The following is a 57,014-nucleotide window of genomic DNA, read 5'->3' as shown; positions in this document are numbered from 1 at the left end:
GCTCACACAGCTCCTCGACATGCTCCATCCGATGGCTGGAAAATAAAATCGAGACACCGCTGTTTTTCAAAGAGATAACAGCCTCCTTCAACAGCTCGACATTGACAGGGTCCAGCCCGCTGAATGGTTCATCGAGAATCAGCAGCTCAGGCTTATGCAAAACCGACGAAATAAACTGGATTTTCTGCTGGTTTCCTTTTGAAAGCTCTTCTACTTTTTTATTCTCGTATTCTGTTATATTGAACCGTTCAAGCCATGTTCCGAGCTCTTTTACGGCTTCGCGTTTCTCCATGCCTTTTAATCTTGCCAGATAGACAAGCTGGTCCTTTACCTTCATTTTCGGATATAGTCCGCGCTCTTCCGGCAAATATCCGATTTTGTTGCTCATACTGTAGTTGACGGGACGGCCTTTCCAGCTGATCGTACCCTCCGTAATGCTTAATAAGCCGAGAATCATGCGAAAGGTCGTCGTTTTTCCCGCTCCGTTTGCGCCTAAGAGGCCAAACATTTGCTGTTCCGGAATTTCCAAATTCAAACCGTCAACCGCTTTATAATCTCCAAATGTCTTCGTTACGTGATCAATCGTCAGCACCGAATCTCCTCCTTCCCTGACCCATTATATACTATATTTGGTTAAAACATAATAAAGGATTTTGGTTTGCTATTTAGAATATAAATGAAGAAAGAACGATAAATGATGAAGTTGGAGGCGAAATATGATGGCGGAGTATTTTCTTACGGCTTTTGATCCTTCGGGAGAAACACTGATAAACGAGCGATTTGAGGCGGAAAACGAAGATGCGGCAAGACAGCAGGGTGAAGCCCTGTTAAAGGAAAAAGAGCTTCATAATCATACCCATCGTTTAGTGAATGCAGCCGGAAAGCTGATTTTGTTTCAGAGATGATCAGCTTCCCGGCTGATCTGTTATGCTTGAAACTTCGGCTCCCGTTTCTCTAAAAATGCACGGATTCCTTCCTGGTGATCTTTGGTCCTCCTCATTCTCTCCTGGGCTCTTCGTTCAAGAGCCAGCACCTTCTTCAATTCATCAATATGGAGGCTTTGAAAAATGGCTTTCGTCTCAATCATTGCCAATAGGGGCGAGGCTAAAAGCGTTTCAACATAAGGTCTTGCACCTTCCATAGGATCTCCGTTAAATGTTCCATCCAAGAGACCCATACCAGCCGCTTCTTCAGCGGATAGCTTTTTCCCGCTCCAAATCAGCTTTTTCGCTTTCGCTTCCCCAATCCTTTTTTTCAGCAAATAATGTCCCCCGCCATCAGGAACAAGGCCGATGCCGATAAAGTTCATTGCAAGAACGGCATTTTTCTCCGCAAGCACAATGTCAGCACATAGTGCTAAACTCAAGCCCAGCCCCGCGGCAGCACCATGGACAGCGGCAATTGTCACTTTTTTCATTTCGTATAACGTTAAAGTAATGGCTTCGATCGTATCCATCAGCTGCCTAAATTGATCAGGGTCATGCTCAGAGGTCATCATCCGTATATCGCCGCCTGCCGAAAAACCTTTTCCGGTACCTCTCAGGAGGACGATGAGCGCCTCGCTTTCAGAAACCTTTTCACACGCCTCCTTCAGCTCGAAAAGCATTTGCTCATTCAAGGCGTGATGAGCATCAGGGCGATTCAGCACAATTTCTGCCACAGGCCCCTTCAGTTCATATTGAATATAATCCATATGAAACACCTCCATGTATACGCTTTCTTTTTTTCTTTCTCATATACATTCCCCGCCGTCCTTAAAGAAACCTTTTTTATTTTTCAAGGTCAATAGATACTGAAAAATGCATATCATTTGAATGGGAACATAAAGTTTTATATAGTGAAATGGAAGGGATATAGAATGAGAAAGGGGGAAGGTAACTTGGATAAATTAATAATCAGCTTTCTATTAAGCTTATTTATGGTGTGCTTTCCCCCTTCTGACGTGGTCCTGCCCTCCCAGTTTGATGCAAGCACTGACAGCTATGTGCCAATGGCCTCATATCCGAAAGAATCACAATCAGCCAAAACGCCTTCACCGGGCAGTCTGCATCTGGCGGAGTTTATGAAAGAGTACAATCCATTGGCGCAGTCGATCAGAACGTTATCTGTCAAGCCGCTTGATGATCCTCACATCAACAGGCTGGAAAGGGTTTGTGCCGTCCCTGTCAAATACCAGTCTAATTACCTCCGAATATGAATGTATACCGTTTTGTTTGTACCCTATCTTTTATGCCAACACTACATTCGGAGGGATTTTCATTGAATATAAAAGAAAACGATTTGCCGGGAATCGGCAAAAAATTTGAAATTGAAACAAGAAACCGCGAAAAAATGACGATTATCATTCATGATGACGGAAGAAGGGAAATCTATCGGTTTGATGACCGGGATCCCGATGAGCTTCTTTCCAATATTTCATTGGATGATTCTGAAGCAAGGCAAATTGCCGCCATTTTGGGCGGCATGGTCTATAAGCCGCAGGCACTGGAATCCATCGAGATGGCGTTTAGCGACCTCATTATTGAATGGTTTAAGGTGGAAAAAGGTGCGAAGTCAATCGGGCGCACCCTCGGCGAACTTGATGTCCGTCAAAACTATGATGTCACTGTCATCGCCATCATTAAACATAACCAGCAAAAGTTTTTAAATCCGGGTGCGGACTCGGTGATTGAAGAAGATGATACCCTTGTCCTCTCAGGTGAAAGAAAGCATCTGAAGAAACTGACTCATGATTTTCTTTCTAGAGAGGGCGTGTGATCAGCGGATGGATCATCTTGTGTTTGAAGTCGGAACTGCGCTTGTGCTTGTGGCAATTGCCAGTGTCATCGCAAATAAAATTAAGTTTTCAATTATCCCGTTTCTCATTATTTTAGGGATGCTGCTTGGCCCTCATGCCCCTAAAGTCGGGATCATTGACCTCACGTTTATAGAAAGCAGTGAAATCATTGAGTTTTTCGGGCGGATGGGCGTGCTTTTCCTCCTTTTCTATCTCGGACTTGAATTCTCTGTCGGAAAGCTGATCAAATCTGGAAAATCCATCGCAATTGGCGGATCAATTTATATTTTGATTAACTTCACCCTCGGCCTGCTTTATGGCTTTATCACCGGGTTTTCTTTTCTGGAAGTCCTCGTGCTGGCAGGCGTCATCACCATTTCTTCAAGCGCGATCGTCGCAAAAGTGCTGGTCGATTTAAAAAGAACGGCCAACCCGGAAACCGAGCTGATTCTCGGCATTATTATGTTTGAGGATATTTTCCTTGCCGTGTATCTGTCTGTTGTTTCCGGCCTTGTGCTTGGAGACGCGACATCAGTCGGGAGTGCGCTTTTGTCCATTCTGATCGCATTTGGCTATATGCTGCTGTTTTTTATCGCGGCCAGAAAGCTCCCGCCGCTTTTGAATAAGCTGTTGGACATACGCTCAAACGAAGTGTTTATTATCGTCATTTTTGCAGCGCTCTTTTTCATCGCCGGATTTTCAGAGACAATTCATGTGGCAGAAGCCATCGGCGCGCTGCTGCTCGGTTTGGTCTTTTCAGAAACAGAGCATTCCGATCGGATTGAGCACCTTGTCGTTCCGTTTCGCGACTTTTTCGGCGCGATGTTCTTTTTCAGCTTCGGCCTCAGCATAGACCCTTTTTCACTTGGTGAAGCGGTTTGGCTGGCATTGGGAGCTGTGATCCTGACCATATTCGGAAACTTTATCGCCGGAATGGTGGCTGGGCGCCGCGCAGGGCTTTCTCATAAAGCCTCATCCAATATCGGTCTTACGATCGTATCACGGGGAGAGTTTTCGATTATCGTTGCCAACCTCGGCATAGCCGGCGGCCTGTCAGTTACATTAAAGCCGTTCGCCGCATTATATGTCCTCATTCTTGCGATTTTGGGGCCGTTATTAACAAAAGAATCAAAATGGATTTACCGCCAGCTGAACAAGGTGTTTAAATGGAAGCCGGACGTTCAGCCTGTGAAAAAACAGCGGGGATAAAAAAAGCAGCACTGTGATCAGTGCTGCTTTGTCGTTCTCTCAAAAATCCGCTCTAAATATTTGATCTTTTCGTCCGTGTAGTGCTCAAATCGGTCATTGTATGATTTCGGGTCTTTCGGATTGGCAAAGTGTGTAATTTTCCCTGTATCCGGATCAATAAATTTACTTGCCGCACCGCAGCCGATGCCGATAATCGTCTGCACCTCTTCCATAATCATAATGTTGTAGATGCTTTCCTGGCCCGGAATCGAGTACCCGACGTTTTCCAGATTTCCAAGAATATTTTTCTGGCGGTATAAATAATAAGGCACGTATCCATGCTCTTTCGTCCAAGCTACCGCATCATCCATCATTTGAGAAACTTCTTCTCTCCCGGCAACTTTGTATTTATGTTTGTTTCTTGTCATTTCTGACGCCCGCTTAAAGGAAAGGGTGTGAACAGTCAGCGATTCCGGCATCAATTTCTCGGTTTCTGAAAGGCTGTGTCTGAACTCCTTCACGCTTTCGCCAGGCAAACCGATAATTAAATCCATATTGATATTATTCATGCCGTGCTGGCGTGACAGATGATATTTTTCAATGGTCTCTTCCACCGTATGATGACGGCCGATTGCCTTGAGCGTTTCGTTTTCATAGGATTGCGGGTTAATGCTGATCCGGTCAATATCATATTTGTTCAACACGGCAAGTTTTTCTTCAGTAATCGTGTCGGGGCGGCCGGCTTCCACAGTAATTTCCCGAATGTTTTTCACATCCGGGAAGGAGCGGACCATTTCTTCATACAGAAGATCCATCTCTTCCGCTGTAATGCTTGTAGGCGTCCCGCCGCCAAAATATATGGTTGTGACCTTGACGTCATGCTCCTTCAGCCATTCGCCGATTTTCTGCATTTCGTAATGCAGCCCCCATAAAAATGAGCCGACTCTGCCTGCTTGTCCTTGGATGGCGTATGCAGGGAATGTGCAATACGCACATTTGGTCGGGCAGAAAGGAATGCCGATATAAATACTGACTTCGTCCTTTACTTGATACAAATCAGGAACTGCCGCCAGCTGTCTGTCGACAATTTGCTGCATCAATTCGATTTTCTCATCATGAATTAAATAGTCTTTTTTCAATTCTGCATGCGCCTGTTCCTTCGGCATCCCGCTTTGCAGCTTTTTATGAAGCAGCTTCGTCGGGCGGATTCCCGTAAGGATTCCCCACTTTTGCGTCATGCCCGTATGCGCTTGAAGAAGATTTAAGTAAACATAAGAAATTGTGTTTTTTACTTGTTTGAAAGCTTCTTTTTCATTCATATCAGGAGAAAAAGATTTAGTATGGTGTTCCTTAATTCCGGTTCCTTTCACTTCTCCTGAAACCGTCACATGCTCATCCGTTTGCGTGCACGCTAAAGAGATGACAAAATCCGCCGGCTCCTCTCCGCCGTAGACAAGATCGCATTCCTCATAAAACAAATTTGCGATATTTTGCAGTGGCCGATGAAGGCGGTCATCGTGTATGCCTTCTATTTTCATTTGCAACTTCATCACCTAATTTATCAGATTCAAAACTTTCTTTAGTGTACAGAAATAAACAGCTAAAATCAATCCGGCAAAAAAGCCGCCGCACCTGTTTGGGCGCGAGCGGCTTTTTTTATACGCGTTTCATGTGGAACTTATCGAGGAACCCTTTTCGCTGCTGCATACGGAAATATTCCTTCATCATATATGCGACGCCTTGCTCGTCATTTGACCTTGTGACCCAATCGGCTTTTCTCTTAATTTCCGGTGCAGCGTTCCCCATTGCAACCCCAAGGCCGGAAAGCTCAATCATCGGAAGATCGTCTTGCTGATGGCCGATAGCGACTACATCCTCCATCCCCAGCCCCAGTTCCGAAGCAACAAGTGCAAGGCCCGCTTCCTTCGAAACTCCCTTTGGAACAATGTTCATCTTCTCATCGTTGACGCGAATCACGTCAACCGCCGGGAAGGCTTTTGTAATCGTTTCTGTAATGTCTTGCTGAATATCGTGTTCTGTATATACTTCGATGACGGGCGCACTCACCGGTTCATCCATCAGAAGATCGCTTAACGATTCAACAAACTGAACCGGGTAAAAGATGGGATCTGACGGGTGGATCAGCGCTTTCCCAAGCAAATTTGAATTGACCTTTTTCTTGTTTCCAATTGAATATTTCTCGTGAAGAAGCCTGATGTTGCATTGATAGCTCTCAAGCACTTGAACGATATTAAAAGTATGATCGTCAGAAATTCTTTTTTCAAAAAAGGGCGCGTCTATTTTCTCAGCGATATAGGCGCCGCTGTGGGTGATCAGCTTTGCATCAAGCTTCAGCGATTTTGCTATTTTCTGAGCTGAGCGAAAATGACGGTTGGTGACAAGTGTGACGTAAATCCCTTTTTTCTTAACATATTCAATCGCGTCTTTCGTTGCCTGATGAATTTTCCCGTTCGACCGAAGCAGCGCTCCATCTATGTTTAAGGCAAGCAATTGTTTAGACACAGAGATGTCCCCCTCCTTGATGACTGTACTTGTGTATAGGATATGACCCTGTCTCTGTGTTTAGAACAACCTTTTCTGTACAGCAAAAAAAGCCTGACTCAGCAGACTTTATATATGCAATCATAATAGGATACGATCGAAGCAGCCATTCTCCCTAATATCGTTATTTCGATTTACGAAAAATCATGTATCAGGAACCCCTTATTTGACCAATGATGCGCTCCGAACACTTACTCTCTGTTGCTTATCCCCTCTTATAACGGCATGATATGCGACCGTATCCATTTGAAATAGGTAAGTGTAGGCGCTTTCAATGTTATTATCCCAGTTTTCTCTGCAGATGACAAGGGTTTTTTTAACTAAAAAAAGCAATCAATATCTGTGTAACTAAGGTAGCGTGTAATGTTAATTATTGGATTTCACCACTTGAATAGGAACGTACATTCGTATACAATATAAACATTAAATGAAAAAAGCGGTGGTCCAATGACTGTATTAAAAGAAATTTATAATCAAGAACTGATCTCTCGATTGACAGATACTGTAAAAGAAACCTATCCAGCATTCAACAAAGACAAATTCGAGGAACTCTTAATGACGGGAGAATGGCCTGGGCTCGCATTAAAAGAACGCATGCGCCGCATTACCGTTGCTTTATACGAAACACTGCCGAAACATTATGGCGAAGCGCTTGCAGTATTATGGGATGCAGCTCCTCATTTTAAGGGACTCAGCGGAATCATATTTCCTGATTATGTGGAGCAGTATGGGTTAGAGCATTGGGATGATTCAATAAAGGCATTAGAATACTTTACGGCATATTCCACTTCAGAATTTGCTGTGAGACCTTTTTTGCTTTTAAATCAGGAAAAAATGATTGCACAATTCCTGATATGGTCTAAGCATGAAAATGAGCACGTAAGAAGACTTGCGAGTGAAGGAAGCAGGCCCCGCCTCCCATGGGGAAAATCGATACCCGCTTTGAAATCGGACCCCTCCCCCCTGCTGCCGATCCTTGAGCAGCTGATGCAGGACGAGTCTTTGTATGTGAGAAAAAGTGTGGCCAACAACCTTAATGATATATCAAAAACGCATCCTCACTTGCTGAGAGAAGTCGCTGAACAATGGTATGGAACACATCTTCATACAGACTGGATCATCAAACACGCTTACCGGACCTTGCTAAAAAAAGGCGATAAACAGGCTTTATCGCTTTTTGGCTATCACGATGCTGATTCGATTCAACTGCAAGATTTAACGTGCGAGTCCAGCCGTATTTCTATTGGCGAAACCCTCAAGTTTACTTTTCACATTCATTCAGACAGGGATCAGAAAGTAAGAATTGAGTACGCCATTGATTACGTAAAAGCCAGAGGCCAGCATCATCGAAAGGTATTTAAAATAACAGAAACGAATATACGAAAAAACGAAACAAAATCATATACCAAAACACAAACCTTTAAGGATTTATCTACAAGAAAACATTACAACGGAATTCATACATTATCAGTGATCATCAATGGAGAGGTAAAGAAATCGTTGGATTTTCTAGTTTGCTGAACGAATAAAAAAATCCCTTCTTATCCAGAAGGGATTTTGAATGATTAGCCTTCGACACTGCCGTAAAGCTCTTCTAAAGGCTTCATGATGATTTTGTTTAATTCGCCGATCAGCATACTCATACGCTGCTCCGCTTCCATCAGCTGAGAGATTTTTTCGTGCTGCTGCACAAGCGCAACGGTTTTTTGAGCCTGCTGCACTTCGTCTTCTGTAATTTCTTCTCCAGCCATTTGTTTTTGCTGAAGTCTCAGCTGCACATCACGGAAGTTTTCGAACATCCGTTTCGCAGACTCGTCTGCGTTTACTTCATCGTACAGGTTTTTTAAACGGGTAAACTCTTCGCTCCCGCGCAATGCATTTTCCAGATCATACGCTACATCATAAAAATTAACAGCCATTGTAAATAGCTCCTTTCATTATTGCCGATTGACATACCACTCCACTATAACAGACTATGGAGCTCCTTTCATTAATCGAAACCCGTTTCTTCTTAAAAAAGGATGACAAACAACGCTTGAATTGCACCTATGATTCCGCCGAGAAGGCCGCCCAAATAGGTTATCATTTTAAATTCTTTTTTCGAAATCGACAGCACCATTTCTTCAAGACGCTGTACCGGGAACTGATCCACCTGCTCCTTTACAATTTCCTCAAGGCGCATTCGTTTTAATACACTTTCAAGATTGGTTGAAATCCCCTCAAGCAATTTGTCTAAAAACGCCGGCAGGATACGATGGTTCAGATCATTTTCATAGCGGGCTGTAAGCGAGCCAATCGTATTTTCAAAAAACGGAGCAGTTGAAAATGCTTGCAGCACTCTTTGTTTCAGGCTAAAGATTAATACTTTTGCGTTCCATTTTTCGTCCGCTTCATTAAATGTATACTCCTTCAGCTTGCCCCATTCGTTTTTCAGAAGATCAGAAAGCAGCTTATTCGTTTCCTCATTCCGCAAAAACTTCAGAAGCTCCGGCAGCACGCGATCAGCAAGGCTTGAATTGCCGAGAAACATTTGCACCATGCTTCCAAGCATACCGCGTTCTTTTAAGAAATCATCAATCATATTGCCGAGACGGATTTTCCCTTCTTCACTTTCAAAATAATGAATGCTTCGCGACAAAATATAGCCTGAAATCATCGGTATCTTCTCTTCAAGCTTTTCCTGCACTTCCAATGGCAGTGCTTCTTTTAACGTTTGATGCTCATATCGGCGGAAAAGTTCATTCAATTTATCATCCGTCCAGCGGCTGATCCAGGCGTCTGCCGCTTCACCCGGATGCTTTACTCCGGCTTTTTCAAGCGCTTCTTTTACTGTCATTTCAGATAGCGACAGGTTTTGAATCAGCTGTTCTCCGACTTGAAGCGCCTGCTTTTTGGCTGAATCTGAAACAAGCCGCTTTTTAATACCCTCAGGCGTTAATAAATGGTTTACCACCATCAGCCCCATTTGTTTCGCAAGCTCATCACGTCTTCTTGGAATCAATCCCGGAGTAAAAGGGACTCGTTTTCCAAACAAATAATATGCCTTATACGGCCTAAATAGCATTTGAATTGCTAAATGATTGGTCACCGCGCCGATCACTGCGCCGATCACGATCATAAATATAAAGGTTCCTGCAATACCCATTCCTGCTCATCTGCCTCCATCTGTGCTTTTACTTTTTCATAAATAGAATGACCTATTTGTATTATAGAGGTTGGCGTGATCACTTAGCAAACAAGGAGACAAAACATATGGCCATAAAATCAGCTTGTTTAACAGGAATAGGGCAAGATGCTGAATCGTAATCTGTAAAGTAGACTACCGACAGCTGTGTTCCTGATGTTTTTTGAAGCGTAAAGCTGCTGACACCCGCCGGCAGCTTTTTAATAAAAGGGGGAGTCTCACCATGATAACACTCGGCTTTATGTCCTTAACCCGCCAGCACGAGCAGGATTATTCCGCAGAATTGGCCACAAGAGCACCCGAATTCGGCATACGTTTGATCCGCTTTACACCGTTTGACATTTTGCCCGACACCCTGCGTGTCAAAGCGCTGGTATATCATCCAGCGAGCAGCAATTGGAACGAAACAGAACTTGCGATTCCCGATTATATTTATGACCGCTGTTTTTATGGGAAGGATTCACAATCACAAAAAGCAAAGCCGATCGTTGAATGGCTCAAAAAATATCCGAAAACCGAATTTATCGGGCGGGGTCTTCCTGATAAATGGACTGTGTTTCAAGATTTGCAGGAGCATTCTGTGATCAATCCTTACATTCCGGAAACCATGAAAGTGAGCCGATTTGAACAAATCCATTCGTATTTATCGAAAGAAAAAGCCTGTATTTTAAAGCCAGCGTTCGGTGCTGGCGGCAGAGGTGTGATACTTCTGGAGCTTGGCAAGAAAAACATAACCGCCACCTACCATATCGGAAAGGATAAACAGACAAAATCCTTTTCAAACCAAGCTTCATTTAAAACTTGGTGCAAAAAAGTGCTTCAGCACCAATATTTGATGCAGCCTTATTTAAATATCCAAGATAAGGAGCAATACCCTTGTGATATCCGGCTGTTTATGCAAAAAAATGAGGACGGTGAATGGCATACCGTCGGAAAGGCAGTAAGACGCGGATACAAAAACGGGCTGCTGGCCAATTTATCAGGCGGATCGGATACGCTTACATTTGATACATGGTTTGAAAATATCCCGAAAAAACAGCAGGTAGTCTTACTGGATGACGTATTCTCGATTACCCAATCGGTTCCGTATTATCTTGATGAGCGATACGGTCCATTATTTGAACTCGGTCTGGATATATGCCTTGCGAAGGACGGGAGGATCTGGATCCTGGATATCAATTCTAAACCAGGCAGAAAATCAATACTTCATGTTTCTCCTGAGAAAAAAGAACATCTATATACTTGTCCTCTTAAGCGGTGCAAATATCTATTTTCGCTGCAAAATCAGAAAGGAGTTCTTCCGCGTGAATCGTAAACGGTTTTTAATCGGCATAGACAAAAACAGTGAAAACACTCTGTTTCTGCCCTCCGCAATGAAGCAAGACGGCCTTTTGTCTGCCTCATTCGGAACGAAGGTTGTCAGATGCCATGTTACTTTCAGACGAAATCTCGAACAGACAGTGCTCCTCTCTGAAAATCTGTTTCACGAACTGCTGATACCGCATCGCAGCCGGGCTGATATTCTCATTCATGATCATTCGGTGCACATTGGTCCGTTAATCGGCATCTTCACCGCGGGGTTTACCGCATCACTTGAGCGCCCTTTTAAGGATCGTTCTCTCTTTTTTTCTAAACTGCTCACTTTGCATGAACAAACAGGAAGCTATTGCTTCGTGTTCGGCGCGCACCAAATCAATTGGCAGGAAGGGACGATTGAAGCGCTTCTATACAGGGAAAATGGCTGGGAGAAACACATTGTCCCGCTGCCGAACGTCGTGTATGACCGTTTGCCGAACAGAAAAATCGAGAACTCAATTGTCTTGCAGAATACAAAAAACCGGCTGATCAATGAATATCAAATCCCATGGTTCAATAAAACATTTTTCAACAAATGGGATGTTCATCAATTGCTGGAAAAAGACCCGAGAACGGCTCCTTACTTACCGAAATCAATCCTTCATCCTACTGTTGAGCGGATTGAAGAGCTGAGTGATTCATTTGGCAAGGTTTATATAAAACCGGCGGACGGAGCACTCGGCACCGGGATTTATCAGCTCGCCAAAACGGAATCCGGTTTGACTGTGAAACATACAAATGATGCCAAATCTTTTTCTTCAATCGACTATCCCGATGCTTCCGCATTTCTGGATGAATTTCAAAAACAGCATGATCCCGCTGTCTTTCTCGTTCAGCAAGGGGTAAATTTGATTGAATTTCAGGGAAAACCAGCTGATTTCCGCGTTCATACGAATAAAAACAGTAAAGGCAAATGGACTGTGACCGCCATCGCAGTTAAAATCTCAGGAGAAAACAGCATTACAACACACCTATCAAATGGCGGAAAAGTGAAAACGCTGGCCGAAGTATACGATGATCCGGCGGAACGAATACATGTCATTAAAAAGCTTTCTGCGGCGGCATTGACCGCCAGCCAAGTGCTCCATGACCATATCGAAGGGTTCATCGGCGAGATTGGTTTTGATTTTGGCATTGACCAGAACGGTAAGGTATGGATGTTTGAAGCGAATTCACGCCCGGGCCGCAGTATTTTTTCTCATCCGAGTCTGCAATCTGTCGATTCTTTGACAAAACGAAGAAGCTTTGAATATGCTTCATATCTTTCGAAGATGGCCATTACCTCCCATGAATCGCTGTGGCCATCCTAATTTGCCCGCTTTATGTAAAAGCGGGCTTGAAGTTTATTCAACGCAAGGACAAGTTCATCATAAAGCCCCTTCAATGATGTTTTGCAACAATGATACAATGAATGTAATTCGTCCGTATCCATGTCAATTGATATTAATTTCAAGGAGCGTGGCACCTGATGATTTCTCATTTCAGCTGGAAACCTTTGTTTCAAAAACAAAAACTGCCCGGATGGACAATTTCGTTTTACTATAAAGGCATGCATTACGAGGGCATCTATCATAAAAGCGGCGAGATTGAATGGGGAGATTTGTTTCCCGCCCGTGCTGATGAGCCGGCACTCAAAAACGAGATACATGAATTGATGCTTTTTCATATTTACGATTAGCTTAGCCTGAGCGGCTAAGCTTTTTTATGCCTTCTCAAGATTTACCACTAAAATCCCCGCATGAGTTTCAGTCAAATCTAACATAATACGTAGTAACAAGCCGGCAAAGCATTGGGTTACGCCGAGACGGCAGTGACACCCGAGGCGGGTCCACAGACTGGTGCAACTCCAGTTAACCCAACCATATCAAATAAAAAAGGAGATTTTACACATGGCAAACCAAAACTCTTCAAATCAATTACTAGTACCTGGCGCAGCTCAGGCTATCGACCAAATGAAACTTGAAATCGCTTCTGAATTCGGCGTTAACCTTGGAGCGGATACGACTTCCCGCGCTAACGGTTCTGTCGGAGGAGAAATCACAAAACGTTTAGTATCTTTCGCTCAGCAGAACATGGGCGGCCGCGTACAATAACAATTCAATAAATGGCTGACAGAAGGCGCGGTTTCCGCGCCTTCTTTATATTTGTCACCCTTTTTTCCTACACCACATACCCTAGGAGAAAAGGGAGGGAATCAAGGTGCCATTCATCGCTATTGTGAATTGGGAGCTGGTGCAGTTCGTAAGTATATCCATGATTAATGAATATGTTTCCCATCGTTCTGTCTTTTTGTACAGGTATTCTTTCCCGCGCTGTTCAAACTGAGTACCTCCTTTTATAATGAGGGGCGAGGAGGTTTTTTCATGAAAATTGCCTTATTTGGCGCAACCGGCCGTGTCGGACAAGCCTTTTTAAGATTGGCAGGCACCAATGAACAACTTGATATTTACGCTCTGATCAGGTCATCGAATGATAAACTTGGCCTGCCGAAAGAACGAATCGTTATCGGGAATGCCCGCTGCCGGGAAGATGTGAAAGAAGTCATGAAGGATGCTGAGATCGTCATCAGCTGTCTCGGTACAGATGGCGACGATACGTTGTCAGCTGCCATGACACATATTCTTGCCATTATGCAGGAACAGCATATCAAACGGCTCATCACGATCGGCACCGCGGGCATTCTTAATTCACGATGTGAACCAGGAAAATACCGATTTGAAACAAATGAATCAAAACGAAAGCTGACCCGCGCTGCCAAGGAGCATGCAAAGGTATATGACATGCTTAGAGATTCGTCCTTAGACTGGACCATGATCTGCCCCACATATCTCCCCGACGGAGAAGCAGCAGGTGAATACCGTGCAGAGCGCAACGTCTTGCCGGCGGAAGGCAAAAAGATCACTGTCGGCGACACTGCGGCTTTTCTGTATCACGAGCTTCTTACAGGAGACTATATCGGCTGCCGGGTAGGACTGGCTTATTAATGCGTACAAAAACCCAAAACATTGAATGTCTTGGGTTTTTGAAAGCTATGCAATAGAGTGCTTCTGTCCTTTTTGCAGCTCATACATTTGATAATATTGCCCTTTTAACGCCATTAGTTCCTCATGATTCCCTTTCTCAACAATTTCTCCTTTTTCAAGCACTAAAATTTGATCCGCGTTTCTGATGGTTGAAAGCCGATGGGCAATGACAAATGTCGTGCGCCCTTGTTTCACTACATCCAGTGCCTTCTGGATCAAAGCCTCTGTCTCCGTATCAATATGCGCCGTTGCTTCATCCAAAATCAAAATGGCGGGATCGTACGCCAGAGCTCTCGCAAAGGAAATGAGCTGCCGCTCTCCTGATGATAGTGTGCTGCCTTTTTCTATGACAGGTTCGCTGATGCCTTTCGGAAGCTTTTCAAGAAGCGACTCAGCCCCGACTTGCCGCAGTGCTTCTATGATGTCTTCTTCTGAAATTCTTTCATCCTCCAGACTGACATTAGAACCGATTGTTCCTGAAAATAAGTACGGGTCCTGCAGCACAATCCCCATATGAGATCTAAGTTCCTGCCTTGACATGCTGTAAATGCTTCTCCCATCGATGAGCACATCCCCTTTTTGCGCATCATAAAAGCGGAAGAGGATATTCAAAATCGAGCTCTTGCCTGATCCGGTATGGCCGACAAGCGCTACAGTTTCGCCTTTTTGTGCTGTAAAGGAAATGTGTTTCAAAACATTTTCTCCTTCTTGATAAGCAAATGATACGTCTCTAAATTCAACCCGCCCCAGCGCGCGCTCCTTCGCCGGTTCACCCGTTTCTTCCGTTTCCTTTTCTTCAAGCAGTTCAAAAACACGCCCGGCGGACACCCGCGCCAGTTCCAGTTTAGAAAACTGATTGACGATACCTGTAATTGGCTGGAATAAGCGGTTTAAGTAATCCACAAACGCGTACAGCACACCGATGGAAACAATTCCTGCCGCGTTTAGGCTTGCGCCGCCAAAATGCCAGATCAGACAGACAAACGCAAGGTTGCGGATCACATTCACAAGGTTGTGTGACATTAAGGAGTTTAATTTCAGCATCCTGTTCTGATAGTAATAATGAGATTCATTTAATTCCTCAAACTCTCTCATTGTTTCTTTTTGATGGCGAAAAGCTTGGATGATCGGCATGCCTTGAATGGACTCATTCATTTTTGCATTAATGTCACTATTGATCGAACGGATTTGATGATTGTAATAGGAAGCGTATTTCCGGTAGATAATCGACCACAGCCAGATGATCGGCACAATCGCCAAGCATAAAAACGCGAGCTTTACATCCAGCAGGAACAACGCCGTAAATATCCCGATCATATATATGCCGCTTGTCACAAACGTCGACAGCACTGTCACATATAAATCTCTGATTGCCTCGGTATCATTTGTAATTCTTGCGACTACTTTGCCCGCGGGAAGATTATCAAAATAGCGGATCGGCAGTCTCTGAATGCGTGAAAACACATCCTGTCTCATCTTTTGAATAATGCGGTTGGCACTCATCTGCAATAAATAATGCTGCCCATATTGGAAAAATACCGAGAAGACAAGCAAACCGGCATACAGAAAAATAAGAAACGTCATCCCCTTCATTTCCGGCTTATAGAACTGAAAAATCTCCTGCTTTGTCAGCTTTTCGGCAGGATACGTCCGGCTTTCGTTCCCATTAGTGATCGTCAGCTTTCCGTCAGAAACCGTTCTGTTCCCGTCAAAGCTGACAGCCTGATCAATGAAATAAAACGCCATTCCCACTTGATAAATATGCGCTTCTTTCTCTTTAGCAGCCGCTCCCTGCATCCGGTCCTCCCTGACATAGGAGGTGCCGTCAAATTCAACTGCATTTTTATCTTTTTTCGAGACCTCATACCATGTTTTTTCAATGCCGAGGATGTGGTCGTCAATCATTTTTTTGCCGATAAACGGTCCGGTCAGCTCTGCCCCGACTGCAATCGCAAGCAACAGGACGGCAGTGATCAGCAATTTTTTATATAGGAGTGCGTATCTCCATAATGTTTTTCCCGTGTTCATGCCCCTGCTCCCCCTTCTTCTGCAGTGAACAGCTGCTGCCTTTCGTATTGTTCCCGATACCATCCGTTATTGGCCATCAGCTCTTGATGTGTGCCTCTCTCAGAAATCACGCCGCCGTCCATCACAAGGATGAGATCGGCATGCTCCACAGCTGATAAACGATGCGTCAGAATAAATGTCGTTTTCTCTTGGCGGTTTTTCCTGATATTGCTGATAATGGCCGCCTCCGTTTTCGCATCTACAGCGGAAAGAGAATCATCCAGGATTAAAATCTCCGGATTCGCCATCAGTGCCCTCGCGATTGAAATTCTTTGTTTTTGCCCTCCAGAGAGTGCGACGCCTTTTTCACCCACCATTGTCTCCAGACCGGCCGGAAGCATTTGCAAGTCTTTATCAAAATGAGCTTCTGAAACAGCCTTCTTTACCTCAGCATCACTTGCGTCAAGCTTTCCGTACAAGATGTTTTCTTTTACAGACCGCGAAAACAGCAAATGATCCTGCGGCACATATCCAATCCATCCGCGGAGCCGGTCAAGAGGAATCTGCTCAATCGGCACACCTGAACATGTGATGCTCCCTTCACCGGCTGGATACTGGCGCAAAAGCTGCTTAATGATCGTCGTTTTACCGCTCCCTGTTTTACCGGCAATCCCGACAGTCTGCCCTTTTCGCACGGCAAAAGAAATATCTTGAATATTCACATTTGTTGAGCTTGGATATGTAAAGCTGACATGGCTGAAAACGATATCTCCAGGCTCTTTTAAATCAGACGGCCGCTTTGGATCTCTCACGTCCGGTTCATAAGAAAGGGTTTCATTTACCCGATCTAAGGACGCATTGCCGCGCTGCATCACATTAATTAATTCACCGATCGCAAACATCGGCCAAATCATCATGCCCAAATAGACATTAAAGGAAACAAGCTCGCCAAGCGTCAGCTCATTACGGAAAACAAGAAACGCTCCATACCCCAGCCCAATCAGATAGCTGGCGCCGACAAGCAGCTTAACAGTCGGCTCAAACAGAGAATCGATAAAGGCTACCTTCATATTCTTCCGGTACACATCAGCCGTCATTTCATTAAAACGGCGTTCATCATTCGTTTCCTGCACATAAGCGCGAATCACTCTCACACCCGAGACCGATTCGAGCACCCTGTCATTCAGCGCTCCGAAAGAATTTTGTGCCTCTGTAAACCTTTCATGAATTTTACTTCCGTATATGCTGATCGCAACAGCCATAATGGGAAGCGGTACTATGGCTGCAAGTGTCAGCTTCCAGCTGATCAAAAACCCCATCGTCAAAAAGATCGTCATCATAAACATTGTGGAATCGATTAATGTCAAAATGCCAAAACCTGTCGTTAAACTGACAGCCTGGAGATCATTTGTCCCCCGCGCCATTAAATCTCCTGTTCTGTATTTTTCATAAAACGGCGGCGCCATTTTCAGCAAATGTCCCATCAGCTTTGAGCGGAGAATTTTTTCCATCACATTCGCCCCGCCGAACAGCTGGTGCATCCAAAAATAAGACATGATATACACCACCGCCGTCAAACCTAAAAATACGCTGACATAAAACAGCAGCCCGCCTGAGGTAAACTCCCCCGATTTCATATCATCAATGGCGTTCCCCAACAGTTTAGGCGGAAACATCTCAAGTACATTTACACATAATAAAAGCACAATCGCAATGGTATAGCGCAGCCAGTAGGCTTTAAAAAACCAGCCCAGCTTTTTCAATACTGAAAACATCCATCCCCATCTCCTTTATCTCGTCAGCCGCCTTCTATTTTTTCCTTGCAGCTCTTTTCGTTCAGGTTGTCATAACCAATCCTTGCCTCTGTATTTGTCTTCACATCCGATACACCTGTCTTTCTTAAGATTTTGTATATAAAAAAGGCACGAAGCGTCAGCTCCATGCCTTTTGTTATCGATTATGATGTACAGAGCGCTTTTCGGCGCGCGGATTAACCCAAATCAAAAAAACAGAATAAGGGTTTGCCGCGCCAATATGAAACTGTTCTGTAAGACATATCATTCCTTGGCATAGCAAACCCTCCATTCATTCTGATTTTTCACTCTTTTTTCATAATATAAACAAAACCTTTTTTTGTCAATCATTACTTGAACAGAGAAAAGATTAAATAGATATGATGTCGGGTATTGTATTGTACGACGTTTTTTGAAAGGGTGAGAATGATGTTTCATGCTGACCGTATTATTGTTGCGTTTGACGGAAGTGAAAACAGTAAGAAAGCGCTTCAGACTGCCATTGATCTTGCGAAAACGGTAAATGCAGCCATTACAGTCGCCCATTCACATGATATGAAAGACAACCAGACCATCATCGACCCGCCGAGGCCCGCAGCAGGGGCAAGCTATATTGGCGGAGGCATGACAAGTGTTCCTGACCCGCTGATATCAGATGTTGCACCACCGGAGCCAATGATTTATGAAGACCGTACGGAAGAAGTCATCGCCGAAGCCAGAATGATGCTGAATGATCAGCAGACAGAGGGAGATATCGATATATTGGAAGGTGATCCGGCTGAATCAATTATCGAGCATGCCAACCGGGTTTCAGCCGATCTGATTGTAACCGGAAGCAGAGACCAAAACAGACTGAAGAAACTTTTGTTTGGAAGTGTAAGTGAAAAGCTTTCGGCGAAATCAGATATACCGGTTCTGATCGTAAAGTGAGCACGCCACGTGCTCGCTTTTTTATATTCATAATTGTGAAAAAACACGGATTTTCGTTTTTTTCTGATATAATGCTTTCGTGCCCAAAAGCACAAAAGCATTAAAGAAAATGATGGGGTGTTGTTTTGGATTCTCAAAAGAAGCTGACGTTTCCGTTAGCCGTCGGTTTATTTATATTCATGTTAGGAGTCATTATCTCCTGCTTATTTTTTCTTCATACAGAACCGCATATCCCGCTGTTCCTATGTGTTGTCCTGCTTTCAGCAGCCGGTTTATGGTACGGTTTTTCCTGGAACAGCCTTGAAAAAGGAATTGTAAACGGGATTAAAAACGGTGTGCAGCCGATCATTGTTCTGGCACTGATCGGTATCTTAATCGGCGCTTGGATGTACAGCGGCGCCATACCGTCCGTGACAGTTTATGCTTTGTCCTTTATTGAACCGAGCCATCTTCTGTTGACTGCTTTGTTTTCCTGCATGATCATCAGCACGCTAGTCGGCTCAAGCCTGACAACTGTAAGCACAATTGGCGTGGCACTGATCGGCGTGGCGAGCGCGGCGGGCGTTCCGCTCGAATGGACGGCGGGGGCAGTCATTTGCGGAGCCTGCTTTGGTGATAAAATGTCACCGATGTCGGATACAACAAATTTCGCTGCGGGTATAGGCGAAATATCTATCTTTGAACACATTCGCCACATGATGGGCACAACTATTCCCGCCTTGCTGATCACCGTTGTCCTTTTTTACTTTCTTGGTTTATCAGTCTCAGCAGACGCTGCTTCAACAGATGATATTGCACATGTTATTGCCGGAATAAAAGATGCAGCAAACGTCACACCGTGGGCGCTTCTTTCTCCGCTCTTAGTTGTTTTGCTGGCGATTAAGCGCGTTTCCGTTATTCCCGTTCTGACTGCCGGTATTATTTCCTCGGGAATTTTGACTGCCATTTTCGTTCCCGACAGCAGCATTCAGGCTTTTATGTCAGCCCTGCAAAATGGCACCATGTTCGAAACTGACAATGAGGCAGCCGCTAAAATCATCAACAGAGGCGGGCTGCAATCCATGATGGGCTCAGTTTCTCTTATTATGATCGCTTTTGCACTCGGCGGTTTAATGGAGAAAATCGGCCTGATCTCCGCACTATTGGAGGGTGTGATGAAAGGAATCCGTTCAAAAGGCAGTCTCATTGCAGCAACTGTCTGCTCCAGTATCGGTGTCAATCTTGCAACAGGCGAACAGTATTTATCTATATTAATACCGGGACAGTCATATAAATCCTTATATGACAAACAAAACATTCAGCGGAAGTTTTTATCAAGATCATTAGAGGACGGCGGAACATTGATTAATCCATTGATCCCTTGGGGAGTCAGCGGGGCTTTTATGGCAACCGCGCTTGGTGTTCCCGTCATTGACTATATCCCATTTACGTTCTTCCTCTATATATCGCCGATCATCTCGATTTTAGTTGGATTTGTAAAAAAATAAAAAGAGCGCCGCTTGCAAAGCGGGCTCTTTTTTAACATTAAAATGATACGCGGGCTGCCTGCTGAATGCTTTCTTGAAAAGCCGCCTGCAGCTGTTTTGTCACCGGTCCGGGCACTCCGCTTCCGACTGATTTTCCATCAAGCGTCACAACCGGAACAATCTCTGCCGTCGTTGAAGAAATAAAGATTTCCTCCGCCTGTCTCAGCTCTTCTTCAGTAACGGGCTTTTCATCAAGCTCTATGCCGTTCTTTACGATGAGATCCAAAATCTTCATTCGTGTAATCCCATTGAGAATCATTCGGTTAGCCGGATGCGTCCGCACCGTACCGTTTAAAACAGCATAAACATTAGAAGATGTACCTTCTGTAACAATTCCGTCTCTTATTAAAATGCCTTCAAATGCTCCCGCTTCATAGGCTTTCTGCTTTGCCATCACATTATACAGTAAATTCAGACTTTTAATATCGCATCTCAGCCAGCGAAGATCCTCATCCGTGATGGCTGAAACGCCGTATGTCTGCTCCTGTTCCGGCTTTTTAACAGAAAATGTATAGGCCGTCGTCTGCGGCTCAAGGCCCGCTTCATATTGGTGTTTTCGCGGAGCAACCCCTCTTGTGGTTTGAATGTAAACCGCTCCGTCGCTGACCGCATTTTCCTGCACAAGCTTTTGCAGGTCCCACTCTAAATCTTCTAAACTGAACGGCAGTGAAATTCCGATCTCACCCGCGCTTCTGAATAAACGCTCCGCATGCTCGCGCAAGCCGAATAATACCCCTTTATACACCCTGATAACCTCATAGATTCCGTCTCCAAACTGATAACCGCGATCTTCCACATCAACGGATGCCTCGTTCCGCTCCACCAGTTGGCCATTGACTAAAATCTTCATATAAGCCCTCCCTTTTTCGTATTTATCCTGATGTCTAATCAAGCTGTCATTGTCACTCATTCTACCATATCAAACCAGCTGAAAAACAGAAAGATCAAGAACTCAATAGCTGGGAAGGAGATTATTTTTTCCTTAAAATCTGACATTTCGACATTTTTTCTATGTTCTTTCCAGTTTTATTCCTGTATACTTGATTCGTAATACATAGGTTGTAAACAATGGCACCTTCAGAGTTGCCAATACAGCGGTATGTAGAGATTTTATGCCACTGGAGAGATTGATATGCGACAAACGAGAGGAGACGCTTCTCCTTCTGCAGTTTCGCTTGCTTTTAAATTTGCAAGTTTAGCAGTTTTATGTGTGCTGCTTTTGCTTATGGTAATTTTAGGTTATTCCAACAGCTCCTCGAAAGCAAAGGAGATCACTGTCACAACAAACAGCCAGCTTCGTGATGAGAAGGAAAGCCTGAAGCTGAAAGACGACTCCCCAGGCCTGCTGATAAAGCATTTGCAGACCGAGCAGAATATGGGGGACAAAACGGTTTATTTAACCTTCGATGATGGCCCGTCAGCCTCTACAAACCGCTTGCTGGACGTACTGAAAAGCGCTGATGTAAAGGCGACATTTTTTATGCTGTCACCGCGAATGAACGAATTCAAACACGCGGTTAAAAGGGCCGGAAATGAAGGGCATGCACTCGGTTTACACGGGGTCACGCATAATAACAAATTGTTTTATCAAACGCCGACATCACCGCTAAAAGAAATGCAGCAGGCGCGTGACACGCTGGAAAGCATTACAGGCTATCGCACTGATCTCGTCAGAACGCCCTATGGCAGCAAGCCGTCTCTTACAGATTCACAAATTCGCAATCTAGAAAAAGACGGTTTTGTGTACTGGGATTGGACGATTGACAGCATGGACTGGAAATACCGCAACTCAAAATACGTAGCAGAAGTACTGCAGCAGCTTGACAATATGGAACACAGCCACTCAAATCGGCCGTATGTGATTCTCATGCACGATCTTCCTGCTACAGTAAACGCACTGCCGGTGCTAATCCATAAACTGAAAGAAAAGGGCTATTCCTTCGGTGTGTTAAAGGATACAATGGTTCCGGTTCATGAATAAAAAAGTGAGGCGCTTATCTGCGGCCTCACTTTTTTATGCCCAAGCTTCGGGCAAACTCTCCGATTTTTTGATGGATGACGAAATCAAACAAACTGTCGCAGTACGTCGGCTCCAGGTTAATAATGGCTTTTTTAATGCCTGGAATCCGGCTTGCATCCTCAGGCACAAATCTGGCGGGAGCAACCTCAAGAGACGTGCCGATCACCAATAATAGGTCGGCTTTATCCAGCTTTTCATAAAGCATGTCAAAATGCAAAACGGCATCGCCAAACAGAACGACATCGGTTTTTAATACCGTTCCGCACACCTCACCGTCATTTCCGACCGCTGTACACTCCGGCACATCATGCTTCAGCAAATGAGGGAGATCATATCGGGCGCCGCATGAGAGACAGCTCGCTGTTTGAATAGAGCCATGCAGCTCGTATACATGTCTGCTTCCGGCTTTTCTATGAAGGCCGTCAATGTTTTGTGTGAATATATCCACCTGCTTCCCTTGTTTCTCCAGTTCTGCCAAAAGCAAATGCCCTTCATTCGGTTCATAGCTCCCGCTCATTTTCATTTGAAACAATTCTTTGAACTTAGGCCAAAACAGACGCGGATAGCTTAAAAAATAATCAAGGCTCATCGCCTCCATCCTTGAGGCATCCTCAGTCCAGATGCCGCCGGCTGAGCGAAAATCGGGAATGCCTGATTCTGTGCTCATTCCCGCTCCGGTCAGCACGACAATTCGCTGCGCTTCATTCAGCATGTTTCTGAATGCTTCCAATTCAACACCGCCTTACAGTCATTTTTCTCTTATTTTACCATGAAAAAGACTTCGCCTCTTTACAGACGAAGTCTTTCTTTTTTAAGCCCGTTCCTTTTCCCCTTTATTGAGATTTACTTGAAACGGATCGTGCTGGTGCTTCTGGTTGACATACACCATTTGTCCGGGATAAGCAAATTCAACCCCTTCAGCGCCGAGGATTTCAATAATTTTGTAGTTGATATCCTCTCTGACATGAAGGTTCTCTGCCCAAACCGTTGTTTTTGTATAGAAGTTGAAAAATAAATTGTAATAGCTGTCAGCAAACGTATCGAAGTTGACCATGATTGTATCATTATCGACGCCTTCATGTTCAAGCAGCATCTTTCTGAGCGAACGAATGCAGCGTTCCAAATTCTCAATCGGCGTTGCGTAGGATACATGAATGGAAAATGTAATCTGACGCTTGGTCATTCTCGTCCAGTTCGTGATGGCTTCCATCGACAGCGTGGAATTCGGCACCGTTACAAGCGCACCCTGCGCTGTTCTGAATCTTGTGCTTCTGAAGGTAATATCCTCCACTGATCCGGTTACTGTCGCCGTTTCCACCCAATCACCGATCGTAAACGGCTTTTCAGTGATAATGATGATTCCGCCAAAGAAGTTGCTGATCGTGTCTTTCGCTGCTAGCGCAAAAGCCAATCCGCCAAGCCCAAGGCCCGCCACAAACCCATTGACGTCATAATTGAATTCTTGTGCGATCACGCTCACACTGAGCGCTATAATGACAAAACGGAGCAGCTTAGACAAAAACGGCGCCAGAATATCATCCATATCCAGTTCGAAGCGCTGATTCACTTTATGAAAAATAAAAGATGATGTAGCGGTCAAATTACAAAGCCCCCAGCACAACAGCGCCACAATCAGCGAGCGGTATATTTTACTGATCAGCGGCATCTGTGCATCTAAAAACGGTGAATAGCGAATCGCTAAAAACAGCCCTAAGGCAACAAAAAACCATCTGGCAGGCTTATCGAATGCCACAACCACCTGTTTAAAAATTTCGGTTTTCGGTTTGTTTGTTATATTAAAAAGCAAATTAAAGAAATATCTTGTAAACAGTTTTCTTAGTATAAGAAACAACAGCAAAATTGCCAAACTGATGCCGGTTTGTATAATTTTATCTAGCGTGAAATATTGCTGCAGATGATCTAGCATGGCAGTCTCCCCTCTATCCCAATCGAATGTTATTATACTAAAACATTCGGCAGAATGCTTCTCTAAATGTCTTTATAAAACACAAAACCCCGGCAGAGCGCCGGGGCAATTTCTCATTTTAACCATTCAGCCAGATTCAATAGGGACAGTCACTTACTTTTTTTCGTTTGTGTCTGATCAAGGAGAGTTGCTTTTTGCATTTCAACATCTGTTTCGGCTTTAATTCTTTCCTCCACTCTGATTCTCCCTTTTCCCATGATCTCGCCTCCTTTTTTGCTATTATAAAGTAACAGATTATTTTGTGAACATGTCGAAAGCACTATTTTTCTGCCGAAATATGCTCGGATACGGTGAGTGTTCTTGTTTCAGTTATACGTTGTTTTCAGCTTGGACTATTCAAACATGACAGAAAAAAATTCACAAGTTGGTATCGCGGTGCATATATGGATTTGATACAATAACAGAAATGCCCATATGAGGAGCTGACAAGCTTGTACACCATTGCCCACCGCGGAGCATCCGGCTACGCTCCCGAAAATACAATTGCTGCATTTGATCTCGCGGCAGAAATGAATGCAGATATGATTGAGCTGGATGTCCAGCTAACAAAAGACAGGCAGATTGTCGTTATACACGATGACAGAGTGGACCGGACAACAAACGGTTCAGGCTTTGTTAAGGATTTTACGCTGAAGGAGCTGCAGGCACTCGATGCAGGAAGCTGGTACGGCCCCGCTTTTCAAGGAGAAAAAATCCCAACTCTGGAGGACGTGCTCAAGCGCTACCATAAAAAAATCGGGCTTTTAATTGAACTAAAGGGACATCCTTCGCAAATCGGAATTGAAGAAGAAGTGGGACAGCTGTTAGGACAATTTTCTTTTTCTATTAACAATATTGTCCAATCCTTTGGATTCCGCTCCATCCAAAGGTTCCGCGAGCTTTATCCATCGATTCCGACAGCCGTTATTACAAGGCCGAATTTTGGCATGCTGTCCAGAAATCAGCTGAAAGCCTGTAAGTCTTTCGCAAATTATGTCAACATCAAATACACACGTCTCAATCGTCTCATGATCGCTTCCGCCCATAAAAACGGATTAAAAGTGTTTGCATGGACAGTAAGGCATCAGAAAACAGCAGCCAAATTGCAGGCCATGGGCGTGGACGGTATTGTCACAGACTACCCGGACTACGTATTAAAGGATGGAAAACATGAATAGATATAGTGCAGTTTTTATCGGAGGCGCCCTTGGCGCTTGTCTCCGATACGGATTAAACATCGGCATAAACAATGACATATTTCCGGCTGCAACTTGGCTGGAGAACGCGGCAGGCAGCCTTCTACTAGGCGTTCTGACCGGCTTTTTTATGATTAGGGCGAAACGGCCTTTGCTATCGGCTTTTTTAGGCACCGGTTTTTGCGGAGGCTTTACAACCATGTCAACATTTTCTAAAGAGACGGTCATGCTGTTGCAATCCCATTCGTCATTAGCTGTTTTGTATATGGCGTCCTCATTCATATCCGGAATCGCGCTTGCCCTCTTTGGCGTTTTGGCAGGACGGCAAATAACCCGATTTCAAATAGGAAGGGGGCGGAAGCAATGATGACACTAGCTGGTATTTTCGCAGCGGGAGGACTCGGTGCTGTGCTGCGTTTTTGGCTCGGCAATGTCATAACATCTAAAACCGAAAGCCTTCGTTTTCCAGTCGGCATTTTGACCGTTAATATACTGGGTGCCCTCGGTCTTGGTCTTTTTACAGGGCTTCACGTGACAAATTCATCTGCAGCACTCATCATCGGCACCGGCTTTTTTGGCGCCTTTACCACTTTTTCCACTTTCAGCGTTGAAAGTGTTCAGCTCTTGCTGGCCAAGCGTGTAAAGGAAGGCATCCTATACATCGGCTTCACGCTTTGCGGGTCCCTCTTGGCGTTTTGGTGCGGCTGGACGCTGCTGACATAAAAAAACCTTGAGCTTATTTCTCGCTCAAGGTTGCACTGTTCAGCATGACCGGCTCGGGCATCGGCAGCGTATGGTGGGCCGTAACCCCGGTTGTTTTGCTGATTTCTTCTTTTATATCTATTTGCTTAATCAGACGGCCATCCATTTTCAGCACCTTTATTGTATATGATCCGATACGAATGGATTCACCAGCCTCAATATCAATGTTTTCTTTCAATATCAGCCCGCCGATAGTGTCCACGTCTTCTTGAATCGATGCGCCAAGAAGGCTGTTCACCTGATCCATGCGAACCTTTCCATCCATAACATAATGGCGGTCGCCGAGCTTTTGGATCAGCGGCTGTTCGTCTTCATCAAATTCATCTCTGATCTCGCCGACAATTTCTTCAAGAATGTCCTCTGTCGTGACAAGTCCCGAGGTTCCGCCGTATTCATCCGACAAAATCGCCATATGAATGCGTTCACGCTGCATTTTAATCAGCAGATCATGAACCGGAATTGTTTCAATGACTTCGATCACTGGCCGCACATACGGATGGATCGTCATTTTCATTCTTTCCTCTTCTGTCATAAACAGCAAATCAGAAAACAAATGCTTCGTATTGACCAAGCCGACTACACTGTCTTTGTCCCCATCTGTGACAGGCCAGCGGGTGTATTTTTCTTTCAGCATAACCTCCAGCATCTCGGCCATTGTCATATCTGTTGATACAGCGGCCATTTCCTTCCGCGGTATCATAATTTCTTTGGCAATGCGGTTATCAAATTCAAAAATCTTATTCACATATTTATATTCAGACGGATTAATCTCTCCGTTTTTTAAACTCTCAGACAACAGCATTCTGAGTTCTTCTTCAGAATGAGAACCCTCATGTTCTGACGCCGGTTTTAGACCAAACATGCCGCATAAAAGCCGCGCCGATCCATTCAGGATCCAAATAAACGGAAACAGGAGCAAATAGAATAGTCGCAACGGACCCGCTATCAGCAAGGTTAGCTGTTCAGCCTTTTGAATCGCGACCGTTTTCGGGGCCAGTTCACCTACAACAACATGCAGAAATGTAATCAAGCCGTACGCGACCGCAAAAGAGACTGCATGAGAAACCGATTCCGGCAGGCCGAGCTGTTCAAACAATGGGTGCAGCAGCCGTTCAAATGCCGGCTCCCCCAGCACGCCGAGTCCAATTGATGTCACTGTAATGCCCAGCTGGGATGCAGATAAATATTCATCCAAATCTGTAATGACACGCTTTGCGAGTATCGCCCGTTTGTTTCCTTCTGTTATAAGCTGATCAATTTTGGATCTCCTTACTCTAACAATCGCAAACTCACTTGCGACGAAAAATGCGGTTAAAGCAATGAGCACACCAATTAAAATCAGACTGTCAATATCGTCCATTTAACCTTATCCCCTCATTAAAGGATAAGGAGTCACCTCCTGATATAATCATTTTTCCTTAACATTGAGGTACGCGGTGTATTGTTGCCTAAGCAGAGGGCCCCATCATACCACCTCCAAGTCAAAGTTTGATTATAAATTGTATATTTTATTGTAACACAACTCATTCCAAAAATGATTTTTAATTTTTAGACTTTTATCATAGGACAAACTATTGATTCATCTGGCCAGCAGGTTCTCAATATCCGTATATAGCCTTTCAATCTCTGACTCTGCACATGTTAAGATGCTAAAACTATTGGCAAGACGCTGTTCGCTGAAATATCAGACATTGATCTGTTTTTCAAGCTAAAGCTCGTTTAAGATGTAACAATTGGTGACCGTTAGATCATTTGAATGCTTAAAAGATGCGTCTGTCACGCAGCGCAGGCAAGGGGCAGTAATTGACTTATCTAGTTTGCGTCATAAATGGTTTTTTCTTCATTTTGATGACTCTGCTGTTATGATTGAATTTGGCGGTTTATCTAAGGGAGAGATAAAATCAGGAATTGAAAAAAGGACAAAGCTTGGGGCATACGACAAATAAAAAAGATAACAGCCTCAAATAGCTGTTATCTTTTTGTCTGAGATGGCCTATGAAAAATCTTTAAATAAGGCAATAAAGATGTCGCGTGATTTTTTGATCTGCTCCAGCGGCACACTGAAGGATAAACGGAAGTGCCCTTTCATCCCAAAACCGCTGCTCGGTACAATTAACAATTTATACTTTTGCGCTGCATGCACACAAAATGCGACTTCATCTTCAATTGGCGACTTCGGAAAAACGAAGAAACCGCCTTTTGGCATTTCAAATTCAAAACCGGCTTCCTTTAAAATATCAACCATGAGATCCCTGCGCTCTTTATAAGCGCTTGCGTCTATTCTTAAATCATCCATTCTCGCCACAGCCCGCTGCATCATGACAGGTGCATTTACAAATCCAAGCGTTCGATTGCAGTACACAAAAGCGTTTATCAAAAGGTCAGCATCCGGCATGCTGCTGTCTAAGCCGATATAACCGAGCCGCTCCCCTGCTATGCCGAGGTCTTTACTGAATGAGCTCGCCAAAATGACACGGTGATACGATTGAAACGGATTTGCCAGTTCTTCATCATAAATCAGCTGACTGTACGGTTCATCAAACAGCACATAGATGGTTTGGCCGTTTGTCTCTTCGATCTCTTTTAACAGAGCGCCTAGATCATCTATATTTTTCTGGCTGAGTACGGTTCCCGTCGGGTTATGCGGTGTATTCAGGATGAGACCTTTCGTCTGCGGGGTGATCGCCTGCCTGACCGCTTCAATGTCAATCTCGAACCGGGCTGTCAGCGGGCAGCTGACAGCCTTCCCGCCATAGTTCTCAATATACAATTTATATTCTGCAAAATAAGGAGCGAGAATGATGACCTCTTCTCCCGGATTTAATATACTTTTTAATGCCACATTCAATGCGCCGCCCGCACCTACTGTCATGACAACGCGCTCAGCTGAAAACTCGGCAGCAAAGCGGCCTGCCAGAAATTGCGCGACTTTTTCTCTAGCTTCAGGAAGGCCCTGATTTTGTATGTATCCGTGGTTTCCTTTTTCAGCTTCTTCTATTAATGCTCTCGTAAAGGCTTCAGGCGGTTCAACGACCGGGTTGCCGATTGAAAAATCAAACACCTGGTCATTCCCGAACTCTTTCTTCAGTCTCGCTCCTTCATCGAACAGCTTTCGAATCCACGATCCTTTATTTAGGTTCTCTTCAATTTGCCGCGATAAACCAGCCAATCTCATCTGTCCCTTCTGCACATATAAATTGAAAATTCTATCTATCTATGTTACTTCAAACAGAATTCGGATGCCACAATTTCCATATCCGGCATCTCAAAAAAACAATAAACTTGTGTAAGGCACCCTTCATATATTAAACTATTCTCATAACTATAACGTGATGGTTGGGAGGGATTTAGATGGGGCTGAGACTTATCGTATCAGTGAACTAGCGGCACTTGCCGGGGTAACGAAACGAACAGTTGATTATTATACGAATCTTGGTCTGCTGACGCCGGCCAGATCCTGTTCAAATTATCGTTACTACGATGAAAACGCACTTAAACGACTCATATTTATTGTAGATTGCAAGCAGCAGCGATTGGCCCTGTCCGATATTAAAGATCGACTGGAGAACCAGTTTCCCTCTTCAGCCATAGATCGTGATGAAATTGGAAATCTGGCATCTGAAATTGATTATATGAATCAAAACATCTCCGGAATCTTGCATCGGTTTGAACGGCTGGAGCCTGAGGATCGTGACAAGCTGAAAAGCAAACTTACACCCGAAAAGCTCGCCGTGTTCCAATCATTTATGCTGCTGTTAAGTTAAAACCATTTTACTAACAGGAGGTGTTACCTTCATTCTCATTGTAGAGTGAAGGTTCTAATTGGATATTGTTAATTTGATTTTAGTCGCCGTTTTAATCGCGCTGACGGCATTTTTCGTAGCATCTGAGTTTGCTATTATCAGGATCAGAGGCTCACGGATTGATCAGTTGATCGCGGAAGGAAATAAATCAGCCATTGCCGCAAAAAAAGTGACCACGCACCTTGATGAATATTTATCAGCGTGTCAGCTGGGAATTACATTGACTTCGATTGGATTAGGGGTTTTAGGCGAATCGACGATTGAAAGGCTTCTTCACCCGCTTTTCGTACAGATGAACATGCCAGGTTCACTGTCTCACGTCATCTCATTCATCCTTGCCTACGCCATCATTACTTTCCTGCACGTCGTTGTGGGAGAATTGGCGCCTAAGACGGTCGCAATTCAGAAAGCTGAAGCAGTGTCCATGCTGTTTGCCAAACCGCTGATTTGGTTCTACCGCATTATGTTCCCATTTATTTGGGTGCTAAACAACTCAGCACGATTATTGACGAAAGCTTTCGGCTTGGAGACCGTTTCTGAAAATGAACTGGCTCACTCCGAAGAAGAATTGCGGATTATCTTATCCGAAAGCTATAAAAGCGGAGAAATCAACCAATCAGAATTTAAATACGTGAATAAGATATTTGAATTTGACGACAGGCTCGCGAAAGAAATTATGATTCCAAGAACCGAAATTGTCAGCCTGCCGCACGATATTACGATCGCTGACATGATGGAAATCATTCAAATTGAAAAATATACCCGATACCCTGTAGAAGAGGGCGATAAAGATAATATTATCGGGGTTATTAATATTAAAGAGGTGCTGACCGCCTGCATCAGCGGCGAGGTTTCTGTTGATTCCACCATCTCTCAATTCGTGAATCCGATCATTCATGTGATTGAATCTGCGCCGATCCATGATTTGCTTGTCAAAATGCAAAAAGAAAGAGTCCACATGGCAATCCTGTCAGATGAATACGGCGGAACTGCCGGACTGGTGACCGTAGAGGACATTATTGAAGAAATCGTTGGCGAAATCCGCGATGAGTTTGATATTGATGAAATCAGCGAAATCCGCAAAATCGGCGAAGGCCATTACATGCTGGACGGTAAAGTCTTGATCGACCAAGTGAACGACCTGCTCGGCATTCATTTAGAGAATGAAGAAGTTGATACAATCGGCGGCTGGTTCCTTACTCAGAAATACGATGTTGAAAAGAACGATTCAATTATCGAAGAAGGCTGTGAATTTATTATTAATGAAATTGACGGCCACCACGTCGCTTATATTGAAGTGAAAAAGCTCGCAGCAGAAGAGCTGATAGAAGTTGGCGAGTCGAAAGAAGCATAATTTGAAAAAGACACCCTTTATTGAGGTGTCTTTTTTTATTCTGGTTCGTTTTTGACGTGATCATACCTCTTTTCTGAAAACTGCTGCTAATAAATCGGTCATCCGCGGGAACTCTAAAAAGGTGCAACTGCGAGAAAAAACGAACATCTCTGCATGATTATCGAAAAGGAGCGAAAACATGAAAGTTGTCGTAACTGGAGCAGCAGGTAAAATCGGACGCTGGGCTGTCAGAACAATATTAGAGGCCGGCCATGATGTGACAGCATCAGACAGAGTATTAAAAGAAGAATCCGCATCGAAAAAATTTATTCAAGCTGATTTACGGGATTACGGTCAGGTATGTCAGCTAATTATGGGCAGTGACGCTGTGATTCACCTTGGGAATATCCCTACAGATGTCAGGAATACATCACAGGCGATATTTGAAAATAATATGCTTGTTAATTTCAATATCCTGGAAGCCTGTAAAGATTTTAAAATCCGTAAGCTTGTGTGGGCTTCAAGTGAAACGGTGCTGGGATATCCATTTGTGCCGGACGAGCTCAGTTACCTTCCCGTAGACGAGGAGCATCCAACGATCGTAAAGTCATCTTATGCGATGGCAAAACGGCTGACCGAAATCCTCTCAGATATGTATTCAAAGCTGATCAATACACAAATTGTCACTCTCCGCTTTGCGAATATATATGAGCCTGATGAGTACGAAAAAATCCCAGGCATGCACTGGAACGAGCAGCAAAAGGATATTCAAAAGAAAAATGCATGGGCGTATTGTGATGTCAGGGATGCTGCACATGCTTGCCTTCTAGCACTCGAAAAAAACAATCTCGGAAATGACGTCTTCCATATTACTGCACCCGATACCATCATGAAAGAGCCGAGTGAAGACTTAGTAAAACGATTTTTCCCCGATGTATCTTTAAAGAGAGATATAAAAGGATATGAAACGCTGATGGCAATCGATAAAGCCAAAAAGGTCCTTGGCTATGAACCGCGTTATACATGGCGTTCTGTATTAAATAATGACGGCTCTCTTAAAGCACTGCCAGAGGATCAGCTATCATTATCAAAAATATAAACATCACAAAAAAGCAGCAGGCGATCACCGGACTCCTGCTGCTTTTTTTATATCATAATCATCTAAATTGATATCCAAATCCATTTTGAGGGCCATCTTCGCCAACTGCTCCCCCATATAGGGGCCCATTGTTAAACCAGACGATCCAAGGCCGTTTGCCACTATGATCCCATTCCAGCCGGGAAGAGATCCGATCACCGGCACATCTCCTGGTGTAAAGGGGCGTAAGCCGACTCTTGCCTCTTGAAAGGTGCTGTTTGCTAAGCCGGGAGCCATTTCTAATCCTTTGCTCAGAAGTTCCTGCAGCCCGCCAGCCGTTATCCGTACATCACGTCCGCCTATCTCATCTTCACGTGTCGCACCGATCGCTATTCTATTGTCATGATAAGCTAAAAGATATTCTTTGGAAGGCGGCATCACTGCAGGCCAGCTGTCGATATGATTTACATTCGGCACCTGCACATACACAATTTGCGCTTTTTGCACACTTACTTTGAAGCGAATTCCCAAAGGCGCTAACAATTGGTCTGCCCAAACACCGGCACAAACAATAACCTCGTCAGAAGAATAGATTTCATTACCGACAGTTACGCCTGTGACATGATTCGAATGATGTCGAAGCGCAGCATCGCCTTTTAAAATGACTGCGCCGTTTCTTCGAGCAGATCTCAATAATGTATCTCGCAGCACTTCTCCATCCACGCGGGCGGCTCCGCTTATATGAACAGAATGGTACCGTTCAGCCAGCAGAGGAAACAAATCAGCGGTTTGGTTTTCATGAAGAAAGGTAATCTCACCAATTTCCGCGGCAGCTTGTTTACGCTCCCGCACACGTTTTTCGATCTTTTCTATCTTTTCTTTATCGTGATGAATACTGAGAGCACCGACTTGAGCATAACCAATGTCCGTCTCGCCTTCTTTTCTAAGTTCTTCTATGAACCGAGGATAAAAGCGCGCTCCGTCCTTTGCCAGCCGGTACCAAGCCTGATCACGGCGAGGAGACAGCCATGGACAGATAATGCCTTTCGCTGCATGGGTGGCCTGGCCCTTATCTTTCCGATCTATAACCAGAACCTCTGCACCCATTTTGGCTAGCTGATATGCTGTTGATGCTCCCAAAATTCCAGCCCCGACTATTATAATTTTTTTCATGATTCGTAACCTTTCCCAATGATCAATACCTCATTTAGTATAGCTAATGGACCAGGAAATTATAAACAATCGGGAAATGGATGAATGCAATGACTGATGAATTAAAGTTGTTCCAGCTTCTTTTCAAGCTCTTTAATGCTGTTATTCAAAGCCTCTGTCATAGCCGCCAGCCTTTCCTTAGACGGAAGATGGGCAAAATCGGCCTGCTGCAAAGGTTTACCGATAATCAGCTTCATTTTTCCTTTTTTGAACAACGCCTTTCCGCTTGAAGGTCCTTTATAAGCGGCCGGAACAAGGGGCGCTTTCCCCATTTGCGCAATTGTCACTGCGCCTCTTTTTAAAGGCACATCCTCAGAGGTTCTTGTTCCGCTTGGGAAGATTCCGACAATTTCTCCTTCTTTCAGCAGCTTAATCGGCGTTTTAATGCTGCTTGGCCCGGGATTTTCCCGGTCTACCGGAAAGGCATGAATTTTCTGCAGAAACGAACCGATCCATTTATTTTGAAAAAGCTCTTTTTTCGCCATGTAGTGTATTTGATAAGGAAGAATCCCGACTCCGAGTGTGATCACATCAACCCAGCCAGAGTGTGTACACGCGATGACAAAACCTGAATCGGCCGGAAGGTTTTCTTTGTTATACACCTTCACTCCTCCGCGAAGAGAAAGAATAACTTTTAAAGCATTTGCACAAAACTTATACATATCGCACTTCCTTTGTCGTAATCAATGATTCTTTCTGTTACTTATTATAACAACATTTTTTATTACCTGGTACTAATTTTTAAGATTTCTCTTTTCTTAACGTCAAAAAGCTGAGGAATCATCCTCAGCTTTTTGTTATATGCCCTCTCTTGTCGGAGGCGCCATAAATTCCGGTCCGACCGGGTTTGATATCGTATGTTCCAATATGGTATTGATGTCTTTTTTATCTTCACTGCTCAGCGTCCAGCCGGTAATTTCTGATACCGCTTCTATTTGCTCAGGTTTTCTAGCCCCCCAAAGAGCGATTCCCGCTCCCGGCTGGTCTAAAATCCATCTGACGGCCAGATGAATCACTGATTTTCCATACCGTGTCTTCGCCAGCTCATCTAATTGATTGACAGCAGAAAGATACTCTCTAAATCTTGGCTTCTGGAATTTCGGATCGTGATTTCGGAGATCGTCTCCCTCAAACGATTGATCTTCTGTCATTTTTCCTGTTAACAGCCCTCTGCATAAACTGCCGTACAATAGTGTTGTCATCTGCTTGTCTTTCGCATACGGGAGCACATTCTCTTCAATTTCCCTTTCAAACAGATTGTAAGGAGGCTGGATTGTATGAAGCGGAGCAACAGCCCGAAATGTATCCATTTGTTCAACCGAAAAATTACTCACGCCGATTGCACGGATTTTCCCGGCATCATATAATTCCTTCATCACTTCTGCGGTTTCCTCTATCGGGACAAGCGGATCAGGCCAGTGCACCTGATATAGATCTATATAATCCGTCTGAAGCCGTTGCAGGGAATCCTCGACCTCCTGAATGATTCTCGCTCTGTTAGCATGGCGGAACAGCTGATTGTTTTTCCAATCCAGCGCCGTTTTAGTGGCAAGAACAACCTGATCTCTTGCCCCATGCTGCTTGATCGCCTTCCCGACAATTTCTTCGGACTGTCCGAAGCCATATGCCGGCGCGGTGTCAATCAGTGTGATCCCCTTATCAAGAGCGGCGCGGATGGTTTCGATCGATGTTTTTTCATCAGTGCCTCCCCACATGGTTCCGCCGATCGCCCATGTGCCGAGTCCAATTCGGGAGGCTTTTATTCCTGTGTCTGAGATACTGGTATATTCCATTGTGCCACTCCTTCACTTTTTCACTATGGTTTCCCTGATGGAAAAAATGTTAAACATTTCTCACCACTATCTTTCAGGGCAAATTTTCGGTACTATAGAGTAATGGTGTTTGATTACGTATTAAAAAGCCGTTTGCATGTAATGTGCAACTTTATACCTTTCTTATGCGTGTATAACATAGAGGGGAGAAAAGGCAGTGACGATCGATGAAATTTACCAAATGTACATGAATGATGTTTACAGGTTCCTGCTCTCCATGACAAAAGACAAGCATCTTGCCGAAGACTTGCTGCAGGAAACCTTTATGCGGGCATACATACACATTCACTCCTATGATCACAGCAAAGTAAAGCCCTGGCTTTTTCAAGTGGCGCGGAACGCCTTCATTGATTACGTCAGAAAGCATAAGAAAGAAGTAACCATTTCTGATGATTTGATTGGAAGTCTCTTTCAGACTGCTGTTCAGAGCCCTGCCCATCAGGTAGAGATAAAGGAAGTGCTGACTGGTTATATGTCCGAGCTCCCCGATAACTATCGGGAGGCGTTAACACTATATTATTTAAAAGAATTAAATTACAAAGAAGCATCCCATATTATGAATATTTCAGAGGCGAATTTTAAAAGTGTTTTGTTTCGTGCCAGACAGCGGCTGAAAGCACTTTATAATAGAGGTGTTAATGATGAATGAAGAATTTAAAAAGCGTTTTGATCAATATAAAAACGGTGAAATGAGCGATCAGGAAATGACCGCGTTTGAAGAGGAACTTGAGAAGCTCGAAGTGTATCAGGAACTGATTGATAGTGAGCTGCCAGACGATCATGATTGGGATGTCGACATCAGTCCTGAAAAACAAAAAGCCATTCTGGCCTACGGCAAACGGAAGTCTTATTTGCGTATTTCCGCGCTTGCCGTCATTTCGACATTAATGATTTTGCCGCTATGTACGCTGGGAAGCTACCTCTATTACGGAATGGGAGGAAAACACAGCACCGGCAATGAATTTATGGAAACTGCCGCAGTCACTGTAGCCCTGACTATGCCAAATGTTCTTGTCGATACTTCTGGACTGAAGAGCCAGGTGAAGCTGTTTGGCATGAATACAGAATTCCCGCTGCAAAAACAGATTGGCACGAAAACGGCCGCCGTGGGGAATGAACGGGTGGAAATGTTTTATGACAGAGTGAAAGCGCCGGTCGTCAACTACTATGACTTAGAAATCCATAAAGCCGGCCATTACTTTACACACCCATCAAGCGGATCTGAACAAACAACCGCAAAAGCGGAAAAAACATTAAAAACTTTGCCTGAAGGGACTGTTTCCGAGGTCTACCTTTCTTATGACCGGGCATATCCGACAAAAGAAGTGTATAAAAAATTCAGCGGCTATGATGTAAGCTTTTTGTGGAACGCGGTTGAAACAGAGAACAATACAAAGGATACTGCTTACGCAGAGCCGCTTGGCTACCCAGGGAAAGATTCAAAATTCCTGACTGCGCTTAATACAAAAGGCAAGTCGAACGGCGACCAATTTATCGATGCTTTAACTTACATATCGAAGCACGAGAAATGGGCGCAGGTCATCTCAAAACGAAAAGATTTAAAAGTGGACTCCCGCTTGGATTATGTAGAGAAAAATGGTGTTAATGTATACGGCTCAGTCGTTACAGGACCGACCAAGGAAATCCAGCGCATGCTGAAAAACAAATCAGTAAAATCAGCAAATGTCGGCGAGGTGGAATTATGGAATTGGTAAGAATTTTTAAAGAACATAATGTATTTGGCTGGATATCTGTCGGGACAGCAATTCTGTCTTTGCTCTTGCTTAATTTGGCGATTATCAGCAATGTGACCTCTTATTCTTATCAAATGCTGCCGTTTGCCATGGCCGCCGTTCCGTTTGGCGTTATCGAGCTTTTCATCAAAAGAGGACGCACGGGTCCCGGCCTGCTCGGCGTTGTACTTAATCTCTTTGTGATTATCTGTGTGTATACGATCGTATCTGTGGATACCAACTTACAGTTTGGCTTTTAGCAGAAAAGACGCCTGAAACGGCGTCTTTTTATATTACAGTTGTTTTCTGAATAAATAGCTTTCAATCGTAAATCCCATTTTATCCTTATAAAATCTGTGGGCGTCTTTGCGCTGAAGACCTGATGAAAGACTGACAAGAGGATAGCCCGCATCTTTCGCCCAGTTTGCCGCATAATCCAAAAGAAGTTTGCCGTACCCTTTAGATCTGCGAGACCCGCTTGTGACAAGATCCGCTATCCATACGTACTCTCCTTTATGAAGCGAAACCCTTGGCAGCGCGCCGCACAGCGCCCTGATCGCTTTATCCTCATATAAGGCAAACAGCATATACGACTCTTTTTGGACACAGCGTTCCAGCCTATGTAAATACGTCTCTTCATCCAGCTCTGTTCTTAATTCGTGCATCACCGGATAAGCTTCCATCCACTCTTCTCTCTTCGTTAATTGTTTGATATGAAGCATCTTATCAATCCCCTCTCCATTCGTTACAATGATGATATCCGATTTATGGCATTCACCAAATAGCCAAAACCTGAAAAAATGACCACGCCAGATGCAAAGGAGAGATAAAATGGATATCACGCCGTTTCTGGACAAAACAAGCAAAACACCGCTGTATGAACAGCTTTACACCTATTTCAAACATGAAATGATACATGCCAGAATCACCAAGGGAATGAGGCTTCCGTCAAAACGAAGGCTCTCCGGCTTGCTCGGTGTCAGCACGGCAACGGTAGAACGCGCCTACGAGCAATTAACCGCTGAAGGATATGTCAAAAGCAAGCCTAAAATCGGCTGGTTTGCGGCAGAAATTGAACCTGAGTTTCCGGCTGCTCCAGTATCATATCAACCGCCTCCTCAATTGGTCACTCATAAAGAAATAGAACCTGTTATTAACTTTCACCAAGGAAATGTCGATCCGGTCCACTTTCCCTTTAACGCTTGGCGAAAAAGCATAGTGAAAAGTCTCGATCTGTATTCTGAACAATTTCACACCTCAGGCGATCCTCAAGGAGAACCTGCACTCAGAGAAATGATAGCCCGATTTGTCAGACTGTCACGCGGTGTCAATTGTGACCCCAGCCAGATTATTATCGGAGCAGGCACTACCGCCCTTCTGCAAATTCTTTGCCTTACGCTACAGCCGGGAACAAAAATCGGTTTTGAAGAACCGGGATTTCACCGTTCAAGACGAATGTTTGAGGCCAATCACATGAACGTGATTCCCATTTGCACTGATGAAGAAGGAGTCCTGCCGGCTAGCCTTACACACGAGAGCCCGCATCTTGTCTATACGACTCCCTCGCATCAATTCCCGCTCGGGAGCATAATGACGATCGCCCGAAGACAGGAACTGTTATCTTGGGCAAAAGAGGCAAACTCATTTATTATTGAGGATGATTATGATGGAGAATTCCGCTACAGCGGGCAGCCCATTCCATCTCTGCAAGGCCTTGACCCGAATGGCAGGGTTATTTATCTCGGCACTTTTTCAAAATCATTGCTCCCTTCCTTGCGGATCAGCTATATGATTCTTCCTGCTGCACTTATTGAACCCGTAAGAAAAAATGCGCTTTTGATGAAACAGACGGTCTCTTCCCATAATCAATTGGCATTGGCAGATTTCATTGAAAACGGCGAATGGCAAAAGCATTTGAACAGGATGAGATCCTTGTATCGAAAAAAACATGCTGTTCTGCTGGAAGCGATACGAACTGAACTGGGAGACAGTGTGGAGGTTCTCGGAAAAAACTCGGGGCTTCACATCCTGCTCCGGCTCATGTTTTCAGCCAGTGAGGATGAAGCGATAAAAGCCGCTGCCAAAAACAGAGTGAATGTCTATCCGGTATCTCCATCGTACAAAAGCCAGCCGCCGTTTGTTTCTGTCTTAATCGGTTATGGAGGGCTTTCTGAAGAGGACATCCGGCTCGGTATCAAAAAGCTGAAAACCGCATGGGAGCCGCTGATGAAATCATAAAAAACAAAAAAACAGGCCCCCAGCGGAGCCTGTTTTTCTAAAAGGATATAATGCCGATTAAATTTAAGAACACAATAATAATAGCCAGCGGCACAACGAAACGGAGCAAATAAAACCATATATAAAAGAATGCTTTTCCGGGATGCGATCCTTGTCTCATTTCTGCCCACAGCTCCTGTTTGGATATTTTCAGCGGAATGAAAATAGAAATTAACAGGGCGCCTAATGGCAGCAGAACATTGCTGACAGTAAAATCGACAACGTCAAAAAACGTCTTATCAAATATGCGCACATCGCTCAGCATGCCATAAGATAAGCAAGATGGGATACCGACTAAGAAGATTAAAAACCCGCTTGTCCATGACAGTTTTTTCCTCTTTGTTTCATCGCCTTTGCCGATAATGGCTACAATCATTTCCACCATTGAAAAGGCAGAGGTCAGTGCGGCAAATAAAAATGCGACAAGAAAGCCGATGAAAAACAGGATGCCGAACGGAAGCTGTTCAAAAACGGCCGGAAGTACTGTAAACAGCAAAGTCGGACCTTCATTCGGCTCCAATCCGAAGGAGAATACCGCAGGAAAAATAGCCAAGCCTGCCAAAAGTGTCACAATGATATTCATGACGACAATGGAGGCTGCAGAACGCGGGATATTTTGCGTTTTCGGCAGATAGGAGCTGTAAGTCACCATGACCGAAACCCCCAGTGTTAACGTAAAGAAAGCCTGTCCCAGCGCAAATAAAACAGACTCCGGCGTCAAATCGCCGAAATGAGGCACAAGCAAAAATTTCACGCCTTCAATCGCATGATCCAGCGTGAGCGACCGAAGAACAAGCAGGACAAACAATATAAACAAAATCGGCATCATCACCGCGCTTACCCGTTCAATCCCTTTTTGAACCCCTCTGGCGACAACCAGCACAGTCAGCACCATAAAGATAAGCTGAGCCGCGAGCGTCTGCACGGGATTTTGAATAACAGAACCAAAAAGTGCACCGTACTGTTCCTGGGTGAGTCCGGACAGTGAACCTGATGCTGTTTTCACTATATATAGTAAAATCCATCCTCCGATAACACTGTAAAACGATAAAACTAAGAAACAAGCCGCTACGCCGACCCATCCTGTGAGAAACCAAGCTGTTCTCGGCGCTTCTTTTTTATATGCATCAATGGCATTCGTTTGGTTCCGTCTTCCAAAGATAAATTCTCCCACTAAAAGCGGATAGCCCAAGAGAATAGTAAATAGCACAAAAATAAGGAAAAAGGCGCCTCCTCCATTCGTCCCCGCTACATAAGGGAACTTCCAAATCGCGCCTAAGCCGATGGCTGATCCAGCGGCAGCCATGACGAAACCGATTTTTGAAGCCCATTGGACTGGTTTTTGCTCAGACAATGATGTCACTTCCTTTCCAGCCTATATTATCTCTTATTTTCATGCTTATTTCTATATATTCATTTGATGAGAATAGAAAAGAGAGCGGCCAGTGTAAGCCGCTCTCTTCTTTGAGAGTTATTGATTTAATTTTGAATGCTTTCTTGAATATAAGAAATAGATCGCCATGCCAATTAACAGCCATACAAGGAAGCGGACAATTGTCACCCATCCAAGATTAAAAATTAAGAACAGGCAGAAAAGAATTGCTAAGCCCGGGATAACCGGAACCCCCGGACATTTAAAAGCTCTCGGGAGATCAGGCTGTTTCTTTCTCAATACGATAACCGCCACAGAAATCAGCACAAACGCTGACAGCGTACCGATGTTTACCAGCTTGGCAAGCTCATCAAGCGGAACAAGTGAACCGAGAAGCGCCGACATAATGCCGAAAAACCAAGTCGCAACATAAGGTGTTTTATGCTTCGGATGAACCTTAGAAAGCGAGCCCGGAACCAGACCGTCACGAGACATAGCAAACATAACGCGTGTCTGTCCATAAAGCATCACAAGCATAACCGTTGTCATTCCCAAAACCGCGCCGATATCGATAATGCCTGCCACCCAGTTTTGCCCCGCGCTTTGAAGAACGAGAGAAACCGGATGATCGACGCCTGCAAACTGGGCAAACGGAACAACCCCTGTCATGATGGCTGATACAGTCACATATAAAATCGTACAAACCAATAATGAGAAAATAATTCCTTTCGGCAGATCCTTCCCAGGGTTTTTCGTCTCTTCCGCAGCAGAGGATACAGCGTCAAATCCGATAAAAGCAAAGAAAACGAGCGCCGCTGCGCTGAATACGCCGCCAAAGCCCATTGGCATAAACGGCTGCCAGTTATCCGGCTTCACGTAAACAGCTGCCACCGCAATAAATAAGAGAACGACCAGCACTTTTAAAATTACCATTATGTTGTTGACTCTTTTAGATTCTCTGATACCTAAATAAAGCAAATACGTAATCGCAAGAACGATGACAAACGCAGGCAGATTAAAAATGGTAAATGTTCCTTTTACAGCCCCCGGAGCAGCCGTTAAGGCAACCGGAAGATGAATGCCCAGCCCGGACAAAAATGATTGAAAATACCCGGACCACCCGACTGAAACGGCACTTACCGCCAGCATATACTCTAAAATTAAATCCCACCCGATAATGAAGGCCAAAAGTTCTCCCATTGTAGCATAAGTAAATGTGTACACGGAACCTGAGACAGGCACACTTGAAGCAAATTCAGCATAAGACAATGCAGCGAATAAACAAGCCAGCGCTGCGACAACAAATGAAACGGTCAGTCCGGGTCCGGCAGTTACTGCCCCTGTTCCAGTCAGTACAAAAATCCCAGTACCAATAATGGCCCCAATCCCAAGCAGTGTTAAGTCAAATGCCCCCAATTCTCTTTGTAAGGATTTTTCCCCATTTGTTGCAGCGATTAAATCTTGTATGCTTTTCTTCCTAAATACGCTTCCTTTCATTCCCCTTCAACTCCTAGCTGATGTTTTCTTTATATTTTATTTGAATTTTCTGAATTCATGAGCGGTAATGGCCGTTTTTCTTTTTTTCTACTATATTTGTACTGGTGATAAATCATTCCTTTCTCCTACTCAATATTATATATAAAAATCCGAAAATGAAAACTAAATTTTTAAAAAATTCGACAAATTTCTGCAGTAACCTATTTTCATGCACAAAAAAAAACCAGCAGATTTGCTGGTTTTTTTGTACATTATGTTGAAATAAAACGGCCGCCATTTACATGAATCGTCTGTCCCGTCATATAGGAAGATTCGTCAGATGCGAGCAAGACGTATGCCCCCGCATGCTCAACCGGCTGTCCCGGTCTGCCCATCGGTGTATCAAGTCCATGCTGTTTCACTTTTTCTTCCGGGAATGTCGCCGGAATCAGCGGTGTCCAAATCGGACCGGGCGCCACCGCATTCACTCTGATGCCTTTATCCGCAAGAGATTTGCTCATTGATCGTGTAAAGGAGACAATTGCACCCTTTGTACTGGAATAATCAATTAATGCGGTATCTCCTTCATAAGCGGTAATCGAGGTCGTATTAATGATTGCGCTACCTTCTTTCAAATGAGGCAAAGCTTTCTTTGTCATATGAAACATTGAAAAAATGTTCGTGCGGAAGGTTTTTTCAAGCTGCTCTGTTGAAATATCAAGAATACTGTCCTGCGGGTGCTGTTCAGCTGCGTTGTTAACCAAAATATCCAGCTTCCCAAAATGGTCTACGGTTTGCTGTACAGCCTGTTCACAATGCTTCTCATCTCCGACGTCACCCGGAATCAGCAGGCAGCGGACGTTTTCCTGTTCAATCTGTTTTCGCGTTTCCTCCGCGTCAGAATGTTCGTCCAGATAAAGAATGGAGACGTCCGCCCCTTCTTTTGCGTACGCGATTGCTGCCGCTCTCCCGATTCCGCTGTCGCCTCCTGTAATGATTGCGACTTTTCCTTTCAGTTTTCCGCTTCCTTTATAATCACGGTCCTCTGATAAAGGAAGAGGATTCATTTCGGACTCAATACCCGGCTGCCGGTCCTGCCGCTGCGGTTCTTGTCCTTCTGTTTGTCTGCCCATTGGGTTCATATTGATCACTCCTAGACATGATAATACTGATCGTTTACCACATCACAGAAGCGAATAAACTGCAAAATATGTTTATAAAAGTACTTCTTCAGGAATAGCCCCTGTATATTTAGCTGACGGGCGGAAAATCATGTTGTTTTCTGCTTGTTCCAGCACATGTGCGCACCAGCCTACCATTCGGCTTGCGGAAAACGTCGGTGTAAACAATTCATCATCAAAATCAATCGCCTTCATGACAGCAGCTGCATAAAATTCAACGTTTGTGTACAGCTTGCGGCCCGGTTTGTAGATGTCCAGCAAACGAATCGCTTCTGCCTCTACATGCAGCGCCAGATCCAAATCACGGTCATCGCCTGCAACCTCTTCAGCTTTCTGTCTCAAAGCTTCTGCCCGCGGATCTTTCGTCTTATACACGCGGTGTCCAAATCCCATCAGGCGTTCTCCTTTTTCAAGCTTTGCTGTCAAATACGCTGCAGCATTCGCTTTTTCTCCAATGTCTTCAAGCATTTTCGTCACAGCAGATGGAGCCCCTCCATGAAGCGGGCCTTTCATCGTGCCAAGCGCCGCGGTAATGGCCGATACCAAATCACTCTCTGTAGACAAAGTGACCCGTGCCGAGAAAGTTGATGCGTTCATGCCGTGCTCCATGGCCAGAATCATATATGTTTCAAGCGCTTTCTTTTTTGCTTCTGAAGGCTGTTCACCGGTGAGCATATAATAATAGTTTTCGACATGTCCGTACTGGGAAGATGGCTCAATGGCTTGCTCGCCGCGCACCCAGCGTTTTCTGTAAGCGATAATGGACGGCGTGATGGCAATCAGCCGAATCGCTTCTTCTATTTTTGGATAAAACGTGTACGTATTTTCCCCTAATGCTGAAACAACCGTTCTCAGTACCGACATGTCGTCCATGTTGTTTGGCAGCGACTGAATCAAACGCCCGATACGGTAAGGCAGGTTTCGCTCCGCAATCAGCTTTTTTTCAAATGTCTGTAATTCATCTGATGCCGGCAGTTTTCCAAATAAAATCAAGTAAGCGGCTTCTTCAAAGCTGTGATGCAGCGCGATGTCTTTTGCATGATGCCCTCTGTAGATAAGCCGGCCTTTTTCGCCGTCAATATGGCTGATTGATGTGTCCACACATGTAATTCCCTTTAATCCGTAATGTACCATTTGTATTCCCCCTATCCTTTTCTGTTATTATAGTAAATATAATATTTAAAAAATATTGAATATTTTAAAGGGAATTAATTAAAAATCTTAATCAGAGGGAGAATGGAAATGGATTTCAAATGGCTTCACACCTTTGTGACCGCAGCGAAATATGAAAACTTCAGAAAAACAGCAGAAACGCTTTTTTTATCTCAGCCCACTGTAACCGTTCATATCAAGCAATTAGAAAAAGAAATCAGCTGCAAGCTGTTCGAGCGAAAAGGCAGGCAGATTCAGTTAACCGATGAAGGCAGGGCTTATTTGCCATTCGCACTGAGGCTGCTTGATGACTATGAAAACAGCATGGCAGAGCTCCACAGAGTGAGACAAGGCTACTCTCAAACCTTACAGCTCGCGGTTTCGCCGCTTATCGCCGATACCGTGCTTCCATCTGTTATGAAACGATACACTTCAATGAATACCGAAACAGAAATTGCAGTGAAAATTTTTGAATCGGCAGAAATCTCATCTCTGATTAAAGCCGGCGAGGCGGATATCGGACTGAGCTGTTTAAAAGTCCAGTCTTCTTCTTTAACATGCCACTGTTTATATAAGGACCCTGTCGTCCTCGTTGCGCCTCCTGATCAGCGTTTCACATCAGACGAAGAAATTGATGCCAAAGAGGTGCTTGAGCAATACCTGCTTTTGACCCACAATCACCCTGACTACTGGGACGACTTACTCCGTCAAGTCAGAGTGACTTTTCCATTTGTGAGAACAATGAAAGTCACACAAACCCATATAACGAAACGGTTTATAAAAGAAGGACTTGGCGTTTCATTCCTCCCCTTATCTACAGTAAAGCGCGAATTAGAGGAAAAACAGATGATCAGAATCCCTTACCATTCTGTGCAGCTGCCCTATGCCGGTGCTTATGCGATCGCCCTTTATGAAAATAAGAAGGAAAAAAAGTTTTTGGACTTTTTATCACATTTTCATTTTTAAATGTAACCAAAACGAAGATGCTCCGTCTAATGAAAAAAACCCGTTCTATGAACGGGTTACTTCGTAAAATTAGAATCTTTTCGCACCGAGGTAGCGAGGCTTCCAGTAGCTGTTGTTCAGGCTGCTGATTTGTACGCCGTCAGATCCTGCATGAACGAAACTGTTGTTTCCAATGTAAATCCCCATGTGAGAAGGGCCGGATTTATATGTTGTAAAGAATACGAAATCACCGACAGACGGGCTGGCAATGCTCTTCATGGAACTCCAGTATCCCGCAGTGCTCGTTCTTGCCACACTTGTTTGTTTGTTTAATACGTACCAAATGAATCCGCTGCAGTCAAAACCGGAAGTTGTTGTTCCGCCCCATTTGTACGGCGTTCCAGTTAGCGCTTTTGCATCAGAAACCAGTTTGCTTACGTTAAGTGATGTAGATGATACTTTGCTGCTTGAACTAGATGAAGGCTTAGAGGAAGTGACAGGTTTAGAACTTGTTCCTTTCACCTTCAATACTTGTCCGACATAGATTAAATCTGATTTTAAGCCGTTGAGACTCTTTATTTTGCTAACCGTTGTGCCGTATTTTTTCGCGATTTTAGATAGACTGTCGCCGCTTACTACTTTGTATGTAGAAGTTGCAGACGTAGACACGCTTGATGAGCCGGAGCTGCTTGAACTGCTTGAGCCCTTCACTTTCAGAACTTGTCCGATACGCAGAAGATCTGATTTTAAGCCGTTCAGTTTTTTCAGTTCATTGATCGTCATGCCGTATTTTTTCGAAATTTTCCAAAGACTGTCGCCGCTCACTACTTTGTATGTAGAAGAAGATGAACTGCTTTTTGAACCTGATGCTGCCGATTTACCGTTAATAGATAAAGTCTGCCCTGCGTAAATAATATCAGAATGAAGCTTGTTTTCTGATTTAATTTTACTTATTGTGGTGCCGTATTTTTTTGAAAGATCCCATAACGTGTCGCCTTTTTTCACTTTGACGCTTTGTGCAGATGCCGCTCCTGCAAATAAGGTCGATCCTAAAACTACTGCTGTTGTAGCTGTAATGATTTGCTTTTTCATGTTTTCCTCCCTAAATATGTATATCTATTATTATCTCTTTTTTTTAATTAATCATCTTGTTTTCTATTATAAGGATGGATTCCCAACAGAAATAGTCTTGACTTCACGTGACAAATTTCTTAATTATTCGTTTTCAAAAAAAGTTTTTAAGGGTATTAAATATTTCATTTTCATTTCAAAGGTGACAAAAAATGAGTGCTTTTGTCATGTTTTTTGGGCGGTTTATCAACATTTAGGAAATAATTGAAGAAGATTTTGAGGATTATGACATAGCGAAAGAATGTGGAACTTATAGGTTTCGATAAAAACTGCGGGCATCCGCAGTTTTTTTATTTAAACAACCATATCACGCATAAACCATGAGGTAAAGATTTTTCAGAAAAAATGAATGCTTTGATGAAAGAAAGGCAAGATAACGGACACAGACAATTTATATTCATCACAATCCTTTACTTAATGTTTACAGGATCAACAGCCGCACTTAACAAACATTCCATATCGTAATAAGCAGAACAAATTAAAGGAGGCCTGCAAAAAAATGAGTCTGTTTCAAAAAATGAAATCAAAATTGCTGCCAGTCGCAGCTGTTTCCGTGCTTACAGCCGGTATATTCGCCGGTGCAGAGCTGCAGCAGACCGAAAAAGCAAGCGCCAAAAAACAAAACAAAGATGAGATCAGAAATGTCATTGTGATGATTGGGGATGGCATGGGAACATCATACATAAATGCCTACCGTTCCATGAAAAATAACGGTGAAACACCGAACAACCCAAAGTTAACTGAATTTGACCGGAACCTGACAGGCATGATGATGACGCACCCGGATGACCCTGACTATAATATTACAGATTCAGCAGCCGCCGGAACAGCATTAGCGACAGGCGTTAAGACATATAACAATGCAATTGGTGTCGATAAAAATGGAAAAAAAGTAAAATCTGTGCTCGAAGAAGCCAAACAGCAGGGCAAATCGACTGGGCTTGTCGCAACGTCTGAAATTAACCACGCCACACCCGCAGCATACGGCGCCCACAATGAATCGCGGAAAAACATGGACCAAATCGCCAACAGCTATATGGATGATAAAATAAAAGGCAAACAAAAAATTGACGTTTTGCTTGGCGGCGGAAAATCCTACTTTACCCGCAAGGACAGAAATGTAACGAAAGAATTTAAACAAGCGGGCTACAGCTATGTGACAACAAAACAAGCGCTGAAGAAAAATAAAGACCAGCAGGTGCTCGGGCTTTTTGCAGACGGAGGGCTTGCTAAAGCGCTCGACCGCGACAGCAAAACCCCATCCCTGAAAGATATGACTGTTTCAGCAATTGACCGGCTGAATCAAAATAAAAAAGGATTTTTCTTGATGGTCGAAGGCAGCCAAATTGACTGGGCCGCTCATGACAATGATACTGTCGGAGCCATGAGCGAGGTTAAGGATTTTGAACAGGCCTATAAAGCCGCTATTGAATTTGCGAAAAAAGATAAACATACGCTTGTGATTGCAGCTGCTGATCATACGACAGGCGGATTTACCATCGGTGCAAACGGCGAAAAAAATTGGCATGCGGAGCCGATTTTGGCCGCGAAAAAAACACCTGAGTTTATGGCCAAAAAAATCAGCGAAGGCAAACCGGTCAAAGATGTGCTCGCCCGCTATACAGATCTGGATTTCACACGTGAAGAAATGAAAAGTATTGAAGCCGCTTCACAGGCTGACAAAAGCAAAGGCGCCTACAAAGCCATCATCAAGATTTTCAACACCCGCTCTAACAGCGGCTGGACCAGTACCGATCACACCGGTGAAGAAGTGCCGGTATATGCGTACGGCCCTGGAAAAGAGAAATTCAGCGGACTGATCAACAATACCGACCAGGCAAAAATCATATTTAACATTTTGAAAACAGGTAAATAAAAAGGATGCAGAAAACTGCATCCTTTTTTCCTATAAATACCTGCGGTGAACCCCTTTTCCGTCATACGAAAACATCACTTGCTTATCCTCCAGCACAGATTCGATATGCACGCTTCTTCCCCACAGCTGGTATAAATAAGGAAGCACTTTCTCCAAGTATTTCAAATCCAGTTCTATGCCCTCATACCAATGCTTAATTAAGAGCTCATTATTTTTCAGATAATCGCCTTCGTTTACTGTCAAATACGGAAATCCTCCGTTTACCCGCATGCTCACAAGCTGGTCGCGGACAGCCTCCCACTCTTTATCGACGATTTTGTAGTCTCTGCCCTGCTTTTGGAACAGGTAAAGATCCTCGCGCATCACTAAATCTTTTGTTAAATAATTGCGGATGAATGAGATATCTGATTCAATCTCTCTGACCTCAAACATTTTCTCCCGGCCTGAGTTCGGCTTGACGCCTATTTTCTTCATTTCCTCAGTCGGATTGTTATACCGTTCCTCAATATCTTCAAAAATCTTCAGTCCCAAATAATAAGGATTGATTCCTGTTTTTGACGGCTGGACAACCCCGGCATTCAGCTTGGCGAACTCTATCGCTTCATCAGAGGTTAAATCAAGCTCCCGGATAATTCTTTGATGCCAGTATGAAGCCCATCCTTCATTCATAATTTTCGTTTCCAGCTGAGGCCAGAAATAAAGCATTTCTTCTCTCATCATCGTCAAAATATCACGCTGCCACGGCTCAAGTTCCCTTGAATGCTCTTCAATAAAAAGCAGAATATCTTTCTCGGGCCGCGGCGGGAAAGGTTTTTTTGATTTTTTCAGTTGTTTTTTCGGTTTCTTTCCATCTAAATTCCATAGATCATCGTACGGCGTAGCCATTTCCTCAAACTCTTCTTCCTCATCATCCACACTCCACTGGAGCTTCGGACGCACCAAAGAAGGATCGATATGCTCCTGGATTGAAAGGATCGCGTCTAAAAAGGCCTCCACTTCCTTTATTCCGTGAATCCGTTCATAATACTTAATTCGCTCTGCCGTTGCCGCCATGCTTTCCACCATGTCACGCTTCGTGTTTTGGAAGCGGCAGTTGTTTTTGAAAAAGTCACAGTGGGCGAGAACATGGGCGACAATCAATTTATTTTGTATCAGTGAATTGCTGTCCAGCAAAAAGGCGTAGCATGGGTCTGAGTTAATGACAAGCTCATAAATTTTGCTTAATCCAAGGTCATAATGCAGTTTCATTTTATGAAACTGTTTCCCGAAGCTCCAGTGGCTGAATCTTGTCGGCATCCCGTACGCGCCGAATGTATAAATAATTTCAGCCGGGCAGATTTCATATCTCATCGGATAGAAATCAAGGCCGAATCCTTTTGCAACTTCGGTAATTTCCTCAATTGCCCGCTGTAATCCCTTTTTCTCCTCCGCGTTCAACCGAATCCCCCCTACTTGGACTTATCTATAATGTATGAGCCCGCCTGATAAAAGATGATAAGTCACATTTTTGCCTGAAAAAAACTCGCCCTGCACATTGGCCTGTTTGCCAAATGTGTCAGTGGGTAAAAACAGACCATATTACGAAAAAAAGGAGCGATACCAATTGAATGCAGCAGACATGTTTTCTTCTTATCTAAGTAAGTTGCCAAACCTCATCATTGCTTTGCTTGTCTTATTAATCGGATGGGCTATCGCCAAAATCATTGAAAAAGCGGTGTACAAAGGGCTCAGAAAAACAAAAATCGACGACAAGATCTTTGCTGAGAAAAAGCCGTCACGCTATTCATCAGAAAAAATCGTAAGCAAGGTCGTTTATTTTATCGCTTTGATTATCGTCTTTATTTTATTCTTTAACATTTTGCACCTGACAACAGTGGCTTCGCCTTTTGTCAGCATGCTTTCTGCTATTGCAGCTGCTGTTCCGAGCCTGCTGAAGGCCGGATTGATTCTGCTGTTAGGCTGGGCGGCAGCTTCTGTGTTAAGCTTTCTTGTCAAAAAAATCGGGATGAAGCTGAACACGAGCGAAAAACTGCGCAAATGGAACTTGGTATCTGAAGGGAAAGATATTCACCAGGCAGTTAACGCCGCTTCACAAATTGTCTTTTATCTTGTGCTGCTCATATTCTTGCCGGGAGTCTTATCTTCGCTGAATATCAGCGGAATTTCAGGCCCGTTTACAAATATGATGGAAAGCGTACTCGCTTTTCTGCCGAAATTATTCGCTGCGGCGCTGATCGTTTTAATCGGCTGGCTCATCGCCCGCCTGGTCCGTGACATCATCACGAATTTCCTAGCAAGCATCGGTACAGAAAGATTCGCTGCTCGTATGGGATTATCCATTTACTTAAAGGATACAAGCCTTTCTGCTGTCATCGGAACCATTGCTTATGTGCTGATTTTCATTCCGGTTGTCATTTCAGCGCTTGATCGTCTTGATGTCGCCGGCATTTCTCAGCCAGCCGTCTCTATGCTCAATACCATCTTAAACATGCTTCCGAATATCATTATCGCCATCGTACTGATTTTAGCCGGTATATGGGCCGGAAAATGGGTAAACACAATGGTGTCCGGACTGCTCCGCCGTGCAGGCTTTGATTCTTTATTAGGAAAAATGGGCGTAGAACCTGGCGCATCCGCAAAGCTGTCACTCTCCCAAGTTGTCGGTATGATTGCGCAAATCATTGTGATCCTGCTGTTTACAGCCGAGGCGCTGCAAGTTGTTCAGCTGCATTTACTCGTTGAGATCGCTGGCGGCATCATCGCGTATCTGCCGAATGTCCTTGTCGCAGTATTTATCCTCGGAATCGGCCTTTACGCCGGAGAATTGGTGCGCAAGGTACTGGCCAGCATGATCAAAGGTCAGGAGTTCAAATCTTTAGCTGCGATTGCAAAGTATACAATCATCGCACTGGCTTTCTTTATGGCACTAGATCAGCTCGGAGTCGCTGACACAATTGTCAATTCCGCATTTATCATCGTGCTTGGCGGATTCGCACTTGCATTCGGTTTATCATTCGGTCTTGGCGGAAAGGATTTTGCTTCACGTTATCTTTCTAAATTCGAACGCAAAATTCAAAACACTGAAGTTGATACGAAAAACCGTTCAAAACAAAATCCTTCCAATGACATGAATTAAAAAAATGCGTGTGCCCAGCAGGGTGCACGCTTTTTTAGGGAAATTCCTTTTTTTTCATTTTATAATAGATTATGATAAGATATAGAAAATGTCTTATTCCGAGGTCTTAATATGAAGTTAACAAATTATACAGATTATTCATTACGAGTTTTGATTTTTCTGGCTGCAGAACGTCCCGGAAAACTTTCAAATATAAAACAGATCGCCGAAACGTATTCTATTTCAAAAAATCATCTCATGAAAGTCATATACAGGCTCGGTCAGCTCGGATATGTAGAAACGATACGCGGACGGGGCGGCGGCATACGTTTAGGCATGGATCCTGAAGACATTAATATCGGAGAGGTCGTCAGAAAAACAGAAGACGATTTTAATATTGTTGAATGTTTTGATGCGAATAGAAATCTCTGCATTATTTCTCCAGTGTGCGGCTTAAAACACGTGCTTAATGAAGCGCTTATGGCCTATCTTGCCGTTTTAAACAAATATACGCTGCGAGACCTTGTCAAAAACAAAGAGGAAATTATGCAGCTTTTGAAAATGAAGGAATAGTTGATGATTCCTTCTTTTTTTATGCCCTTTTTCCTGCTTTCTGTTAAGATAATATGACTGATTTTTAAAAAAGGCAAAACGATGAGTTGAATCTGCCGATATAAAAAAGAAACAGCATATTCAAAATCATTGGGGGAAAAAGGAGAGCTCAGATGAAAAAGAAATTAGCAGCAGGGCTGACAGCATCCGCGATTGTCAGCACAACACTAGCGATTACACCCGCTGAAGCAGCAACGATTAAAGTCAAAAGCGGAGATTCCTTATGGAAGCTGGCGCAAAACTACAACACAAGTGTAGCGGCCATCACATCCGCCAACCATCTTTCGACTACCGTCCTGTCAATCGGCCAGACGCTTACCATCCCAGGCAGCAATTCCGGCACTTCATCATCTTCTTCAGGCTCAACAGCAAAGAAGAGCGGAAATTCTGTTTACACAGTGAAAAGCGGCGATTCACTATGGCTGATTGCCAATGAGTTTAAGATGTCGGTACAGGAACTGAAAAAGTTAAACGGATTGAGCAGCGACATGATTCGTGCAGGGCAAAAATTAAAAGTATCCGGAAAAGTTTCTTCAAATTCCAGTTCCGGCACTTCAAGCAGCTCTAAATCATCTAAATCGAGCTCAAGCTCTTCAGCTTCGACTGGCACTTACAAAGTGCAGCTAGGTGATTCGCTTTGGAAAATCGCGAACAAAGTCAATATGTCCATCGCTGAATTGAAGGTATTGAACAATTTAAAATCAGATACCATTTATGTGAATCAAGTGTTAAAAACAAAATCAGCGGGTTCTAATTCGTCATCCAAAAACAATTCATCCAAATCGAATCAATCAGCGTCAACAACAACGAAGTACACCGTAAAAAGCGGAGACTCACTTTGGAAGATCGCAAACAAATATAACCTGACTGTACAGCAAATCCGAAACAGCAACAATCTGAAATCAGACGTTCTTTACGTCGGACAAGTGCTGAAGCTGACCGGCAAATCAAGTTCCAGCACATCAACAACACCGTCTTCGTCAAATTCAAGCTCCGGCACAACGACGACTACATATACGGTGAAGAGCGGTGATTCCTTATGGGTGATCGCTCAAAAGTTCAATGTGACAGCCCAGCAGATCCGGGAGAAAAACAACTTGAAAAACGATGTCTTACAAATCGGCCAGAAGCTCACGATTACAGGCAAAGCTTCATCTTCAAATTCAAGTTCCGGATCTTCAGGCAGCACGATCTCAACAAGCGCGAAGATTAACAAAATGATCGCGGCCGCTAAGGATCACCTTGGTGTTCCATATCGCTGGGGAGGAACAACACCGGCCGGATTTGACTGCAGCGGATTCATTTACTATGCGCTAAACAAAGTGACTTCTGTGTCCAGATTAACGGCGGCCGGCTACTGGAACACCATGAAACCTGTCAGCCAGCCTGCAGTCGGAGACTTTGTCTTCTTTTCGACATACAAAGCCGGCCCTTCTCATGTCGGGATTTACCTCGGAAACGGGGAATTCATTAATGCCAACGACTCAGGAGTTGTCATTTCAAATATGAACAACTCATACTGGAAACAGCGCTACCTCGGAGCAAAGCGTTATTTCTAAAAACAAAACTGTATGGCCTTTGTCGGCTGTACAGTTTTTTTATTAAAGACGAAACACATTGATGCTGATCATATGTTTTGTCACAGGGTGAAAATAAACTTCCGCACGCACGGAAAATGTTTCATCATTCTGTTTGACGGTCACCCGAAAGACATCCTTTGTCTGCTGGTCATTCACCTCGGTCCGCCCCATATAGGCGTAATCGGAAAAAGAAGCCCCTTTATATTCATCTTGAATTTTACTCCAAGCGAGCTGTTCCCACTTTTGAACAGACTCGTTCATGTTTTCTGAATGCCCTTTTGCAGCCATCGATAAGATGAGTAAACCGCAAAACAGAAGCGCAATGGCATACGGCAGAGATTTCATGTTTTCAGTCTCCTGTACCCAGATTATTTTCATCTTAGGTTTTCCAAAACCGCTTGCTTCATTCAGGCATTTTCATTTTATGTCTCCCTCATATTGCTACCCCAGTTCTGACGCAGACGCCAAGTTTTGCCCCGTCAATAACAGCTGATGCGGCATAAACTAATCCTGAACTTCTCACACAGGAAAGGAGAAGCGATTGATATGGATTATGCTGATTACGACAAAGCATTGTATTACACCCATCGTTCCCAATGGGATAATTTATTAATTTTAATGGTGCGGACAGAGGATGATTTGTTATCAAAACGAATTGAGCATTTTTTGCATGCATACCATTTTGAACAGGATTATGCTGTATTAGAAAAGGTTCTGTATTCTCTTCTCCGCTATATTGATCATGCCACTGAGCTAACATATGAGGATCAATTAGCGCTTCTCACATAAAAAAACCCCCGGTGTTTAGACGCCGGGGGTTCCTGCATTTGCGAACATGTGCAATTCTTCCATCAGCTCTTTTATGCTGGCCGCCATGTGTTCCGTTACTGTTGCGTTTTCCGCATCAATCGTTACCGGATCAAGCACAAGCTGCCTCGGTATGGCATTGGCATATAAGCCCCTCATCACGGTTCTCATATTGTTCAGCGCATTGATTCCGCCTTTTCCGCCGCCTGCTGCTGCCAAAAGAGCTACTGGCTTATATTTAAATTGTTCGCTGCTTAAAAAATCCAGTGCATTTTTTAAAGCGCCGCTCATGCCGCTGTGATATTCAGGAGATAGTAATACAATCGCATCCGCTTTGCTGACGCGCTGTTTCAGCTCTTGTACCCGCGTAAGCTCGGCCTGTTCGGCTTCACCGTTAAATAACGGCAATATAAATTCGCTCAAATCAATCAAATCCGTTTGATACACAGCTGAAATATAGGCTGCCGCAATTCTTGTCCTGCCATGTGTTCTCGGCGAGCCGCTAATCACTAATATGTTCACTTTGTGGTCTCTCCATTCAGGTTGTATTTCACTGCAAAAAGCGCTGCTTGTGTGCGGTCCGCCAGCTCAAGCTTTGCTAAAAGATTAGACACATGGGTTTTTACTGTTTTTTCTGAAATAAACAACGATGCTGCGATTTCTTTATTGCTTTTTCCGCAAGCAATTTCGTTTAGCACATCTCTTTCCCGCCGGGTTAATTGATAAAATTTTTCTTTTTCCGGTTCATTCTGTTTTTTCATATGTGTCAGGACATGGGGCATAATAGCTGAAGACAGCATATATTCGCCTGAATCAACCTGTCTCAGTGTTTTCACCAATTCCTCCGGCTCCGTATCCTTTAGCTGATACGCCTTCGCTCCTGCCTGAAGCGCAGGGATGACATGCTCCTGATCAGAGTAGCTCGTCAGCACGACGATATGGACACCGGGAAATTGCTGTACTGCTTTTTTTGTTGCTGCTATTCCATCCATATCCGGCATCGACAGATCCATCAGAACGAGATCAGGCTTTGTTTCTTCGATGACACGGAGGGCCTCACTTCCGGTTGCCGCTTCTCCGACAACTTCAATATCGTCCTTGGTGGCAAAGAAAAAACGAAGTCCCTTCCGGACAACATGGTGATCATCCGCTATTACAATTCTCATCTCACTGTTCTTCCTTTCTGATTGGTAAGCGGAAGCCTGACAGACAGCTTCGTGCCAGCTCCAAGCTCTGACTCAATGAAAAATTCCGCGCCGGCTTTTTCTGCCCGCTCTTTCATTCCTTTGATGCCAAGTGAAGGCAGTCCGTCGTGCGCTTCATAACGAAATCCTGCCCCATGATCGATAATATCCAGTTCTGCATAGGACGAAGAAGCAGTAATTCTGACATATGCCGTATCAGTCCCGGCATGCTTTTTGCAATTATTGAGGGCTTCCTGCACGACACGCCACAGCATATGCTCCTCTTCATCACGAAGGGCTGGACATCCTTTTTGTGTAAAGACGACATTCAATCCGATCAGAGTGCCGTAGCTTTTAATGGCTTCAGCCAGCCCTTTTTCCAATCCTCCGGGGCGAAGCTGCCAAATTAAGGACTTCATTTCAGCCAGCGCGTCCTGCGTTAACGTTTGAATAAAATCAATCATTTGCTGCAGGGTCTCTTCTTGTGTTAATGTCTTTGCCGCTTTTGCTGTTAAACTGACGGAAAACAGCATCTGATTGACTGAATCATGCAGCTCCTGAGCGAGACGGTTCCGCTCCATTAAAAGAGCGTTTTTTTGTTTGTATTCAGCAAGCCTCATCCGCTGTATCGCCGTTCCGATCTGAAAAGCAACCGCCTCCAGCAAATGAAGCTCCTCCTCATCAAAAAGTGTCTTTCCGGCCGCTGCCACATTTAATAAACCAAACCGTCTGTCTCCATCTTCTAAGGGAACGGTTGCATGATGCGTAATCCCTTCTGTGTCAAAACAATGCAGCTCTTCAGCTGATTCTATGCGTTTACAGTTCATAATATTGGCTGCTTTTCTAAGTCCGCCGTTATTGAATTTCGTCAGGCAATAGCACTCCCCTTCACACATCAGCACTTTTTCCCTCCTGCTTAAAGCAGGCGGCAGGTATGCGTCTGCCGCTAATGTATAGGAACCGTCCTCTTCAATGAGAAAGATCCATCCAGACTGAAGATTCGTTAAGCTCAGCAATTCTTTTAAC

General features: G+C 44.1%; 59 protein-coding genes (2 of these 59 only partly in view). 31 read left to right on the top strand and 28 right to left on the bottom strand.

All coding sequences use genetic code 11. The annotated features are described in order from the left end of the window. Window positions 1-592, bottom strand: partial view of an ABC transporter ATP-binding protein gene (locus P3L57_RS05335; protein ID WP_044156564.1) — the 5' portion only. The gene continues 305 nt to the left of window position 1, outside the view; 592 of the gene's 897 nt are visible here — the first part of the coding sequence; it begins with the start codon at window positions 590-592; its stop codon lies beyond the left edge, outside the window. A 127-nt stretch (window positions 593-719) separates the two neighbouring features. On the opposite strand from P3L57_RS05335, the gene P3L57_RS05330 reads away from it, so the two are divergent. Then, on the top strand, window positions 720-905 hold the full coding sequence (locus P3L57_RS05330; protein ID WP_069486622.1) for a YhzD family protein: 186 nt from the start codon (window positions 720-722) through the stop codon (window positions 903-905). Between the two features lie 20 nt (window positions 906-925). Here P3L57_RS05330 and P3L57_RS05325 read toward each other — a convergent pair whose 3' ends face one another. Beyond that, the gene (locus tag P3L57_RS05325) at window positions 926-1,693 is read right to left on the bottom strand and encodes an enoyl-CoA hydratase (RefSeq protein ID WP_044156565.1); all 768 of its coding nucleotides are present in this window, start codon (window positions 1,691-1,693) and stop codon (window positions 926-928) included. Between the two features lie 165 nt (window positions 1,694-1,858). Here P3L57_RS05325 and P3L57_RS05320 point away from each other — a divergent pair, with 165 nt between their 5' ends. From P3L57_RS05320 to khtU, 3 genes are all read left to right on the top strand, one after another. Beyond that, window positions 1,859-2,197 carry a hypothetical protein gene (locus P3L57_RS05320; RefSeq protein WP_083244444.1) on the top strand — a complete coding sequence of 113 codons (339 nt, stop codon included), beginning with the start codon at window positions 1,859-1,861 and terminating at the stop codon, window positions 2,195-2,197. Between the two features lie 62 nt (window positions 2,198-2,259). After that, on the top strand, window positions 2,260-2,757 hold the full coding sequence (gene khtT, locus P3L57_RS05315; protein ID WP_010333581.1) for a K(+)/H(+) antiporter subunit KhtT: 498 nt from the start codon (window positions 2,260-2,262) through the stop codon (window positions 2,755-2,757). A 7-nt stretch (window positions 2,758-2,764) separates the two neighbouring features. After that, window positions 2,765-3,985: a K(+)/H(+) antiporter subunit KhtU gene (gene khtU, locus P3L57_RS05310; protein WP_069486321.1), complete on the top strand. Its 1,221-nt coding sequence runs from the start codon at window positions 2,765-2,767 to the stop codon at window positions 3,983-3,985. Window positions 3,986-4,002: 17 nt separating this feature from the next. Here khtU and P3L57_RS05305 read toward each other — a convergent pair whose 3' ends face one another. Both P3L57_RS05305 and P3L57_RS05300 read right to left on the bottom strand, forming a co-directional pair. Next, window positions 4,003-5,508, bottom strand: coding sequence for a coproporphyrinogen III oxidase (locus P3L57_RS05305; RefSeq protein ID WP_059352618.1), 1,506 nt, complete (start codon window positions 5,506-5,508; stop codon window positions 4,003-4,005). 112 nt (window positions 5,509-5,620) lie between these two features. Beyond that, window positions 5,621-6,487, bottom strand: a complete 867-nt coding sequence (locus tag P3L57_RS05300; RefSeq protein ID WP_044156572.1) for a Cof-type HAD-IIB family hydrolase — start codon at window positions 6,485-6,487, stop codon at window positions 5,621-5,623. 486 nt (window positions 6,488-6,973) lie between these two features. Between P3L57_RS05300 and P3L57_RS05295 the strand changes: the two genes are divergently transcribed. Next, complete coding sequence (locus P3L57_RS05295; protein WP_069486320.1) at window positions 6,974-8,047, top strand: DNA alkylation repair protein; 1,074 nt, start codon at window positions 6,974-6,976, stop codon at window positions 8,045-8,047. Between the two features lie 44 nt (window positions 8,048-8,091). Here P3L57_RS05295 and P3L57_RS05290 read toward each other — a convergent pair whose 3' ends face one another. Together P3L57_RS05290 and P3L57_RS05285 are read right to left on the bottom strand one after the other, a co-directional pair. Beyond that, entirely contained in the window at window positions 8,092-8,445 is a 354-nt protein-coding gene (locus P3L57_RS05290; protein WP_010333576.1) for a YlbF/YmcA family competence regulator, read from the bottom strand. Between the two features lie 92 nt (window positions 8,446-8,537). Continuing rightward, complete coding sequence (locus P3L57_RS05285) at window positions 8,538-9,671, bottom strand: DUF445 domain-containing protein (protein WP_069486319.1); 1,134 nt, start codon at window positions 9,669-9,671, stop codon at window positions 8,538-8,540. A 262-nt stretch (window positions 9,672-9,933) separates the two neighbouring features. On the opposite strand from P3L57_RS05285, the gene P3L57_RS05280 reads away from it, so the two are divergent. The 6 genes from P3L57_RS05280 to P3L57_RS05255 all read left to right on the top strand — a co-directional run bounded on the left by P3L57_RS05280 (window position 9,934) and on the right by P3L57_RS05255 (window position 14,050). Continuing rightward, window positions 9,934-11,025 carry a YheC/YheD family endospore coat-associated protein gene (locus P3L57_RS05280; protein WP_059336406.1) on the top strand — a complete coding sequence of 364 codons (1,092 nt, stop codon included), beginning with the start codon at window positions 9,934-9,936 and terminating at the stop codon, window positions 11,023-11,025. Next, a complete protein-coding gene (locus P3L57_RS05275; RefSeq protein ID WP_069486318.1) occupies window positions 11,015-12,376 on the top strand; it encodes a YheC/YheD family endospore coat-associated protein in 1,362 nt (453 codons plus the stop codon). Before P3L57_RS05280 ends, P3L57_RS05275 begins: the two co-directional genes overlap by 11 nt. A 158-nt stretch (window positions 12,377-12,534) precedes the next feature. Beyond that, window positions 12,535-12,744: a YheE family protein gene (locus P3L57_RS05270; protein ID WP_024120758.1), complete on the top strand. Its 210-nt coding sequence runs from the start codon at window positions 12,535-12,537 to the stop codon at window positions 12,742-12,744. A 211-nt stretch (window positions 12,745-12,955) separates the two neighbouring features. After that, entirely contained in the window at window positions 12,956-13,159 is a 204-nt protein-coding gene (sspB, locus tag P3L57_RS05265) for a beta type acid-soluble spore protein SspB (protein WP_010333571.1), read from the top strand. 106 nt (window positions 13,160-13,265) lie between these two features. Then, on the top strand, window positions 13,266-13,391 hold the full coding sequence (locus tag P3L57_RS05260) for a hypothetical protein (protein WP_081638264.1): 126 nt from the start codon (window positions 13,266-13,268) through the stop codon (window positions 13,389-13,391). Between the two features lie 38 nt (window positions 13,392-13,429). Next, window positions 13,430-14,050 (top strand): NAD(P)-dependent oxidoreductase, encoded by a 621-nt coding sequence (locus P3L57_RS05255; protein ID WP_044156579.1) that lies wholly within the window; start codon window positions 13,430-13,432, stop codon window positions 14,048-14,050. Window positions 14,051-14,095: 45 nt separating this feature from the next. On the opposite strand, the gene bmrD is transcribed toward P3L57_RS05255, so the two are convergent. Both bmrD and bmrC read right to left on the bottom strand, forming a co-directional pair. Next, window positions 14,096-16,117, bottom strand: coding sequence for a multidrug resistance ABC transporter ATP-binding protein/permease BmrD (gene bmrD, locus P3L57_RS05250; RefSeq protein ID WP_277617509.1), 2,022 nt, complete (start codon window positions 16,115-16,117; stop codon window positions 14,096-14,098). Next, window positions 16,114-17,871 (bottom strand): multidrug ABC transporter ATP-binding protein BmrC, encoded by a 1,758-nt coding sequence (bmrC, locus tag P3L57_RS05245; protein ID WP_069486316.1) that lies wholly within the window; start codon window positions 17,869-17,871, stop codon window positions 16,114-16,116. Before bmrC ends, bmrD begins: the two co-directional genes overlap by 4 nt. 447 nt (window positions 17,872-18,318) lie before the next feature. On the opposite strand from bmrC, the gene P3L57_RS05240 reads away from it, so the two are divergent. Then, window positions 18,319-18,819, top strand: a complete 501-nt coding sequence (locus P3L57_RS05240; RefSeq protein ID WP_059293132.1) for a universal stress protein — start codon at window positions 18,319-18,321, stop codon at window positions 18,817-18,819. A gap of 125 nt (window positions 18,820-18,944) precedes the next feature. Next, entirely contained in the window at window positions 18,945-20,306 is a 1,362-nt protein-coding gene (nhaC, locus tag P3L57_RS05235) for a Na+/H+ antiporter NhaC (RefSeq protein WP_069486315.1), read from the top strand. A 37-nt stretch (window positions 20,307-20,343) separates the two neighbouring features. On the opposite strand, the gene dat is transcribed toward nhaC, so the two are convergent. Next, window positions 20,344-21,195 (bottom strand): D-amino-acid transaminase, encoded by an 852-nt coding sequence (gene dat / locus P3L57_RS05230; RefSeq protein WP_024120751.1) that lies wholly within the window; start codon window positions 21,193-21,195, stop codon window positions 20,344-20,346. 282 nt (window positions 21,196-21,477) lie between these two features. Between dat and P3L57_RS05225 the strand changes: the two genes are divergently transcribed. Beyond that, window positions 21,478-22,326 (top strand): polysaccharide deacetylase family protein, encoded by an 849-nt coding sequence (locus P3L57_RS05225; protein WP_024120750.1) that lies wholly within the window; start codon window positions 21,478-21,480, stop codon window positions 22,324-22,326. Between the two features lie 25 nt (window positions 22,327-22,351). On the opposite strand, the gene P3L57_RS05220 is transcribed toward P3L57_RS05225, so the two are convergent. The 3 genes from P3L57_RS05220 to P3L57_RS05210 form a co-directional block, all read right to left on the bottom strand. Next, window positions 22,352-23,095: an NAD-dependent protein deacylase gene (locus P3L57_RS05220; protein WP_069486314.1), complete on the bottom strand. Its 744-nt coding sequence runs from the start codon at window positions 23,093-23,095 to the stop codon at window positions 22,352-22,354. A gap of 81 nt (window positions 23,096-23,176) precedes the next feature. Next, window positions 23,177-24,292, bottom strand: coding sequence for a mechanosensitive ion channel family protein (locus P3L57_RS05215; RefSeq protein WP_044156590.1), 1,116 nt, complete (start codon window positions 24,290-24,292; stop codon window positions 23,177-23,179). Window positions 24,293-24,441: 149 nt separating this feature from the next. Further along, window positions 24,442-24,549 (bottom strand): YhdX family protein, encoded by a 108-nt coding sequence (locus tag P3L57_RS05210; RefSeq protein WP_024120747.1) that lies wholly within the window; start codon window positions 24,547-24,549, stop codon window positions 24,442-24,444. Between the two features lie 234 nt (window positions 24,550-24,783). On the opposite strand from P3L57_RS05210, the gene P3L57_RS05205 reads away from it, so the two are divergent. The 3 genes from P3L57_RS05205 to crcB are packed head-to-tail and all read left to right on the top strand — an operon-like array spanning window position 24,784 to window position 26,250. Then, window positions 24,784-25,509: a glycerophosphodiester phosphodiesterase gene (locus tag P3L57_RS05205; protein ID WP_024120746.1), complete on the top strand. Its 726-nt coding sequence runs from the start codon at window positions 24,784-24,786 to the stop codon at window positions 25,507-25,509. Next, complete coding sequence (locus P3L57_RS05200) at window positions 25,502-25,894, top strand: fluoride efflux transporter FluC (protein WP_044156591.1); 393 nt, start codon at window positions 25,502-25,504, stop codon at window positions 25,892-25,894. The genes P3L57_RS05205 and P3L57_RS05200 overlap by 8 nt, the downstream gene beginning before the upstream one ends. Continuing rightward, window positions 25,894-26,250 carry a fluoride efflux transporter CrcB gene (crcB, locus tag P3L57_RS05195; RefSeq protein WP_044156777.1) on the top strand — a complete coding sequence of 119 codons (357 nt, stop codon included), beginning with the start codon at window positions 25,894-25,896 and terminating at the stop codon, window positions 26,248-26,250. Before P3L57_RS05200 ends, crcB begins: the two co-directional genes overlap by 1 nt. Before the next feature lie 13 nt (window positions 26,251-26,263). Here the strand turns inward: crcB and P3L57_RS05190 are convergent, their stop codons facing one another. Then, complete coding sequence (locus tag P3L57_RS05190) at window positions 26,264-27,649, bottom strand: hemolysin family protein (RefSeq protein ID WP_069486313.1); 1,386 nt, start codon at window positions 27,647-27,649, stop codon at window positions 26,264-26,266. Window positions 27,650-28,025: 376 nt separating this feature from the next. On the opposite strand from P3L57_RS05190, the gene P3L57_RS05185 reads away from it, so the two are divergent. Continuing rightward, on the top strand, window positions 28,026-28,235 hold the full coding sequence (locus tag P3L57_RS05185) for a hypothetical protein (RefSeq protein ID WP_139127430.1): 210 nt from the start codon (window positions 28,026-28,028) through the stop codon (window positions 28,233-28,235). Between the two features lie 47 nt (window positions 28,236-28,282). On the opposite strand, the gene P3L57_RS05180 is transcribed toward P3L57_RS05185, so the two are convergent. Next, a complete protein-coding gene (locus P3L57_RS05180; protein WP_069486311.1) occupies window positions 28,283-29,464 on the bottom strand; it encodes a pyridoxal phosphate-dependent aminotransferase in 1,182 nt (393 codons plus the stop codon). Between the two features lie 157 nt (window positions 29,465-29,621). Here P3L57_RS05180 and P3L57_RS05175 point away from each other — a divergent pair, with 157 nt between their 5' ends. The 3 genes from P3L57_RS05175 (at window position 29,622) to P3L57_RS05165 (ending at window position 32,524) form a co-directional block, all read left to right on the top strand. Further along, a complete protein-coding gene (locus P3L57_RS05175) occupies window positions 29,622-30,053 on the top strand; it encodes a Cu(I)-responsive transcriptional regulator (RefSeq protein ID WP_059293210.1) in 432 nt (143 codons plus the stop codon). A gap of 58 nt (window positions 30,054-30,111) precedes the next feature. Further along, window positions 30,112-31,446: a hemolysin family protein gene (locus P3L57_RS05170; RefSeq protein ID WP_044156594.1), complete on the top strand. Its 1,335-nt coding sequence runs from the start codon at window positions 30,112-30,114 to the stop codon at window positions 31,444-31,446. A 178-nt stretch (window positions 31,447-31,624) separates the two neighbouring features. Beyond that, window positions 31,625-32,524 carry an NAD-dependent epimerase/dehydratase family protein gene (locus P3L57_RS05165; protein WP_044156596.1) on the top strand — a complete coding sequence of 300 codons (900 nt, stop codon included), beginning with the start codon at window positions 31,625-31,627 and terminating at the stop codon, window positions 32,522-32,524. 24 nt (window positions 32,525-32,548) lie between these two features. Here the strand turns inward: P3L57_RS05165 and P3L57_RS05160 are convergent, their stop codons facing one another. From P3L57_RS05160 to P3L57_RS05150, 3 genes are all read right to left on the bottom strand, one after another. Then, window positions 32,549-33,676, bottom strand: a complete 1,128-nt coding sequence (locus tag P3L57_RS05160; RefSeq protein ID WP_069486310.1) for an NAD(P)/FAD-dependent oxidoreductase — start codon at window positions 33,674-33,676, stop codon at window positions 32,549-32,551. 101 nt (window positions 33,677-33,777) lie between these two features. Continuing rightward, complete coding sequence (locus P3L57_RS05155; protein WP_044156599.1) at window positions 33,778-34,377, bottom strand: 1-acylglycerol-3-phosphate O-acyltransferase; 600 nt, start codon at window positions 34,375-34,377, stop codon at window positions 33,778-33,780. A gap of 135 nt (window positions 34,378-34,512) precedes the next feature. Next, window positions 34,513-35,508, bottom strand: coding sequence for an aldo/keto reductase (locus tag P3L57_RS05150; RefSeq protein WP_069486309.1), 996 nt, complete (start codon window positions 35,506-35,508; stop codon window positions 34,513-34,515). 196 nt (window positions 35,509-35,704) lie between these two features. On the opposite strand from P3L57_RS05150, the gene sigM reads away from it, so the two are divergent. The 3 genes from sigM to P3L57_RS05135 are packed head-to-tail and all read left to right on the top strand — an operon-like array spanning window position 35,705 to window position 37,540. Next, entirely contained in the window at window positions 35,705-36,196 is a 492-nt protein-coding gene (sigM, locus tag P3L57_RS05145; protein ID WP_024120735.1) for an RNA polymerase sigma factor SigM, read from the top strand. Then, window positions 36,186-37,262, top strand: a complete 1,077-nt coding sequence (locus P3L57_RS05140) for an anti-sigma factor (protein ID WP_083244443.1) — start codon at window positions 36,186-36,188, stop codon at window positions 37,260-37,262. The genes sigM and P3L57_RS05140 overlap by 11 nt, the downstream gene beginning before the upstream one ends. Beyond that, window positions 37,250-37,540, top strand: a complete 291-nt coding sequence (locus tag P3L57_RS05135; protein WP_024120733.1) for a hypothetical protein — start codon at window positions 37,250-37,252, stop codon at window positions 37,538-37,540. The genes P3L57_RS05140 and P3L57_RS05135 overlap by 13 nt, the downstream gene beginning before the upstream one ends. Before the next feature lie 33 nt (window positions 37,541-37,573). Here P3L57_RS05135 and P3L57_RS05130 read toward each other — a convergent pair whose 3' ends face one another. Then, window positions 37,574-38,002, bottom strand: a complete 429-nt coding sequence (locus P3L57_RS05130) for a GNAT family N-acetyltransferase (RefSeq protein WP_059352612.1) — start codon at window positions 38,000-38,002, stop codon at window positions 37,574-37,576. 109 nt (window positions 38,003-38,111) lie between these two features. Between P3L57_RS05130 and pdxR the strand changes: the two genes are divergently transcribed. Continuing rightward, window positions 38,112-39,518, top strand: a complete 1,407-nt coding sequence (pdxR, locus tag P3L57_RS05125; RefSeq protein ID WP_069486308.1) for a MocR-like pyridoxine biosynthesis transcription factor PdxR — start codon at window positions 38,112-38,114, stop codon at window positions 39,516-39,518. Window positions 39,519-39,555: 37 nt separating this feature from the next. Here pdxR and P3L57_RS05120 read toward each other — a convergent pair whose 3' ends face one another. The 4 genes from P3L57_RS05120 to citA form a co-directional block, all read right to left on the bottom strand. Then, complete coding sequence (locus P3L57_RS05120) at window positions 39,556-40,911, bottom strand: sodium-dependent transporter (protein WP_059352610.1); 1,356 nt, start codon at window positions 40,909-40,911, stop codon at window positions 39,556-39,558. Between the two features lie 117 nt (window positions 40,912-41,028). Continuing rightward, a complete protein-coding gene (gene bcaP, locus P3L57_RS05115; protein ID WP_069486307.1) occupies window positions 41,029-42,426 on the bottom strand; it encodes a branched-chain amino acid transporter BcaP in 1,398 nt (465 codons plus the stop codon). Window positions 42,427-42,677: 251 nt separating this feature from the next. Continuing rightward, complete coding sequence (locus tag P3L57_RS05110) at window positions 42,678-43,547, bottom strand: SDR family oxidoreductase (RefSeq protein ID WP_069486306.1); 870 nt, start codon at window positions 43,545-43,547, stop codon at window positions 42,678-42,680. Window positions 43,548-43,619: 72 nt separating this feature from the next. Next, window positions 43,620-44,720 carry a citrate synthase CitA gene (gene citA / locus P3L57_RS05105; RefSeq protein ID WP_069486305.1) on the bottom strand — a complete coding sequence of 367 codons (1,101 nt, stop codon included), beginning with the start codon at window positions 44,718-44,720 and terminating at the stop codon, window positions 43,620-43,622. Window positions 44,721-44,828: 108 nt separating this feature from the next. On the opposite strand from citA, the gene citR reads away from it, so the two are divergent. Beyond that, entirely contained in the window at window positions 44,829-45,704 is an 876-nt protein-coding gene (citR, locus tag P3L57_RS05100; RefSeq protein WP_024120726.1) for a transcriptional regulator CitR, read from the top strand. Between the two features lie 69 nt (window positions 45,705-45,773). Here the strand turns inward: citR and lytE are convergent, their stop codons facing one another. Beyond that, window positions 45,774-46,775: a peptidoglycan endopeptidase LytE gene (gene lytE / locus P3L57_RS05095; RefSeq protein WP_024120725.1), complete on the bottom strand. Its 1,002-nt coding sequence runs from the start codon at window positions 46,773-46,775 to the stop codon at window positions 45,774-45,776. A gap of 538 nt (window positions 46,776-47,313) precedes the next feature. Between lytE and phoA the strand changes: the two genes are divergently transcribed. Beyond that, the gene (gene phoA, locus P3L57_RS05090) at window positions 47,314-48,690 is read left to right on the top strand and encodes an alkaline phosphatase PhoA (RefSeq protein WP_059336445.1); all 1,377 of its coding nucleotides are present in this window, start codon (window positions 47,314-47,316) and stop codon (window positions 48,688-48,690) included. A 30-nt stretch (window positions 48,691-48,720) separates the two neighbouring features. Here phoA and spoVR read toward each other — a convergent pair whose 3' ends face one another. Continuing rightward, the gene (gene spoVR / locus P3L57_RS05085; protein ID WP_069486304.1) at window positions 48,721-50,127 is read right to left on the bottom strand and encodes a stage V sporulation protein SpoVR; all 1,407 of its coding nucleotides are present in this window, start codon (window positions 50,125-50,127) and stop codon (window positions 48,721-48,723) included. 166 nt (window positions 50,128-50,293) lie between these two features. Here spoVR and P3L57_RS05080 point away from each other — a divergent pair, with 166 nt between their 5' ends. The 3 genes from P3L57_RS05080 to lytF all read left to right on the top strand — a co-directional run bounded on the left by P3L57_RS05080 (window position 50,294) and on the right by lytF (window position 53,976). Next, a complete protein-coding gene (locus P3L57_RS05080; protein WP_059336448.1) occupies window positions 50,294-51,826 on the top strand; it encodes a mechanosensitive ion channel in 1,533 nt (510 codons plus the stop codon). Between the two features lie 111 nt (window positions 51,827-51,937). Next, window positions 51,938-52,378, top strand: coding sequence for a nitric oxide-sensing transcriptional repressor NsrR (gene nsrR, locus P3L57_RS05075; RefSeq protein WP_059293153.1), 441 nt, complete (start codon window positions 51,938-51,940; stop codon window positions 52,376-52,378). 152 nt (window positions 52,379-52,530) lie between these two features. After that, window positions 52,531-53,976 (top strand): peptidoglycan endopeptidase LytF, encoded by a 1,446-nt coding sequence (gene lytF, locus P3L57_RS05070; RefSeq protein ID WP_069486303.1) that lies wholly within the window; start codon window positions 52,531-52,533, stop codon window positions 53,974-53,976. 42 nt (window positions 53,977-54,018) lie between these two features. Here lytF and P3L57_RS05065 read toward each other — a convergent pair whose 3' ends face one another. Further along, on the bottom strand, window positions 54,019-54,342 hold the full coding sequence (locus P3L57_RS05065) for a YqzG/YhdC family protein (RefSeq protein ID WP_044156615.1): 324 nt from the start codon (window positions 54,340-54,342) through the stop codon (window positions 54,019-54,021). Window positions 54,343-54,543: 201 nt separating this feature from the next. Here P3L57_RS05065 and P3L57_RS05060 point away from each other — a divergent pair, with 201 nt between their 5' ends. Next, entirely contained in the window at window positions 54,544-54,786 is a 243-nt protein-coding gene (locus P3L57_RS05060) for a YhdB family protein (protein ID WP_024120719.1), read from the top strand. A 15-nt stretch (window positions 54,787-54,801) separates the two neighbouring features. On the opposite strand, the gene P3L57_RS05055 is transcribed toward P3L57_RS05060, so the two are convergent. The 3 genes in view from P3L57_RS05055 to P3L57_RS05045 are tightly spaced (each overlapping or abutting the next) and all read right to left on the bottom strand, a layout consistent with a single transcriptional unit that may run on beyond the window. Beyond that, on the bottom strand, window positions 54,802-55,326 hold the full coding sequence (locus P3L57_RS05055; RefSeq protein ID WP_069486302.1) for an NADPH-dependent FMN reductase: 525 nt from the start codon (window positions 55,324-55,326) through the stop codon (window positions 54,802-54,804). Beyond that, window positions 55,323-55,970 carry a response regulator gene (locus P3L57_RS05050; RefSeq protein WP_044156617.1) on the bottom strand — a complete coding sequence of 216 codons (648 nt, stop codon included), beginning with the start codon at window positions 55,968-55,970 and terminating at the stop codon, window positions 55,323-55,325. Before P3L57_RS05050 ends, P3L57_RS05055 begins: the two co-directional genes overlap by 4 nt. Beyond that, a protein-coding gene (locus tag P3L57_RS05045; protein ID WP_069486301.1) for a GAF domain-containing sensor histidine kinase crosses the window boundary here: on the bottom strand, window positions 55,967-57,014 show its 3' portion. Its footprint extends 95 nt past the window's final position; 1,048 of the gene's 1,143 nt are visible here — the last part of the coding sequence; the start codon falls outside the window, past its right edge — the gene reads right to left on this strand; the stop codon is at window positions 55,967-55,969. The genes P3L57_RS05050 and P3L57_RS05045 overlap by 4 nt, the downstream gene beginning before the upstream one ends.

Source organism: Bacillus sp. B28, from assembly GCF_029536185.1.
Lineage (GTDB): Bacteria > Bacillota > Bacilli > Bacillales > Bacillaceae > Bacillus > Bacillus halotolerans.
Note: the sequence above shows the minus strand (reverse complement) of the source record. Positions and strands in the feature narration are given on the sequence as shown.

Coding starts and splice junctions, on each gene's coding strand:
- nsrR (WP_059293153.1), top strand. CDS start 51,938: ATGAAGTTAACAAATTATACAGATTATTCATTACGAGTTTTGATTTTT.
- P3L57_RS05065 (WP_044156615.1), bottom strand. CDS start 54,342: ATGAAATCTCTGCCGTATGCCATTGCGCTTCTGTTTTGCGGTTTACTC.
- P3L57_RS05270 (WP_024120758.1), top strand. CDS start 12,535: ATGATTTCTCATTTCAGCTGGAAACCTTTGTTTCAAAAACAAAAACTG.
- P3L57_RS05215 (WP_044156590.1), bottom strand. CDS start 24,292: ATGCTAGATCATCTGCAGCAATATTTCACGCTAGATAAAATTATACAA.
- P3L57_RS05330 (WP_069486622.1), top strand. CDS start 720: ATGGCGGAGTATTTTCTTACGGCTTTTGATCCTTCGGGAGAAACACTG.
- P3L57_RS05225 (WP_024120750.1), top strand. CDS start 21,478: ATGCGACAAACGAGAGGAGACGCTTCTCCTTCTGCAGTTTCGCTTGCT.
- P3L57_RS05200 (WP_044156591.1), top strand. CDS start 25,502: ATGAATAGATATAGTGCAGTTTTTATCGGAGGCGCCCTTGGCGCTTGT.
- dat (WP_024120751.1), bottom strand. CDS start 21,195: ATGAAGATTTTAGTCAATGGCCAACTGGTGGAGCGGAACGAGGCATCC.
- P3L57_RS05135 (WP_024120733.1), top strand. CDS start 37,250: ATGGAATTGGTAAGAATTTTTAAAGAACATAATGTATTTGGCTGGATA.
- P3L57_RS05320 (WP_083244444.1), top strand. CDS start 1,859: ATGAGAAAGGGGGAAGGTAACTTGGATAAATTAATAATCAGCTTTCTA.
- P3L57_RS05140 (WP_083244443.1), top strand. CDS start 36,186: ATGATGAATGAAGAATTTAAAAAGCGTTTTGATCAATATAAAAACGGT.
- P3L57_RS05255 (WP_044156579.1), top strand. CDS start 13,430: ATGAAAATTGCCTTATTTGGCGCAACCGGCCGTGTCGGACAAGCCTTT.
- P3L57_RS05175 (WP_059293210.1), top strand. CDS start 29,622: ATGGTTGGGAGGGATTTAGATGGGGCTGAGACTTATCGTATCAGTGAA.
- P3L57_RS05160 (WP_069486310.1), bottom strand. CDS start 33,676: ATGAAAAAAATTATAATAGTCGGGGCTGGAATTTTGGGAGCATCAACA.
- bcaP (WP_069486307.1), bottom strand. CDS start 42,426: ATGAAAGGAAGCGTATTTAGGAAGAAAAGCATACAAGATTTAATCGCT.
- P3L57_RS05155 (WP_044156599.1), bottom strand. CDS start 34,377: ATGTATAAGTTTTGTGCAAATGCTTTAAAAGTTATTCTTTCTCTTCGC.
- P3L57_RS05150 (WP_069486309.1), bottom strand. CDS start 35,508: ATGGAATATACCAGTATCTCAGACACAGGAATAAAAGCCTCCCGAATT.
- crcB (WP_044156777.1), top strand. CDS start 25,894: ATGACACTAGCTGGTATTTTCGCAGCGGGAGGACTCGGTGCTGTGCTG.
- citA (WP_069486305.1), bottom strand. CDS start 44,720: ATGGTACATTACGGATTAAAGGGAATTACATGTGTGGACACATCAATC.
- bmrC (WP_069486316.1), bottom strand. CDS start 17,871: ATGTTTTCAGTATTGAAAAAGCTGGGCTGGTTTTTTAAAGCCTACTGG.
- P3L57_RS05130 (WP_059352612.1), bottom strand. CDS start 38,002: ATGCTTCATATCAAACAATTAACGAAGAGAGAAGAGTGGATGGAAGCT.
- P3L57_RS05290 (WP_010333576.1), bottom strand. CDS start 8,445: ATGGCTGTTAATTTTTATGATGTAGCGTATGATCTGGAAAATGCATTG.
- P3L57_RS05240 (WP_059293132.1), top strand. CDS start 18,319: ATGTTTCATGCTGACCGTATTATTGTTGCGTTTGACGGAAGTGAAAAC.
- P3L57_RS05190 (WP_069486313.1), bottom strand. CDS start 27,649: ATGGACGATATTGACAGTCTGATTTTAATTGGTGTGCTCATTGCTTTA.
- lytE (WP_024120725.1), bottom strand. CDS start 46,775: ATGAAAAAGCAAATCATTACAGCTACAACAGCAGTAGTTTTAGGATCG.
- P3L57_RS05325 (WP_044156565.1), bottom strand. CDS start 1,693: ATGGATTATATTCAATATGAACTGAAGGGGCCTGTGGCAGAAATTGTG.
- P3L57_RS05210 (WP_024120747.1), bottom strand. CDS start 24,549: ATGGGAAAAGGGAGAATCAGAGTGGAGGAAAGAATTAAAGCCGAAACA.
- P3L57_RS05050 (WP_044156617.1), bottom strand. CDS start 55,970: ATGAGAATTGTAATAGCGGATGATCACCATGTTGTCCGGAAGGGACTT.
- citR (WP_024120726.1), top strand. CDS start 44,829: ATGGATTTCAAATGGCTTCACACCTTTGTGACCGCAGCGAAATATGAA.
- lytF (WP_069486303.1), top strand. CDS start 52,531: ATGAAAAAGAAATTAGCAGCAGGGCTGACAGCATCCGCGATTGTCAGC.
- pdxR (WP_069486308.1), top strand. CDS start 38,112: ATGGATATCACGCCGTTTCTGGACAAAACAAGCAAAACACCGCTGTAT.
- P3L57_RS05285 (WP_069486319.1), bottom strand. CDS start 9,671: ATGGGTATTGCAGGAACCTTTATATTTATGATCGTGATCGGCGCAGTG.
- khtU (WP_069486321.1), top strand. CDS start 2,765: ATGGATCATCTTGTGTTTGAAGTCGGAACTGCGCTTGTGCTTGTGGCA.
- P3L57_RS05280 (WP_059336406.1), top strand. CDS start 9,934: ATGATAACACTCGGCTTTATGTCCTTAACCCGCCAGCACGAGCAGGAT.
- P3L57_RS05180 (WP_069486311.1), bottom strand. CDS start 29,464: ATGAGATTGGCTGGTTTATCGCGGCAAATTGAAGAGAACCTAAATAAA.
- phoA (WP_059336445.1), top strand. CDS start 47,314: ATGAGTCTGTTTCAAAAAATGAAATCAAAATTGCTGCCAGTCGCAGCT.
- bmrD (WP_277617509.1), bottom strand. CDS start 16,117: ATGAACACGGGAAAAACATTATGGAGATACGCACTCCTATATAAAAAA.
- P3L57_RS05110 (WP_069486306.1), bottom strand. CDS start 43,547: ATGAACCCAATGGGCAGACAAACAGAAGGACAAGAACCGCAGCGGCAG.
- P3L57_RS05165 (WP_044156596.1), top strand. CDS start 31,625: ATGAAAGTTGTCGTAACTGGAGCAGCAGGTAAAATCGGACGCTGGGCT.
- P3L57_RS05060 (WP_024120719.1), top strand. CDS start 54,544: ATGGATTATGCTGATTACGACAAAGCATTGTATTACACCCATCGTTCC.
- sspB (WP_010333571.1), top strand. CDS start 12,956: ATGGCAAACCAAAACTCTTCAAATCAATTACTAGTACCTGGCGCAGCT.
- P3L57_RS05295 (WP_069486320.1), top strand. CDS start 6,974: ATGACTGTATTAAAAGAAATTTATAATCAAGAACTGATCTCTCGATTG.